General features: G+C 69.4%; 37 protein-coding genes and 11 pseudogenes (1 of these 48 only partly in view). 14 read left to right on the top strand and 34 right to left on the bottom strand.

What is annotated here, in order from left to right:
* Window positions 1-6,195, bottom strand: partial view of a hypothetical protein gene (locus ACQPY0_RS19355; RefSeq protein WP_432990717.1) — the 5' portion only. 23,166 nt of this gene lie to the left of the window's left edge; the window shows 6,195 of its 29,361 coding nt (coding positions 1-6,195); its start codon is at window positions 6,193-6,195; its stop codon lies beyond the left edge, outside the window.
* 6 nt (window positions 6,196-6,201) lie between these two features.
* Entirely contained in the window at window positions 6,202-6,660 is a 459-nt protein-coding gene (locus ACQPY0_RS19350) for a hypothetical protein (RefSeq protein ID WP_432990715.1), read from the bottom strand.
* Between the two features lie 164 nt (window positions 6,661-6,824).
* On the opposite strand from ACQPY0_RS19350, the gene ACQPY0_RS19345 reads away from it, so the two are divergent.
* Together ACQPY0_RS19345 and ACQPY0_RS19340 are read left to right on the top strand one after the other, a co-directional pair.
* Window positions 6,825-7,364, top strand: coding sequence for a hypothetical protein (locus tag ACQPY0_RS19345; protein ID WP_432990713.1), 540 nt, complete (start codon window positions 6,825-6,827; stop codon window positions 7,362-7,364).
* Window positions 7,365-7,372: 8 nt separating this feature from the next.
* Window positions 7,373-9,181: a hypothetical protein gene (locus ACQPY0_RS19340; RefSeq protein WP_432990711.1), complete on the top strand. Its 1,809-nt coding sequence runs from the start codon at window positions 7,373-7,375 to the stop codon at window positions 9,179-9,181.
* Between the two features lie 277 nt (window positions 9,182-9,458).
* Here ACQPY0_RS19340 and ACQPY0_RS19335 read toward each other — a convergent pair whose 3' ends face one another.
* A complete protein-coding gene (locus ACQPY0_RS19335; protein ID WP_432989702.1) occupies window positions 9,459-10,736 on the bottom strand; it encodes an IS701 family transposase in 1,278 nt (425 codons plus the stop codon).
* A 174-nt stretch (window positions 10,737-10,910) separates the two neighbouring features.
* On the opposite strand from ACQPY0_RS19335, the gene ACQPY0_RS19330 reads away from it, so the two are divergent.
* Window positions 10,911-11,276: a VanZ family protein gene (locus ACQPY0_RS19330; protein WP_432995299.1), complete on the top strand. Its 366-nt coding sequence runs from the start codon at window positions 10,911-10,913 to the stop codon at window positions 11,274-11,276.
* Between the two features lie 177 nt (window positions 11,277-11,453).
* Here ACQPY0_RS19330 and ACQPY0_RS19325 read toward each other — a convergent pair.
* The 4 genes and pseudogenes from ACQPY0_RS19325 to ACQPY0_RS19310 all read right to left on the bottom strand — a co-directional run.
* Window positions 11,454-11,921: pseudogene (locus tag ACQPY0_RS19325) on the bottom strand (helix-turn-helix domain-containing protein); the annotation flags it as partial.
* 10 nt (window positions 11,922-11,931) lie between these two features.
* Window positions 11,932-12,288: a transposase gene (locus ACQPY0_RS19320; RefSeq protein ID WP_432990709.1), complete on the bottom strand. Its 357-nt coding sequence runs from the start codon at window positions 12,286-12,288 to the stop codon at window positions 11,932-11,934.
* A complete protein-coding gene (locus ACQPY0_RS19315; RefSeq protein WP_432990707.1) occupies window positions 12,285-13,496 on the bottom strand; it encodes an ISAs1 family transposase in 1,212 nt (403 codons plus the stop codon). Before ACQPY0_RS19315 ends, ACQPY0_RS19320 begins: the two co-directional genes overlap by 4 nt.
* 128 nt (window positions 13,497-13,624) lie before the next feature.
* Entirely contained in the window at window positions 13,625-14,119 is a 495-nt protein-coding gene (locus ACQPY0_RS19310; RefSeq protein WP_432990705.1) for a winged helix-turn-helix domain-containing protein, read from the bottom strand.
* Between ACQPY0_RS19310 and ACQPY0_RS19305 the strand changes: the two genes are divergently transcribed.
* Together ACQPY0_RS19305 and ACQPY0_RS19300 are read left to right on the top strand one after the other, a co-directional pair.
* Window positions 14,079-14,729, top strand: coding sequence for a transposase (locus ACQPY0_RS19305; protein WP_432990703.1), 651 nt, complete (start codon window positions 14,079-14,081; stop codon window positions 14,727-14,729). The genes ACQPY0_RS19310 and ACQPY0_RS19305 overlap by 41 nt on opposite strands.
* Window positions 14,707-14,976 carry a hypothetical protein gene (locus tag ACQPY0_RS19300; RefSeq protein WP_432990701.1) on the top strand — a complete coding sequence of 90 codons (270 nt, stop codon included), beginning with the start codon at window positions 14,707-14,709 and terminating at the stop codon, window positions 14,974-14,976. Before ACQPY0_RS19305 ends, ACQPY0_RS19300 begins: the two co-directional genes overlap by 23 nt.
* 964 nt (window positions 14,977-15,940) lie before the next feature.
* Here the strand turns inward: ACQPY0_RS19300 and ACQPY0_RS19295 are convergent.
* The 3 genes and pseudogenes from ACQPY0_RS19295 to ACQPY0_RS19285 all read right to left on the bottom strand — a co-directional run.
* Window positions 15,941-16,189: pseudogene (locus ACQPY0_RS19295) on the bottom strand (ISKra4 family transposase); the annotation flags it as partial.
* Window positions 16,190-16,254: 65 nt separating this feature from the next.
* A pseudogene (locus ACQPY0_RS19290) lies at window positions 16,255-16,413 on the bottom strand (ISKra4 family transposase); the annotation flags it as partial.
* Window positions 16,414-17,390: 977 nt separating this feature from the next.
* Window positions 17,391-17,873, bottom strand: a complete 483-nt coding sequence (locus ACQPY0_RS19285; RefSeq protein WP_432990699.1) for a hypothetical protein — start codon at window positions 17,871-17,873, stop codon at window positions 17,391-17,393.
* A 94-nt stretch (window positions 17,874-17,967) separates the two neighbouring features.
* Here ACQPY0_RS19285 and ACQPY0_RS19280 point away from each other — a divergent pair, with 94 nt between their 5' ends.
* The gene (locus ACQPY0_RS19280) at window positions 17,968-18,732 is read left to right on the top strand and encodes a hypothetical protein (protein WP_432995952.1); all 765 of its coding nucleotides are present in this window, start codon (window positions 17,968-17,970) and stop codon (window positions 18,730-18,732) included.
* A gap of 154 nt (window positions 18,733-18,886) precedes the next feature.
* Here ACQPY0_RS19280 and ACQPY0_RS19275 read toward each other — a convergent pair whose 3' ends face one another.
* Window positions 18,887-19,546, bottom strand: a complete 660-nt coding sequence (locus tag ACQPY0_RS19275) for a hypothetical protein (protein ID WP_432990697.1) — start codon at window positions 19,544-19,546, stop codon at window positions 18,887-18,889.
* Window positions 19,547-19,731: 185 nt separating this feature from the next.
* Here ACQPY0_RS19275 and ACQPY0_RS19270 point away from each other — a divergent pair, with 185 nt between their 5' ends.
* Window positions 19,732-19,917 (top strand): hypothetical protein, encoded by a 186-nt coding sequence (locus ACQPY0_RS19270; RefSeq protein WP_432990695.1) that lies wholly within the window; start codon window positions 19,732-19,734, stop codon window positions 19,915-19,917.
* On the opposite strand, the gene ACQPY0_RS19265 is transcribed toward ACQPY0_RS19270, so the two are convergent.
* The 7 genes and pseudogenes from ACQPY0_RS19265 to ACQPY0_RS19235 all read right to left on the bottom strand — a co-directional run bounded on the left by ACQPY0_RS19265 (window position 19,914) and on the right by ACQPY0_RS19235 (window position 38,800).
* Window positions 19,914-33,323 (bottom strand): hypothetical protein, encoded by a 13,410-nt coding sequence (locus tag ACQPY0_RS19265; protein ID WP_432990693.1) that lies wholly within the window; start codon window positions 33,321-33,323, stop codon window positions 19,914-19,916. The genes ACQPY0_RS19270 and ACQPY0_RS19265 overlap by 4 nt on opposite strands.
* Window positions 33,324-33,389: 66 nt before the next feature.
* Window positions 33,390-34,238 (bottom strand): hypothetical protein, encoded by an 849-nt coding sequence (locus ACQPY0_RS19260; RefSeq protein WP_432990691.1) that lies wholly within the window; start codon window positions 34,236-34,238, stop codon window positions 33,390-33,392.
* Window positions 34,239-34,410: 172 nt separating this feature from the next.
* Complete coding sequence (locus ACQPY0_RS19255; protein WP_432990689.1) at window positions 34,411-35,169, bottom strand: hypothetical protein; 759 nt, start codon at window positions 35,167-35,169, stop codon at window positions 34,411-34,413.
* A gap of 67 nt (window positions 35,170-35,236) precedes the next feature.
* A complete protein-coding gene (locus ACQPY0_RS19250; RefSeq protein ID WP_432990687.1) occupies window positions 35,237-36,136 on the bottom strand; it encodes a recombinase family protein in 900 nt (299 codons plus the stop codon).
* A gap of 197 nt (window positions 36,137-36,333) precedes the next feature.
* Window positions 36,334-36,657: pseudogene (locus ACQPY0_RS19245) on the bottom strand (recombinase family protein); the annotation flags it as partial.
* A gap of 71 nt (window positions 36,658-36,728) precedes the next feature.
* Window positions 36,729-36,977, bottom strand: a complete 249-nt coding sequence (locus tag ACQPY0_RS19240) for a hypothetical protein (protein WP_432990685.1) — start codon at window positions 36,975-36,977, stop codon at window positions 36,729-36,731.
* Window positions 36,978-37,261: 284 nt separating this feature from the next.
* The gene (locus ACQPY0_RS19235) at window positions 37,262-38,800 is read right to left on the bottom strand and encodes an IS1380 family transposase (protein WP_432990683.1); all 1,539 of its coding nucleotides are present in this window, start codon (window positions 38,798-38,800) and stop codon (window positions 37,262-37,264) included.
* A 167-nt stretch (window positions 38,801-38,967) separates the two neighbouring features.
* Between ACQPY0_RS19235 and ACQPY0_RS19230 the strand changes: the two genes are divergently transcribed.
* Window positions 38,968-39,819, top strand: a complete 852-nt coding sequence (locus ACQPY0_RS19230; RefSeq protein ID WP_432990681.1) for an enoyl-CoA hydratase/isomerase family protein — start codon at window positions 38,968-38,970, stop codon at window positions 39,817-39,819.
* Window positions 39,820-39,862: 43 nt separating this feature from the next.
* Here the strand turns inward: ACQPY0_RS19230 and ACQPY0_RS19225 are convergent.
* The 13 genes and pseudogenes from ACQPY0_RS19225 to ACQPY0_RS19165 form a co-directional block, all read right to left on the bottom strand.
* Window positions 39,863-39,907, bottom strand: a pseudogene (locus ACQPY0_RS19225) (hypothetical protein); the annotation flags it as partial.
* 244 nt (window positions 39,908-40,151) lie between these two features.
* Window positions 40,152-40,460 carry a hypothetical protein gene (locus tag ACQPY0_RS19220; RefSeq protein ID WP_432990679.1) on the bottom strand — a complete coding sequence of 103 codons (309 nt, stop codon included), beginning with the start codon at window positions 40,458-40,460 and terminating at the stop codon, window positions 40,152-40,154.
* A gap of 87 nt (window positions 40,461-40,547) precedes the next feature.
* Entirely contained in the window at window positions 40,548-40,964 is a 417-nt protein-coding gene (locus tag ACQPY0_RS19215) for a LysR substrate-binding domain-containing protein (RefSeq protein WP_432990677.1), read from the bottom strand.
* Window positions 40,965-40,993: 29 nt separating this feature from the next.
* Window positions 40,994-41,404 (bottom strand): annotated as a pseudogene (locus ACQPY0_RS19210) (transposase); the annotation flags it as partial.
* Window positions 41,405-41,622: 218 nt separating this feature from the next.
* Window positions 41,623-41,970, bottom strand: coding sequence for a DUF6262 family protein (locus ACQPY0_RS19205; RefSeq protein WP_432990675.1), 348 nt, complete (start codon window positions 41,968-41,970; stop codon window positions 41,623-41,625).
* Window positions 41,971-42,201: 231 nt separating this feature from the next.
* Window positions 42,202-42,603 carry a hypothetical protein gene (locus tag ACQPY0_RS19200; RefSeq protein WP_432990673.1) on the bottom strand — a complete coding sequence of 134 codons (402 nt, stop codon included), beginning with the start codon at window positions 42,601-42,603 and terminating at the stop codon, window positions 42,202-42,204.
* Window positions 42,604-42,907: 304 nt separating this feature from the next.
* Window positions 42,908-44,062 (bottom strand): 4-hydroxyphenylpyruvate dioxygenase, encoded by a 1,155-nt coding sequence (gene hppD / locus ACQPY0_RS19195; protein WP_432995297.1) that lies wholly within the window; start codon window positions 44,060-44,062, stop codon window positions 42,908-42,910.
* 399 nt (window positions 44,063-44,461) lie between these two features.
* Window positions 44,462-45,241 (bottom strand): annotated as a pseudogene (locus ACQPY0_RS19190) (prenyltransferase); the annotation flags it as partial.
* Window positions 45,242-45,457: 216 nt separating this feature from the next.
* Window positions 45,458-45,631 carry a hypothetical protein gene (locus ACQPY0_RS19185; protein WP_432990671.1) on the bottom strand — a complete coding sequence of 58 codons (174 nt, stop codon included), beginning with the start codon at window positions 45,629-45,631 and terminating at the stop codon, window positions 45,458-45,460.
* A gap of 419 nt (window positions 45,632-46,050) precedes the next feature.
* A complete protein-coding gene (locus tag ACQPY0_RS19180) occupies window positions 46,051-48,816 on the bottom strand; it encodes an ATP-binding protein (RefSeq protein ID WP_432990669.1) in 2,766 nt (921 codons plus the stop codon).
* Between the two features lie 63 nt (window positions 48,817-48,879).
* A complete protein-coding gene (locus ACQPY0_RS19175) occupies window positions 48,880-49,293 on the bottom strand; it encodes a hypothetical protein (RefSeq protein WP_432990667.1) in 414 nt (137 codons plus the stop codon).
* A gap of 115 nt (window positions 49,294-49,408) precedes the next feature.
* The gene (locus tag ACQPY0_RS19170) at window positions 49,409-52,018 is read right to left on the bottom strand and encodes a LuxR C-terminal-related transcriptional regulator (protein ID WP_432990665.1); all 2,610 of its coding nucleotides are present in this window, start codon (window positions 52,016-52,018) and stop codon (window positions 49,409-49,411) included.
* On the bottom strand, window positions 52,015-53,280 hold the full coding sequence (locus ACQPY0_RS19165) for an FAD-dependent monooxygenase (protein WP_432990663.1): 1,266 nt from the start codon (window positions 53,278-53,280) through the stop codon (window positions 52,015-52,017). The genes ACQPY0_RS19170 and ACQPY0_RS19165 overlap by 4 nt, the downstream gene beginning before the upstream one ends.
* 59 nt (window positions 53,281-53,339) lie before the next feature.
* On the opposite strand from ACQPY0_RS19165, the gene ACQPY0_RS19160 reads away from it, so the two are divergent.
* On the top strand, window positions 53,340-53,936 hold the full coding sequence (locus ACQPY0_RS19160) for a TetR/AcrR family transcriptional regulator C-terminal domain-containing protein (protein WP_432990661.1): 597 nt from the start codon (window positions 53,340-53,342) through the stop codon (window positions 53,934-53,936).
* Window positions 53,937-54,006: 70 nt separating this feature from the next.
* Here ACQPY0_RS19160 and ACQPY0_RS19155 read toward each other — a convergent pair.
* Window positions 54,007-54,993 (bottom strand): annotated as a pseudogene (locus ACQPY0_RS19155) (AsnC family transcriptional regulator); the annotation flags it as partial.
* Here ACQPY0_RS19155 and ACQPY0_RS19150 point away from each other — a divergent pair.
* From ACQPY0_RS19150 to ACQPY0_RS19135, 4 genes and pseudogenes are all read left to right on the top strand, one after another.
* The gene (locus ACQPY0_RS19150) at window positions 54,899-55,114 is read left to right on the top strand and encodes a hypothetical protein (RefSeq protein WP_432995950.1); all 216 of its coding nucleotides are present in this window, start codon (window positions 54,899-54,901) and stop codon (window positions 55,112-55,114) included. The pseudogene ACQPY0_RS19155 and the gene ACQPY0_RS19150 overlap by 95 nt on opposite strands.
* Window positions 55,011-55,226, top strand: a pseudogene (locus tag ACQPY0_RS19145) (FAD-dependent monooxygenase); the annotation flags it as partial. The gene ACQPY0_RS19150 and the pseudogene ACQPY0_RS19145, both read left to right, overlap by 104 nt.
* Window positions 55,175-55,681 carry a hypothetical protein gene (locus ACQPY0_RS19140; protein WP_432990659.1) on the top strand — a complete coding sequence of 169 codons (507 nt, stop codon included), beginning with the start codon at window positions 55,175-55,177 and terminating at the stop codon, window positions 55,679-55,681. The pseudogene ACQPY0_RS19145 and the gene ACQPY0_RS19140, both read left to right, overlap by 52 nt.
* A gap of 139 nt (window positions 55,682-55,820) precedes the next feature.
* Window positions 55,821-56,324 carry a hypothetical protein gene (locus ACQPY0_RS19135; protein WP_432995948.1) on the top strand — a complete coding sequence of 168 codons (504 nt, stop codon included), beginning with the start codon at window positions 55,821-55,823 and terminating at the stop codon, window positions 56,322-56,324.
* 151 nt (window positions 56,325-56,475) lie between these two features.
* On the opposite strand, the pseudogene ACQPY0_RS19130 reads toward ACQPY0_RS19135, so the two are convergent.
* Window positions 56,476-56,899 (bottom strand): annotated as a pseudogene (locus tag ACQPY0_RS19130) (NF041680 family putative transposase); the annotation flags it as partial.
* On the opposite strand from ACQPY0_RS19130, the gene ACQPY0_RS19125 reads away from it, so the two are divergent.
* Window positions 56,886-57,182: a hypothetical protein gene (locus ACQPY0_RS19125; protein WP_432995946.1), complete on the top strand. Its 297-nt coding sequence runs from the start codon at window positions 56,886-56,888 to the stop codon at window positions 57,180-57,182. The pseudogene ACQPY0_RS19130 and the gene ACQPY0_RS19125 sit on opposite strands and share 14 nt — an antisense overlap.
* Here the strand turns inward: ACQPY0_RS19125 and ACQPY0_RS19120 are convergent.
* Window positions 57,132-57,317 (bottom strand): annotated as a pseudogene (locus ACQPY0_RS19120) (ISL3 family transposase); the annotation flags it as partial. The gene ACQPY0_RS19125 and the pseudogene ACQPY0_RS19120 overlap by 51 nt on opposite strands.
* Window positions 57,318-57,671: the final 354 nt, after the last annotated feature.

Here is a 57,671-nt window from a genome sequence, read left to right as displayed (position 1 = left end):
CCTGTGGCCGGGGACATCCTTGTTCTCGAATGCCCCGACCGCCCGGTCCTGCGCCTGGTCCTGCGCCTGGTCCAGACGCCCGTGGTACTCGAACCGGGGGCCGAGCCCCCGGACGAGGTGGTCGACCCCGTAGGGCACCGGCGGCGTCGAGCGCAGCCACGCCTCCACGTCGAAGTTGGTGTCCGGGCCGAAGATCCGGCTGTGGAAGTCGTCCACCACATCGCGTTCGTACGCCTGGTAGACCCGCTCCCGGGCGGGCGCCGTGACGTGGTCACCCGGCCCGGTGCGCTGCTCGTTGAGCTCCCGCAGGGCCTCCTGGTCGCCGCGGCGCAGCAGCGCGTCACGTACCGTTTCGAGCCGGGTGCCGGCCACGATCGCGTCGATACGGTCCCGCAGCTTGGCCAGCTCGGCCTCGACGGCGGCCGGCTCGAACACGCGGGCGTCCAGCGCCTCTCGCGCCTTGGCGACCGCATCCCCCACCGCGCGTCGCGCGTCGGCCGCCGCCCGGCCGACCGAGCCGGACGCGTCCAGTCCGCGCCGCTCCGCCTCCATCGCGCCGGCCCGCGCCGCGGCGCCGATGACGACCAGCGCGTCGGCGGCCAGCCGACTGGCACCGACCGCGAAGACGGCCCGGCCGGGCACGCCGTCCAGCAGCTGATTGACGGCGAACCGGACGCGGCGGAGCATCGCCTCGTCGACCTTCGGCGGGTCGGCCACGAAGCCGGGCGCCCGCTCATCCACTATGGACCGGGCCCCGCCCCGGACGATCCGCACCAGGTCGGCCTTCTGACGGTCGCTCAGCGGGTCGCGCAGTCTCGGCTCCAGCATGGCCGGCTCCGTCATCCGCTCGACCATGTCCAGGACCGGCTGGGTCTCCACCAGATACGTGATGCGGTTCCGGATGGCCGGCGCGAGGTCCTGGAAGTCCAGCTCGATGGTGCGGGTCCAGCGCTGCGGGTCTTTCACGGCCCGCATGATGTACCTGGGCGCCCACAGGTTCAGGTACTGCTCGCGGGCCGCGTCCATCGCCTCCCGCCGGGCCGCGGTGACCCGCTCCGGGTCGACGACCGCCGGCCGCCCGGCCATGGCGTCGGCGAACTGGGCCGCGGCGCGCTCGGACATCCGGTCGGCGCCCTGGTGCATGACCCGGTAGACCGGCAGCTGGTCGACCATCTCGGCCAGCTTGCCGGCGGCACGGTCCCAGTTCCCGGCGGCGCGGATGCCCTGCAGCTGATCGGTGGCGGCCTCGGTCCAGGCGCGCAGCGCGGGCTGGGAAACCGTCTCCGCCTCGCCTTCGGCGTGCCACTGCCGGTACGCCTCATTCGCCCGCGCCGCGATCTGCGTCTCGCCCACACGCTCCCGCAGGCCGTTGCGGAGGTCGTCGAGCAGCTCCCCGTAGCGCTCCTGCCAGGCCGCGCGTTCCGTCTCGGACGGCGCCCGGACCTCATCGGCGCTGCGCCCCATCGCCTCGGCGAACTCGCGGGTCGCGGCCTCGCCGAACCGCCCAAAGGTGTCCGCCACCACGGCGTCGCCCAGCCGGCTCGCCCCGGGAACCTCGCGATGGACCCGGGCGAAGTCGACCGTCAGGTTCGGGAAGTCCCGGTCGAGCAGCGTGGCGGTGCCGATCCGGTCACGCAGGCCATCGCGGAACGCCTCGGTCGCCTGGCCCAGCGCGGAGCGCCAGTCCCGGTCGCCGAGCGGGTCCCGGTCACTGAACAGGCCGTCGTTCGTGGCCTCGGCGTTGTCGGCGGCGACAGTTCTGGGCAGGAACGGCGGCGCGGTGTACGGCACGGTCTTCGACGGCTCGGTCAGGGGGACGCCGGCCTTGGAAGGCTCGGGGGTGGTGGTGGCCGACGAGTTGTCGTCCGGCCGGGACCTCGGCGGCCTGACGAGCTCACCGCCGGGCTCGTGCGCCGGCCGGACGAATGGGTTGTCGGACGATCGCAGTTGATCGTCGAGGCGCTCGTACGACCGCAGAGAATCGGCATCGGTCTCGCTGGACCGCACCGACTCGGTGTCGAAGAGAGAATCGGCATCGGTCTCGCTGGACCGCACCGACTCGGTGTCGAAGTCGGCCGATCGAACGGACTCGGTATCGGGCTCGGACGGCCGCGCCCATCCGTCCCGCAGCGCCGCAGGAGGTGCGGATAGTGCCGCGGGATGCGCGGACGACGCCGCGGGATGCGCGGAGGGCGTCGGCGGCTCGTTCGGCGTGGCCGGCCGCGCCTTCGGTTCGGCGGGCTCCGACTGCGGCTGCGGGCGCGCCGGCTCGGGCGTCAGACCGGACCGGACCATCGCGATCCGGGCGTCCTCAGCCAGCCGTGCCGCCCGGCCCAGTTCGTCGCGCACCAGCGTCTCGGCCGTCGTGACGATCGCCTGCTCACGCCTGAGGAACGCGGTCCGCTCGAATACCTTCAGCTGCGCGTCGCGCGGCTCCACACCGGCCTGCTGCCAGGGGGTGAGCTCGTTCCAGCGGTGCTCGTAGTTCGCGTACGCGTCCGCCCAGTCCCTGATCGCCTGGTCCGCCTTCACCCCCGGGTACGCCGCCTGCCAATCCGGGTCGTTCGGGCGCGGCGTCGGCGTTTCGAGGAACCTATTCCGGGCCGCCAGAAGATCGGTGCTCAGCTCACGCACGGTGTCTTCGACGCGGCCAGGATCGATGTCAGCAGGCCTCGGCCCGACCACCACAGCACGCAGGTCCAATGCCACACCCTCGCCCCGGAGCTGCTGGTAGAGCGTCTCCTGCAAGGAAGGCAGCGGCTCCGGACCCAGAGACGACAGCCCCCTGTCCCGGAAATCGGTCAGCATGTCCAGCCGCTGGTTCGCGTCCTCGCGCGCCCGCGCCGACGCCTCGTCCACCACCCGGGTCTCCGCGGTCATGGCCACCTGCCGCGCGGCGTCGTTGATAGCCCCGGCCAGCCCCTGCCGCACGTTGCCGATCAACGCCCGTTCGGTCGCGAACCGGGTCAGCTCCGCGTCGGCCCGCGCGAAAGCCGGGTCGGCCGTGAGCTGCTCACGCCGTACGTCGACACCCAACTCCCGCAGCCCTGACACCCGCTCGTTGATGGGCTCGAAGGTGAGCGGATAGGAGTCAGGGCCGTGCTCGCCCGTACCCGGCACGATCGGGCGCGTGCCCAGCACCTGCCAGTTCGTGCTGCGGACGACCGCGTCGCGCTCGCCGTCCAGCTCGGACTGGCGCTGCTGCAGCGCATCCGCCCGCTGCTGCTTGACCTGGTAGTCGGCCCGCAGCGCCTCCGCGTCGGGCGGCCGGGTCTCCCCACCCGCCGGCCGCTCGGCGCGCGGCGCGGGCGTGGTCTTGGTCCAAGCCGCGCGGCCGTCGATGAGCTTGGCGCCGTCGCCGAGCGTCTGGCGCACCGAGGCTTCGTGCTTGTTCATCGCGTTCCAGGCGAGCTCGCGGTCGCCGAGCTGCGACCGGGCACTCACGCCCGTCGTGTTCGCAACCTCGTCGCCGGGCCGGGAGACGGCGGTCGGCTCGGTGCGGCCGGCCTTCGCTTCGATGCCCTGCTCAATGCTCCGGCGCTGCTCCGCCCGGATCTTGTCGATGTTCTGGTTGATCCCGCTCATCGGGTCGTCGAGCCGAGTCCTCGGCGTGACCAGGTCACGCTCCGGCGACGCCGTCTTCAGCCAATCCGGCACATCCGGGCCGCGCTTCAGCAGGGGGTCGCCCCCGTGCTTGCCGTACGCCGGCGGCGGCTCCCCGTCCATGGCGGTGCCGCGCGCACCGGGAGGCACCACGCGCTGGTCCGGCGCGGAGGAGTGGCTGACACCATCGGCCGATCCGCGGTTGGTGCCCCTCCCCGCGCCGCCCGACGAAACGCCGCTGTCCCGGACCGACGAGACGCCGCTGTCCCGGACCGACGAAACGCCGCTGTCCCGGACCGACGGGCGGTCACCGCCGAGCCGCTTCGTCCCATCGCCGGTCGTGTGGTCCGTACGCGCCACGGTCTTGCCGGCGGTGGTACCGTCCGCCGGCATCGTGGTCGCCTCGGCCGGCGAGCTACGGCCGACCGTGGTCGCCCGATTCGTTGCCGGGTTGGTGGCGCCGGAACCGCCGGAATGTGAACCCGACTCCGGCATGATCAGGTCACGCGGCTGGCCGACGGGCGCCGGCGGACGCCACTCAGGCGGCAGCAGATCACGGAAGCCACCCACCGGTGTCCGGCCTTCCCGCACCTGGCGAAAGACGTCCAGGTAGTCGGGCACCGGGTCCTGGGCCGCTTTCAGATACGTCGGTGGCGGCTCGCTGGTCGCCGCACCGACTCCGCCTGGCCTGTCCAGCGGCTCCGGACGGACCGGTTGCGGAGCCGGCCGTTGCACTGCGGCCGGTGGATCCGACTTCACGGGCAACTGCTCGCCCCGGACCGGTAGCCCCGCCCCGGGCGCCGTCTCCCCCAGCCCTGGAGGCTTGACGTCCCGCGCGACGGCGGAGAAGTCATGCGACACCATCGCGGTCCGCACGTCGTAGACATTCGTCGGCGCACCCGGCTGCGGGCCGTCGATCGACGACCGCGAACTCACCGAGTCGCTCGACGACCGCGAGCTCACCGAGTCGCGCCACGACCTCGCGCTCACTTGACTCACTTGATCCTCGGGCAGCGGCTGTGAGGCGGCCGGCTGATGCGCCGCGGGCTGGCTGTCGAGCGGCGAGCGCGGCGCACCGGGTTGGTTCACCGGTAGCGGATCGCCGCCGCCCGGTCGGCCCAACCTGGTGGGTTGGGGGCCAGGCGCCGCGTTCGGAACGCTGGGGTCCACCGGGCCGGCATCCACCGCCCGGTTCACCGGCGGGGTCTCCACCGTTGCGCCGCCACCCCCTGGCCGGAAGCCTGGCGCGTCAACGGGCGCGCTCGTGCCCGGCGGCGGGCCGGACGGCTTCACCGGCACGCGAGCGGCCGACTGCCACTCCGGCCCAGGCCCTTGCGGCCGGCCTTGGCCACCATTGGGCTGAGCCGGGTTGCCCGGACCTGCGGACGTCGGCCGGGGGCCTTCAGCGCCTGGCGGTCGGGGGCCTTCAGCGATGTGGGATTCCCCAGCGCGGGCGGCGGCGGCCGGTGCGGTGTTGCTATTGCCGGCGACCAAGCCGGGCGGATTGTTCGAGGACGCGCCGACAACTCTGGGTGGGTCACGCGGCGCCACCACCGGGACCGGGTCGACCGGCCCGTTCAGCTTGGCCGGCTGGAGCGTGCCGGTCCGCTGCGGCGGCACGCTCGAGGAGGAGGACGGTCTCGGTCGCACCTCAGGCGTCGACACTCCGACTCGCGCGGCGGGGCCGGGTCCCCCATCACGAGCCACCGCCCCCAGCGGGCCGCCCCCTGGTACCCGCGTCGGCGGAGCCGAGCTGGCGGCGCTCACCGGCCCCTTCGCCGCGGCGGGCGGCACCTTGCCGCCGATCGGGCCCAGCGACACGTTCACCGCTCTGGACGCGATGCCCGCAGCGGCGGCGGACGGGCCGGGCAGTGAACCCGCACCTCTGCCGGGCGAACCGCTCGACCTGCCCGCGGACGGGCCGGACGTGGACCCGCTGACCGGCGCCGCATCATCGGCCTTCGCCGGCCCGATCGCCGACCCCTTGCCCGACCCCAGTACTTTGCCGAGGCTCAGGGAGAACAGCCCACCCATCCCAGCGGCGACAGCGACGTTGATCCAGCTTTCCTTGGTCATCTCGAAGCGGCCGTTGATGGTGGAGCCGATCAACTGCGCGAAGACCTCGACCGCGATCTGGGTCGAGGCGAACACGGCCGCGCCCAGGGCAAACTCGAAGACCAGGGTGAGGGCCGTGGTCCAAGCCCCGGCCACGCCGGCGATGACTCGGGCCAACGCACCGGCCAGGGCGCCGATCGCCGGTCCGACCGCGAACCCGACGAAGAGCCCGGCAGCGAGTCCCAGAAAGAACGCCAGGATGCTTACGAGCTCGCGCTTGATGGCGTCGCGTGTCGCCTGGGCCAACTTGCGCATCTGGCGTGCCCAGCGCCGACACAACTCGGCGGTGTTGGCAAGCTGCTGATCAACCTTCGACGCGGCGAACACAGCCGCGTCGTGAGCCGCGCCGTCCCAATTGGCGGCCTGGACCGCCGCGGAGGTGACGGCCCGCAGCCTTTCGATGTCGTTGGCCTTCGCATCCCACAGGGCTGCGAGGTCGTCGAGCTTCGCGGGATCCGGATGGAGACTTTTTGCCATCGCACGTCATCCGTTGGGGAACCGCTCGATGACCGGCGATTCGGTGATGTCAGGCGGCACCCGGCCGAACGGCTGCGCCCCTGACCCGGCGTCCTCGGGCGGAAGGGGCTCCGCGTTGATCGCGTCGGCGAAATCTTTGAGCATGATGATGTTCGCTACGTCGGCGCTCTCATAGTTCATGGCGGCCTTGACGGCGATCACGCAAAGCTGCTCGACCAGGCCGGGAGTCCTGGGCTCACCACTCGCCCCGAACAGTTGCCGCTGCAGGCTCTGCAGCCTGGCGTTGAACTCCTGCGCGTCGTTCGCGCTCTCGCCCACCCAGCTCAGCTTCAGGCTCTCCCAGGTCTTGGCGATGACGTTCCACGATTCGACGATGGCCAACAACTGTGCCGGAACAGACTTGTAGCCGACCGTCCAGATCCCCCACGGAAGGATGTCCAAGGACTGACCGCCGTCGTAGTTCATTGGAGGATTGGCCATGGATTCGTCACCCTCACAACGACAACGTTCAAGTCGTACCAAGGCTAACTTTGGGTCACCCCAGCCCGTCCGCCCCACTTGGGAGGGCTGCGGCCGGTCCCCCGAAGAGGGACGTCAGACACCGCCGGGACAGATGATAGGGGTGAGCGATGACTGCGGCGGACAGCTATCTCAGCAAATCCATTCACCAGGTTCCTGAACTGACCGTGGCCGAGACCACGGCTCGCTCGGTCACCGGCAAGAACCTGTACGGGCAGGCGTCGAAGTCAGGAGATGAACAGCCCAAGGCGAGCGAGCCCGACGGTCGCCGGTTCTCCTTGACGCCGAGCACCATCAGAGACACCGAGAACAAGATCCTGCAGGAGCTCGGCAAGCAGGTCGAAGATTTCGAGGGATTCAAGAAGAAGGTGCTGAACTACGGGGGCTGGGTGTTCGTGGCGGAGAATCCGGGCGACATCGGCAAAGTGGTCCAAGCCCAGGGGGAAAATAACAAGAACGGGCCGATGGATGTTCTCTGGAAAGACCCGAATCCGGCCAAGACCCAAGAAATCGTCGACGGCCAGGTCTCGCTGATCCGGGCGGTCGGAGATTCGATCGAACTCGTCGCACAACTGGTCGTCCGGCTGAACAACGCCGCCCAGATCTACGCCGAGGCCGACATTCAGTCGTTCGGCACGCCAAGCACGTAGGAGAGTTGATGACCTACCCGACCGATCATCTCGTCCAGAAGCAGAGCGACGGCACCGTCGTCGAATTCACCGCCGGCGGTGCGCCGGTGCGGCAGATGATGCCGGACGGCACGACATACAGCGCCTTCGACGTCGACGGCCGCGCCCACTACGTCGAGATTCCGCCGGTCAACGGCCAGCCGGCGATGAACGCCCACATCGTCTACCAGGGCGGCTACACCATCTTCCGGTATGACGACAGGTCCGTCCTCACCTTCGACAGTCACAGCCAGGCCGTGGTCAGTCTGCAACTGCCCGACAGCACCGTCTACAGCAACTACGGCCCCGACAAACGCCCGCACCAGGTCTACACCCCGGCCCACGACGGCAAACCAGCAACCACCGCCACCATCACCTACAACAACGACGGCACCACCACCTACACCTACACCGACCACACCACCATCACCTACGACCCCAACAACAACATCCTCACCGAACAACGACCAGACGGCACCACCTACACCAACTTCGACACCGACAAACGCCCCCACCAAATCCACACCCCCGCCCACGACGGCAAACCAGCAACCACCGCCACCATCACCTACAACAACGACGGCACCACCACCTACACCTACACCGACCACACCACCATCACCTACGACCCCAACAACAACATCCTCACCGAACAACGACCAGACGGCACCACCTACACCAACTTCGACACCGACAAACGCCCCCACCAGGTCTACACCCCGGCCCACGACGGCAAACCAGCAACCACCGCCACCATCACCTACAACAACGACGGCACCACCACCTACACCTACACCGACCACACCACCATCACCTACGACCCCAACAACAACATCCTCACCGAACAACGACCAGACGGCACCACCTACACCAACTTCGACACCGACAAACGCCCCCACCAGGTCTACACCCCGGCCCACGACGGCAAACCAGCAACCACCGCCACCATCACCTACAACAACGACGGCACCACCACCTACACCTACACCGACCACACCACCATCACCTACGACCCCAACAACAACATCCTCACCGAACAAGGGCCGGACGGGTGGGTCATCTCCTTCGAGGCCGGGAAACCCAAATCCGGGGTCAACACCCAGACCAACGAGACCGTGCAGATCACGCCCGCCGAGGGCGGTGGCACGGTCTGGACGTATTCCGGCGGGACCGTGGTCTGGCGGGACCCGAACGGCAGAGTCACGAAGATGGCCAAGGGCGGGTGGACCTTCACCCAGTTCGACGGCGACAGCCGTCCCATCTACGGCACGAACGGCCAGCAGTCGGTCTCGATCCAGTACGGCGTCAACGGGTCCGACACCAAGTGGACGTACACCGACAACAACGGGAAACCCGGCATCACGGTCATCACCAACAGCAACGGCGTGCCGAAAACTCAGATCAACCCGGACGGCTCGAGCTTCGAGTTCGCGGTCGAGATCCCCAAGCTCGGCGAGGCGATCAAGACCGTCGCCCGGGAACGCGACACAATAAACATCATGATCAGCGGCATCAAGCGCCAGTTCGAGGCGCTGAGCATGGATTGGAAAAGCCCAGCCGGAACCAACTTCGCGCAGGTCGTCGCAGACGTCGACAAGCTCGCCGTAACAGCGCACCTCATCCTTTCCGACGCGGTCACCAAAATGGTGCACAGCTACGAAAACTACGTCAAGGCGGACGCCACCAATGCGCGGAACTTCTTCAACGACGCCAACCGGCCACTCAGCATCAACGAATTCAACCGACCACTCAACATCAACGAATTCAACGAACCGCTCAACATCAAGCGCCCCCAGTAAACTGTCCCGACGTCATCACGTCCGATGTGCGACGCGGAGCCGCGGCGCGAGCCCGCAGGGCGGGTGGCAATGACAAATCCCTTCGGCGAAGTGCCGGTGCTGCCGGTCGTCATCCCGCTCGGTCTCGCGCTGTTCGGGTTGCTGGTCTGGCGGCTCGGCGCTCGGCGCCAGTTCTCCGTTCCACGCGCCGCGGTCGCAGCGGCGTTGTCCGTCTACGCTGCCGGCGTCGTCGCCAACACGATCTTTCCCATCTTCCTGAACACTCGGCTTTCGCGGTCTATGCAGCTGCGAGTGCCCATGCTCGCTGGACCTGCCGGATTTCTGCGTTGGTGGGTTGAGCTGGGCGGGAGCCCATAAATCGAGCGGCAATGAGGGTGCGTCGTAGCGCGGTGAGCATGTCGGTGAACGACGGGTCGGTTTTCGACAGGTACCAGGGTGCGTGGATGCGGCGGTCGGCGACGATCCCGGATCGGTGACCGTACAGCGCATACCAGAGCACGACGAGGGTGTAGACGTACATCCCGAACGCCCAGGTGCGGTTCACGGCTTCCGCGGTGCGGTTACGGGCCTGTCCGACGCCGAGGGTCTGGCGGGTGTCGAAGAACGTGACCTCGATCGCCCACCGGGCGGCGTAGCGGGCCACCAGATCGGCGGCGGTGACGCTCAGGTCAGTGGTGATCAGGGCCGGCATCGGCCCGGTTTCTCGGTCACGCACGAGGGTCATCCGTACCGGGTGGGGCCCGAACACCCCGTACCAGAGGCAGTCGAGGACCGCGATACGCACGGTGTCGACCCGCCCGTAACGCGTCACGGACACCGTCTGCCACACCGCGGTGGCGGCGGCCTCGCTGGGGGTACCGATCCGGGCGCCTTTCAATCGTGGCCGGCCCCGTTTACCGCTGCGGGCCGGTGCGCGGTGATACACCACCGCGTTGCGGGGCAGCCGGGTCGTCCATGTCACGGTGGCGGGCAGGTCCCGCAGGCCATGGCCGTGGTACGCGGCGTCGGCGACCACGTGGACCCGCCGGCCCGGCGTCCGGGCGGCGATGACGGTGATCATGTAGGCGGCCAACTCCACGGTAGAGGCGGTGCCCTTGCCCTGCCAGCGCCGGCACAACACCGGCAGGCACAACGGCCGGGACAGGAACGAGGGCCGCACGATCACCCCGACGACCACCCAGCGGTGACCGAACGCCAGCTTGTTCCGGGCGGGCGCCGAGCCGTCGTGGATCCATCCGACGCCGTGGACCTTCTTACCCCGACGGCGATGCGCGGTGTCATCGACCGCCAGGTGCAGATCGGCGCCGTCGGCGACGAGGTGGGTCAGGACCAGATCGAACACCGTCAGGCCGATCTGGTCGATGGCCCAACGCGTGGTCGAGAAGAACCGGTGCGCCCGATCATGCGACCAGGACGTGGCCATCCCGGCCCCGGTGAGCATCCCGCAGACCGTACGTTGCCCGGTCTGCGCGACCAACCCGACGACCATCGCGGAGAAGACCCCGAACGTCGGCGCCGTGAAACACCCACCGAAGGCGTCCAACAACCGACGCAACGAGATCGGTAGGCTGACTCCTGGAAGCATCGACGGATCACTTTCGGCAACGACAGTGGTACAAGGACCGTCGATGCTTCCGTCATCTCACCCCAAGATCACGCACTCCCAGGCCACCCGGCGTGTCACACCCACCGCCGACCCCTCATCAAAAACTGCGAAAGTCCAGTGAACATGCCCGACAGCGGCGGACCGTGGACACTGTCCCTCGTCCTCATGCCGTTCCGTGGCTATGAAGCCGAGGACGCCGTGATGAACATGCTGGTATTCCTGCCCTTGGGGATGCTCATTCCCCTCCTGCTCGCGCGGCCGTCCTGGTGGAAGGCTCTTGGAACAGTGGCGGCGGCCAGTCTCACGATCGAGCTATCGCAGCTCGCCGTGCAGGGCCTGTCGGCAGGCGGCCACATCGCGGACATCAACGATCTCACCTTCAACACCGTCGGTGGAGCACTCGGATACGGGCTCTTTCAACTCCTGACCCTCATCCCCGGCGTGCCTGCAATCATTGACCGATTCCGGCTTACAGCCAAGTCCGGGTAGCACCAACACGGACGCACACGGCGATGAGGCGTACCGTGGCGCCATGCCAGAACATGATCTTCTCTGGTCGCGCCTTGCCGACGAAGGCTTCACGGCCGCGGGGATCGTGCCGGCGGCGGGTGGCATGGTCGCCACGGCGGGTCTCGTGACGCCCGCCGACGGCAGCCGGGTCTTCGCCAAGACCCTGCGCGGGGACGTCGCGGGCTGGCCGGTGGGCGTCCGGCAGGCCCGGACGCGGGCGAGGAGGTCGAGGTGGGCCTCGTCCTCGGCCAGGACGACCGATCCGGTGGGCAGGGCGGCGACCTGGTCGCGGATGCTCGCGCAGATCTGGTCGTGGTCCGGGTCGCCCTTGGCGATCAGCCGGGGACGGGACCAGCGTGCCTGTTCACGGATACGCCGGTACATGGTGCGCAGGCTCAAGGGTGGGCGACCCAGAGCCCGCCAGATCCGGGCGATGGTCCACGCCTTCGGTGTGAGCAGCAGCCGGCGGATCCGTTCGCCGAGCCCTGGGCTGCCCAACCGGGGCCGGCCGCAGCGGGGACGGTCGGGTAGCCTGGCCAGACCTTCGGTGTCGTGGCGGGCGATCCACCGCCGCACGGTACGAGGGTCGTAGTGCAGCAGTTCGGCGATCTCGCCGGCCGTCATCATGCCTTGATCATTCGGCCGCGTAGCGGACTTCGGGTTTGCCGAACAAGGCCCGCACCCTGTCCGGCTGGTTCTGTCGCCGTCGCAGATGGGCGCGTGCCTCGGCGGCCAGCTGTGTCTGGTTGGCCGGATTCGTTTGTGCCACATGCTGTTTGACGTCGTGGTTGAGCAGTTCTACGGGATTGAGCTCGGGACTGTAGCCGGGCAGGAAGTGCATTTCAACCTGGGCAACGTGTTCAGCCACCCAGTCCCGCACCATGGCCCGCCGGTGGACCGGGTGGCCGTCCACGATCAGATGGATCTTCCGCCCGACATGGCGGACCAGTCGCTGCAGAAACACCACGAGCACCTCGCCGGTCAGGGTCATTGCATTCTCGGGTGACTGCTGGTCACGGCGGTAATTAGGTCGTGTGAGCGGCGGTTGGCTTGGCGGGTAGCGCGGGCGATGTTGGTCGCGCCGGTGGTGCGGTGCCAGCCGATCGCGGTGTTACGCAGGGTGGCCATGACGGCTGGTCCGTTGCCGCGTCGGGCTTGGTGCAGGTCTTCACGGAACGTCACGTCGCGGACGTGGATCATGTTCTCGATGTGCCAGTGCCGGCGGATCCAGGTCTGCAGGTCGCGGGGCAGGGCTTGACCGGTGGGCAGTGACACGGTCAGGTAGGCGGTCTCGCGGCTGGTCTTACCAGCGACGATACGGGTGCGGGTGATCCGGACGGCCTGCTGCGCGTGCGGGAACGCGATGCCGCCTGGCGTGCGAACGGTGACGGCTTTGACGGTGCGGGTCTCGCGGCGGCCGTGACCGCGGTCGCGGGTCCGGTCCCCGACGGGAATCTGCGCCCAGGGCAGCCGTTTGAGCTGCTTGAACAGGGTCGGCTGGTTGGCTTTCACCTGGACCATCAGGTGCGCTTGGCGTGCGGTGACCTCGTCGGCGTGACGGGTCTGGGTGTGCAGGGCGTCGGCGATGAACAGCACTCCGGCGAGGGTGCCAAGCACCGTCTCGACGGCGTCCAGCAGCGGCGCGAAAGCCGGGATCTCGTTCGACTTCGCGTCCACGGCGACCTGGGCCAGCACGACGCCGGTGCCCGTGTCCAGCGCGGACAGCAGATGGACTTGACGGCCGTCCTCGCGGCGGGCGCCGCGCAGCGTCTTGCCGTCCACCGCGATCACCCTGCGATACCGGCGAGGCAGCGGCGGGTTCGGCGGGCCGGTCCGGGCGTGCAGCCAGCCGACGAGGACGGTGGCCAGCAGTCCCGCATCGAGCCGGATCAACAGCCGCCACACCGTTGTGCCGGCGGGCACGCCGCCGACGAAACCGAGGCGGGTACGGGCGTGTTCATCGAGGTCATGGAGCCAGTCGGTGATCGCTGCGAACGTTGAGGCGCCTGCCATGACCGCGCACACCGCGACGGTGAGCACCGCGGACAGCGGGTACCGGATCCCGCGTGGGTCACGCGGATCCGGGACCTTCGACAGCACGGCCAGCAGGCCGTTGCGCTCACCATCAGTGATCAGAGCGGGCGGGACGGCGGCGTGGGGTGTCGTGACGGTCAGTGCGGCAATGAGCGATGATGCCATCGGCGGGTGAGGTCCTCGGGGCTTCGTGTGGCGTAGAGAACTTCATGATCACCGACGTGATCTCACCCGTCACCTTCGCCTCCAAAGAGGCCACTCACTCCACGAAACCCCAGCTCAGAGGCCTGCCCTCAGACTACGCAATGGCCCTGCCTCGCCGGTGACGTGCCCGTGTAGCAAGTGAAGTACAGCTCGCCCTTGTTGCTGATCGCGGCCATCACGTTGATCCCGAACCGTCTGCCGGTCTTGGGCACCATCGGCGTCTGTCCGACCGGCGCCCACGTGGTACCCACCGCGGCGTCGGAGCGCAGCCCGGTCTGGTCCAGCCACAACACCACCCCGCCGCCCTTGCGGGCGCGAGCGGCGATCGCCGGATAGTCCGCCTCCAACCACTGCGCCACCGCGTCGGGGTTCTGCTCGTACGCTGTGCGGACCGGTTTCTGCGGCGACAGCCCCCACGAGCGCAGATACTTACCGATCGTGACCAGCGACAGACCGATCCCAAACCAGTCCCGCACCAGCTGGCGGACCTGCGGCCGCGTCCACACCAGCCCGGGCAACGCGACCTGGTCGGGGTACTTGTGGATGATCACCCGACGCAGCCGCGCCTCCTGCCGTGCTGTCAACGCCCTCTGCTCCACCGCACGCCGACCACGTTTCCGCGCGTTCAGCCCACGGTTCCCCTTCACACCCGAAACGGTGCACCGGGCATCAACTGCTCACGGGACGACCGTTGTCGGGCCGGTCCGCCAGGATTCACGTGCCGTCGAGCGGCCCGGCTTTGCCAAGGAAGAGTTCCACGTCGACTGGCAAGCCGAGACCGTGATGTGTCCACAAGGGACGGTTGGTCTGCGGTGGAAACCGACGGTGGCAGATGGCAAGCCGCGACTGTCGGTGTTGTTCCGGCGAGCGGACTGCCGCGCTTGCACAGTCCGGCAGCAATGCACCGGCAACGTTGACGGCAAAGGCCGCCACCTGCTCCTACTGCCCGAGCCGCTGCAGGAAATCCAAACCCGGGCCCGGGCATTACAGCAGACTCCCGAGCGGAAACAGCGGTATGCTCTGCGCGCCGGATGCGAGGCCGCCGTCTCCGAGACCGTCCACGCGTACGGCCTACGCCAGTGCCGGTACCGCGGGCTTGCGAGTCGGCAACATCGAAGCGCAGGCACGATACGCCGTCCGAGCGATCCGCAGGACGCGATCATCCGGCGCCATGGCCCTCGTCGTCCGGCGTGATGCCGAGCGCCGGTTCGAGAGCGACCTGCGAACGATGTTCGAGCGCACCGTGTGGCACACGGGCGGTTGCCGCAGCTGGTACCAGACCGATGCACCGAGCGGCACGCTCCTCTGGCCGGACTCGACCGTGCGCTACCGATGGCGGCTGCACACGCTGCGGCGGGACGACTTCGACTTCCTCCACGCTCCAGCGGCTGATTCACCCGCCGCCTCCGACCCGGCGGCGGGTGCGCCGAGCGAAGGATAGCCGAACGGCGATCCCATCGGCGCCCAGCGGGCGCCGATGGGATCAGCCCGCGGCGGTGGTCTGCGCCGGGTCAGGACGACGCGCTGCGGAACTGTTCACCGCGGCGGCCGGCAGGGCACGGAGCGCCGCCCGAAAGTATCGAGGCCATGGTTCCGATCAGTAGCCAAATTTCCAAAGTTGGTAACCGCCTCCGTTGCAACCGTGCCTGTATACCTGGCCGTCAGAGTTGCTATCGAGACATACCCTTGTCTCGTCGTTCACGAAACTGACGACGTCCCAGCCGGTGCCCGCCGCTTCCCAAACACGCACACTTGATCTGTCGCAGGCGCGAGTATGGATGTAGCCGTCGTCGGCAAGGCACAGTCCTGTCGCAACGTTACGCAATTCGACAAGGTCGTGACCCTCTCGCCCGACAATCACCGGCTCCCAGGTCTGATACGGGTTGCTGGGGTGCGGCATCGAGCACGGCAGGGTGTACACGGCGCCGTCAGCGTTGCTATCCAGGCAGAGGCCGGTCGCCCAGTTCCGCAGGTAGTTCTGGCCTACGTAGCCAGCTTGGGCGGGGGATGCATTGATTGCGACGGATGCGACAGCTGCACACAGTGAAGCGGCGAAAACGGTGAGCCACCTCCCCGTGGGTCCAACTCGGACTCCAGGCTGGATGGCCCGACCGGGCAGCCTTCTGGCGATTCTGGACATTCGCGCTCCCTTGGACGATACGATTTGCCGACTCCGGACATCAAGAGACTCGCATGCGTACATGTGCCTTGGTCGCATGCCGGTTGAGGCTCCCCGCTGTCCTCAAGGACGACGTTCGACCTCCCGCAGATGTTCAACTCTCCCGGAATGTGAGAAACGGGATCGATGGTCCGGGTTCCGCACGGATCGTCCTGTCGGATGTTGAGGTCGGGGTCCGGCAAGTCGGGAGGGTGCGTTTCTCCTTGAGTGAGTGGAGCGTCAGTGGTTATGCGGCCAGGGCGAATTGGTCCTTGTAGCGGCTGGAGTGGGTTCGCTGGTATTCGCGGTCGAGGTGGAACTGCCAGTACTGGTCGAAGTCGTCGTTGGCGATGACTGCGCGGAGGAGCAGGACTGCTTCGGCGCCTGGCAGGCTCCAGCGGGCGCCGGTGACATCGAGGCGGTCCTTGACCAGGTAGCGGCAGCAGCCCTCGATCACGCCGGTGGCGATCGGCCATCCCAGGGCCAACGCGATCGGGCGGTGGCCTGGACGAAGGCGGCACGGGCCGGGTGGGTCGGGTGCAGGTCTTCGGCAGCCTTCCACAAATACTCAAGTACATGGATGAAGTCGACGATGATGTCGATGTGGACACCACGGCGTCCGGCTTCCTGCTGCAGGCATTCCAGTTGGTGGTTGGCGCCGTCGACCAGCACGACCCAGCGTCGTCGGTGTCGCGGGTCGCGGGCTTCGGCGTGGTCGAACAGGGCGGTGACCATGGGCGCGACGGAGTGCTCCAGCGACGCGTTCACCTTCCGGCCGCCGGCGCGCGGGCCGTTACGGCGTGCGGCGCGTTCGGCCGCGTCGAGGGGAAGGATGTCGGCGGCGGTGCGCGGGGCGGGGACGGCGTCGTAGACCGCGGTCACCACCGCCATGCGGGTGCGTCCGGTCCGTTCCCGCCGGGCCAGCTGGGCCGACGGCGGCTGCGGTGTGGCCGGCCGGGCTGAGGGCGGCTCGCGCAGATCGGCGGGGATCATGTTCACCCCGGTCGCGTCGATGCTCAGTACGAGCACGTCACGGCCACCGCCGCGGGCCGCGTCGGTGCCGGGAGCGACGCTGTGCTGGTAGAAGTCACGGATGTCGATCGCTGCCTCGGTGGCGATCTGCATCAGCTGCCGGGTGCCCAGATACTGGCCGGTGGTGCGGATGAGCGCGTCCCGGGCGGCTCGCAGCGACCCGGCGGCCACCTCGTGCACCACGTGGCGCTGCAGGGGGAAGGAATACAACCGTTCCGGCAGGGCCAGTCGCGCGTCAGCCGGGTGCAGGTTGGGTGCGCCCGGCGCCCGGTAGGCGATCCGGGTCACCTCCACCGGCCCGACCGTGGTGGCCACCAGCCGCCGGTGCCCGGTCTCGGCCCGCCGCCGGGCCACACCGTCGGCGCCGTGCACCTGCCCGAGTCGCTGTTCGACGGCGGCGCGGGCGTCCAACTGGTCCTGCATCAGCCGCCGCTGCAGTTCCCGCCCCGCTGTGGTGACGTACTCCTCCAGTGCCTGCTGAGTGCAGGCCATCATGCCCACACCACCCAAATGGGTGATCATATTTTCCAGGTGGGTCCGGGAAGCGGCGAAATCGTCCGGTCCAGGCGCAGGCTGCGGGTAATGTCCCATCGGGTCTTCCTCGAGGCTGGTTCAGGCTTTGACACCCGACCAAGTCGTCGAAGACCCTCCTACGTCGCCCGCGGTCACCCCCGCGCTGGACCTCCCGCACGCGCCAGAGTGAACATTCCCGGCGTGATCTCGGCGACCTGCCCGGCCTGGTGCAGCTTCTTCAACCGGTGCCGCACCCGTTCCACATGCCGCGCCACCGACGCATCCTCGCCCAGCGCCGCGACCACCTCACGGCAGCGCACCGGGCCCCCATGCCCGGCAAGCACCGCCAGCACCCGATCGGTGAACGACTCCGCGTCGGCACCGGAAGCCACCACAACGGCCCGGCCGGCAGGCGCAGCAACAGCCAGATCCGTCACCCCCAGCTCGCCGACCACCCCACGGGCCGTCACCACACGGTCCAACTCCTGCCGGCACACCACCAGCAGACCACCGATCCGATCAACCTCGGCCTGCAACCGATCCACCTCGGCCCGGCAGGCCGCCTCCCGCTCAGCCAGAAGCCGAAGCACCTCGCCGACGTCCGCCGCACCCGCTCCTCCACGCCGGCCGATCACCAGCTAACGCAACGAGGCCGAACCGCCAGCGGACACGCCACACCGCTCCAGCTCACTCAAGAGGAAACGCACCCCCCTGGTCGCGCGCTCGTCGGTGTTCGTCAACGGCGGCCCGTACTACCTGGAGATCGTCGAGGACGGCACCGACGCGGTTCTCGCCTCCTGCGGCGGCGGCGCGGTCTGCCGGACCACGCTGTCCAGGTCACGCGGGCAGGGTCACCACTGTTGGGCGCGGCTCAACGACCGCGCCGGCGACAAGCGCAACCTCGCCGGGTTCTTCGGCGGCGGCATCGCGGACTTCACCGCCGGCGCCGTGACCCTGTTCGCGGACAGCGGCGGCGGGCTGATCGCCCGGTCCAACCGCAACACCGACTACGGCTACATGGAGTTGCACGACCAGACGGCCGGCACCGAACTGCGCACGACGAGCGGTGCCAAGTACTCCCCCTGCAGCCCGCCATACTTCATGGTCTGCACCTGGGCGCGGTGGGACTTCACCTTCGACCTGACGCACGTGTACTACGTGACATGGGGCTCGGCCGTATCCAACGCGGTCTACGTGCTGCCGCCCGCGCCGGTCGTGCTGTCCCCGTACGAGCATGCCGTTACCTCGTCAAGACAGAATGGCGATCACCGGCGCCCGCTGGGGCCTACCCGGCGCAGAGGCAGTACTCCTCCAACGCGCCGTGATCATGAACGGCGATTTCGGAGCCTACTGGCGGTTCCATCTTCAACAGGAACACCAACCTCACGGTCGGCAGCGCCCTGGAGGAGGAGGCCGCCGACCGTGACGCGACTGCCGACGGGGAGGGCCCGCCCTTCGGTCACGAGGAGGCGTTCGACGCCGGTCTGGCCCTGATCATCGACGGTCTGGCCGCCCGCCTGCGCTGAGTCCTGCGGGAGATGTGCTGGAAGACGGCGGTGTGACACAGGGGGAAGCGCCACGCCACCGCCGGTCTTGGGCGTGCACAACTGCACAACGAGCCCGGACACCGCCCCGTTCAACCGCCTGATCATTCGGGGCAGGTCATGATGGCCACCCCGATCCATTCCATGACCGGCTGATGGTGCTCGGAGAGCAGCGGGGTCAACGCGCTGATCTTGCGTATCCAGTCGGGCCGGATGTTGCCCTGATTCGGCAACTCCTTCCGGTACTCCCAGATGGCGCTCTTGGCTTTGTCCTGGGTTGTCCGGCCCTCGATCAGGTCCCCGATGGCGCCGAGGATCGCATGGCTCGCGTTGTCGTCGAACCGCACGCCGGCCAGCGAGGCGAGGAGCGGCGCCATCTCGCCAAGCACCTCTGAGCCCGTCGCGTCGGCGTGCAACAGCGGCCTGGTGAGGCTCAGGACGGCGTCGTGTCCGGCGAACGACGGGACCCGCCCGACGACCTCCGCCACCTGAGCGTGCTGCTCGGCCAGCATCGGGCCGTCCCGGCGCAGCGCGGCGACGATGGCTTCCGGGTCGCGCAACGGCGCCGACAGGAACGCCGCGACCGGCATGCCCGGCGGTGTGAAGGCGGGCGCCCGCCGCAGGCGGCCGACCGCGCCGATCAGGTCGGCGGTCAGTGTCGCCTCGGCCGGCGCCCCCTCCCCTCCGCCCGGTCGCCGGGCCGTCCACTCCGTGCCGAGATTCAGCACGCCGTCCGCGGACCTCCCGGGCACCTCGTACACCACGGCCGCGCCGTAGGTGTCCAGGACCTCGGTGAGCTCCGACGTCGGGACCTGCGTCCGGGGTGTACACGACCGGCGCCGCCGGGACCCAGCTGTGCACCTCCAGCCGCCGCCGCAACATCGCCAGCCGTTCAGGGTCCGGTTGTTCACCGGGGCGGTCGGCGGCCAGGACGATGATGGGTTCGTCGATGGTCTCGGCCGCCTCCGCCAACACCGCGAGGTGGGCCGCCGGCACACTGCCGACCGGCCCGATGACCTCGATCGTGCGGTTCATCCCCGCCGCGTCCCGCCAGCTGTGCAGGTCGACCTCGGCCTGCGTCGCGGCCGCCCATGACGGCGCGGTACCGGCGACCGGGGGGAGCCAGCACGTCTAGCAGTTCGACAGGTTCTGGGTCAGCAGCTCGAGCAGTTTCGCGTGCTCCGGCGCCCCGACACCGTCCCGCTCGGGGTGTCCGGGAATGCCGGATTCCAGCACCCGGTTTCGCAGTTCGTCCAACCGCGTCACCCAGTACACCTTGTCGTACGGATCCAGCACACACCCGGTCACGTCCTTAATAGCCTCTTGCCAGTCCTCGCTCGAGTCAGGGTCCGTCGCACTGGTCACCGACATCCTCAACACCCTGTCGACGGCAGCGAACACCTTCGCGTTCTCCAGGCCGTAGTCGAAGCCGGAACGTCGGCCCTCGACTGGTTGCTCGCGCTCCACAACGCCCCGCGCCAGATCCACCGCCAGCTCTCGAAACTCCCACCTCACATACATCATCCGCAGCAAATCGTCGTTCAAAGACCGGCGCGACGTCCGGTCCGACTGCGGCGCCAGGTATCTGTCCAGGAACGTCGATGACACGTCCGGCCAGGCCCCCTGATGCTCCGCCCACCGCGTCACCAGATCCTGCCGGTCCCGCTGAGGCTCTTCCACAGGCGCGCCGGAGCCGGTTGCCGTGTCGACCGCGGCTGGAGACCTTCCCGGCGTGGCGGGTTCGGCTGGCTTGGCGTCCCCCGGCTTGGCGTCCCCCGGCTTGGCGTCCCCCGGCTTGGCGTCCCCCGGCTTGGTGCCAAGGGGTGGAAGATGGTGGTGTCTGAACTCGGCCACCGCACGGAAGGACGCACCCTCCTCCATCCAGAACCGCCGCAGCAACTCCCGCCGAATCTCCCGCCGGTCCCCCTCCGGGTCCCTCGTCCTCGCTCTGGGCACGAAGCGCTGCGACTCGGCATAGCGGTCCAGCGTCGGTGTGAGCATGTGCGGGCTCGTCACCAACGGATTCGCGCCGGCCCTGTCCAGCAACCCGTCCATGAGGTGGTACACAGCGAAGGGCGGAGCGTCGTCGAGCTCAGGCACATCCCCGAATGCCACTTCGATCAGCTGCCGGTCGTGCCGGGTCACCGAGTGCACCGACTCCGGCGACGGCCACGGCCACGGCGACGCCACGGGCTCCGGCCTGTACACGCGGACGAACCGCTCATCCGCGGCCGTTCCGGCGTGGCCGGCCAACACCCGGGCGACCCACACGCCGTACTGCCAGACCGTCCACGGGGTGTCCTTGAACCGGTCGCCGATGACCACCCTCAGTTCGTTGTCAGGGGTCCTCGCCCGATGCCATCGTTCATAGATCTGCACTCGGTCGTCGAACACCGCCACTTCCCACTCCGGCAACATCTCGTATCTGCCGCCGCCGAGCGCCTGTAGCGTGAACATGTCGCCGACCTGGATGTCGCGCCGCTGCGGCGCCACGTGCGCGGTGTAGTAACCGGCGAACGGTCGCATCGTCGCCTGATGTGCCCACGTGTACGCAACGAAATGATCCATCGGCACCCAAGCGGCATCCACCTGATCCTTCCCGATCGCCAACTCGTGAACATCACCCAGCGCCCCGGCCAGTTCCAGAACGTCAGTGGCGGACAGTCGCACGTCGCGGGGGAATAGCAACTCGACGAGCGTGGGTTCCGGGAGCAGGTTCCACAACTCGCCCAGGCGCCGACGGGCTTGCGTGAAATCTGCCACCTCGACGACCACGAGCGGACGCAACGGATGGACCACCCGCTGGGGTGGCGCTGCCGACGGCGTCAGCGGCAGGAAGAAGCCTGCCGGCCCCAGGCTCACCGGCGCAAGGCCCGCCAGCGCGTCCGCCAGCGCAGTCCCCTCCCGATGATAGTCACGCATCGACCCGCCGGCCTCGAACGCCAAGTCCAGCTGGAGAGCTTGCTTCAGGCCAGGTTCGGAATAGCGCGTGGCCTGCAGTTCGGCTGCCGCCATGCGCACCACACTTGCGCCGCTACCGAGCCGACGACGTACCCGCATGCCGAGCACTGATTGATTCAACTGCTCGGTCATCTGCTCGTGCAGTCCGATCAGGTGGTGGTAACCGTCACTGAGCCAGTTCGACCGGGCTTCATCGTCCGGGCCTGTTGTCCCGATCCCCAGCCGCTCGAAGGCCTGATACCGCGGGTCGCTGTCCGGCCGTCCCTCCCTGAGACTCTCCCGGACGCCATCGTCGATGATTCGTGCGTATGCATCCTCGCTCCGCCAGGCGGCCACGGCCGCGTGTTCGACGTGCAACATCTGGTGAACGAGGACCCGCAATGTCTGGTCGAGCGGCATTCCACCGCTCAGGCTCACGTTCCACTCCGCCACGGAGAAGAGCCCCTCGGAAGGAATGTCGAGCGAGTCCACAAGTACCAAATCCCGCAGTTGCGGGACGCCGACACGTTCGGCGATGAGCCCAGCGACAGCCTTCCAGGCTCGCCATCGACTTTCGTCGCCGTCCCGGCCGGTCAGCAGCGCGTAGTGCTGATGCGCCCATTCGCGGACCGAGGCATGCAATGCCGGGTCGGCCGTACGGAACAACCGGCGGTCCTCAACGTCGGTCAGGCCGAGCAGCGCCGAGTAAGCCTGCTGTAGCACCTGCCAAGAGCCGTTGCCGTCCAACGGGTCGAGGTAGACCGTTGCGGTACCGCCGCGAGTACGAGAAGGCTGGAACCTGTTGTCGCGGCTGATCTCCACCTGAAACCCGAAGCGGTCCAGAATTTCCAGGATCACATCATCGTCGCGCGACTCCAGGATCAAGTCCAGCGGCAGCGGACGCCGAATCGGTGGATGCCACCCCCCATCCACCTTCAAAGTACGACCACCAGAAAGTACCCGTGCCGTTACGACCTGGCCACGAACCGTATTGCGAAACACGGAGTAGCCGGGCAACACCAGATCCTTGCGCACCCGTCCGTTGCCGCGGGATAGCACATGATGTATGAATTCGAAGGCCTTGCTTCGCTCCGAACGCAAGCCGGTCAACCGCTTCAACCCATGCCACGCCCGTTCGGACATACCATCCGCCGAGATCCAGCCGATCTCCCTTGCCTTTTCGTAGTAATACCTCACGTCTGAGTGCGGAAAAACTGCGGCTACGGTCAAGGGCACCGTCTCCTGCAGCCGCCCATCAGCGTCTCGGGGCGGGCCGAACGGCGGCGTTGTGCCGGTGCCGCCATCGGGCGCCAGTATCCAGCCCGACTCCTGCAGCCGCTTCCGTACGATGTCGTTCATCACCGTCCGCCGTGCCCGATAGCCACGCAAGCTCTCCGGCGACGACGGCAGCAGCGTCATCCTGTAGTCATCGCTGAGTAGCGGCCAGAGCTTCGGATTGAAGACCCCTACAAACTGGAAGTACGGCTTGTTGCTCTGCTCGGTCGCGAAGAATGTGACCAGGTCCAGGGCTCCTGGGACGTCCGAGTGGTTGTGCAGCGACGACACCGCGATGAAGTCATCTGCCTCAACGAAGTCCGCGTCATAGCTGCCGCGCGGTACACCCTCCGGGCTATAGATAAAGAATCCAGAAAAGCCGTGCCAGCCAGCGGCATTGACCGGCCGCGACCCGTCCGTCGTAACCGGGCGCGGCCTTTGCGCACTGTACTGCGGCGGCTTGGCCACCGCGTACGAACCGTCGGCGAACACACCGACCGTGTACGGCGGCGGCCAGGAACCGGCCTGGGGAAGCACATGGTCCCCTTGCCGGAGCGGCGGCGTCACGACATGGTCCATAGTGGAATGTTCCGGGGTAGCCGGCACGTCGCCGATGTGGAGCGCGAGCAGTCGCCGGCTCAGGTCGGTCAGCGCGACACCCGGACGCTCACCGGCCAGCCCCGGCGTCCGCGGATGCATCAACGCATCCCGGCCCGGCTCATGAGGCAGACCGAGCATGTGCCCGACCTCATGGGCGTAGACATCGACCGGCAGACCCGGAGGCCACGTATTCTGGTCCGCCGTCGATCCGGTTACATCGACCTCGTGATGGACCACCGCGTCATCCGCGGTCACCCGGTTGACCCGCACCCGCCACAGATCACCGTTCGGCAGCGGCTCCGCATTGACAGACACCCACAGACCGTCAGGCAACGCGTGACGCACCGGGTTGAAGATCCCCTCCACCGCGGCCAACGCGACATCTGCACCGCCAGTGGCCGCCCCCCCGAACCGAACGTTGACCGTCACCTCGGTCAGGTGCAGTCCCTCGCCCACGGGGATCCGCCGGACCTCGAACGCCGAACGCTCGGCGACCGGCCTCGGCTGCTCCGGCGGCTGGAAACGGATCCGGCCCCGCTGATACACCGGCGCCGCATCGAGCCTCACCCGCAACTCCTCGGACAGCGGCCTGGACATTCCCGGCGCGGCGACCACCGGCGGAGGGCCGGGTTCGAACTCGGCCATCTCACGGTAGAACGTGCCCGCGTCCTGCCAGAGCTGCCGCAGCAGCTTCCGCCGGGCAGCCTGCGGGTCGGTCGCCGCCTCCCCGGACAACGCCGGCAGCGACTCGGCGTACTGGTCCAGCACGGCCACGAGCGTGGCCAGGTCCCGCTCCTGCGGATCGGCGCCGGCCATGTCCAGCAACGCATCCGTGAGGTAGTACACAGCGAAGGCCGGCATGCCGGCAAACGCAGGAAGCTCCCCGAAGGCCAGGTCGAGCAGCCGCCGGTCATGCTCCGTCACCGCATGCAGGGACTCCAGCAGCGGCCACGGCCGCGGCGACGCCTGGGACGCCGGCCGGTGCACATGGACGAACTCCGCATCGGCAACCCTCCCGGCGTGGCCGGCCAGAGCCCGGGCAACCCACATGCCGTACTGCCAGACCGTCCACGGAGTGTCCTGGTCCGGCCCGCCGATGACCACCTGCGGGTCGCCGTCCTCGACCCGCGGTGGCGAGCCCGCCGGCCCGATCCACACCCGGTCGCCGACCAGGACCGCGAGCCAGCCCGGCAGGAGCCCGTATGTGCCTTCACCGAGCGCCTTCAGCGTGAACATGTCGACGACCTCGACGTCCCGCCGCTGCGCCGCCGTGTGCACAGTGTAGTAGCCGGCGAACTGTCGCATCGTCGCCTGATGCGCCCTCGTGTACCCGACGAGATGGTCCGCCGGCGCGCCAGCTGCATCCACCAGGTCCCTGCCGATCGCCAGTTCGTGGCGATCGCCCAGTGCCCGGGCCAACTTCAGGACGTCCGGGGCGGACAACCGCACGGTGGGTATCAGCTCGACCAGCGTGGGGTCCGGCAGCAGGTCCCGCAACGCGCCGAGCCGCACAGTGGCGTATTCCACGTCTTCCACATCGAGGACCACCAGCGGTCGCTCCGGGTGGGCCGGCCGCTGCGGTGGGGCTTTCGACGACGGCAGCGGCAGGAAGAAGCCCGCCGGCCCGAGGGGCACCGGCCCGAACCGCGCAAGCGCGGACCTCAGCGCGCCTCCCTCAAGGTGATAGTTACGCATCGACCCCTCGTTGGCGAGCACCATCGCCATCTGGAACGCCTGCGCCTCGGACGGGTCGGCGTAGTACATGGCCTGTACGACGGTCAACGCCGCGAACGCCCGAGTGTGACCTTCCTCGAGCCGGCGCCGCACCCGCGGGCCGACCTGGCCGAGTCCGCGAGCCCGCTCGACCCGCCCCATCGTCCGTCGGGTCAGTCCGGTCAAGAGAGTAAACGCCTTGCTGACCCACAACTGCTGGGCAGGGCTGGGGCTGGAGTGCCGCAGCCGGTCCGCGGCCGGATACCTCGGGTCGTCGGCCGGCCGCCGCCGCTGGAGCTCCTCCCGGACGGCAAAGTCTCCGATCTCCGCATAGACCTCCCCGAACCGCCAGGCCGTCACGGCCTTCTGTTCGACGTGCAGCATCTCGTGAACAAGACCCCGCACCGTATGATCGAGCGGCCGACCGATGCCGAGGCTCACCTGCCACAGGCGCGCGGAGAAGTGCCCCCTGTGCACGGTTTGCTGCCATCCACGCGGCGCCGGGACGCCGGCCTCCGCGGCAATGAGCCCGGCAATGCCCTCCCAGGCTCGCCACCGGCTCTCGTCATCCGGTCCGAACAGCCGTGGGTAGTCCTGACGCACCTGTTCGCGGATCAAGGCATGCAACGCCGGGTCGGCCGTCCGGAACAGTCGAAAGTCCTCCACACCGGCGCCGGCAGGCTGGAATCCGGCCATGGGGAGCGTATGGTCCCCATGCCGGAGCGGCGGCTGGATCACGTTGTCCGCGGTGGAGGAATCCCGGGCGGCCGGCACCTCGCCGATGTGGAGCGCGAGAATTCGCCGGCTAAGGTCGGTCACCGCGACACCCGGACGCTCACCGGACGGACCCGGCGTCCGCGGATGCATCAACGCATCCCGGCCAGGCTCGTGGGGCAGACCGAGCATGTGCCCGACCTCATGGGCATAGACATCAGCCGGCAGACCAGGCGGCCAACTGTTCTGGTCGGCCACCACCCCGGTCGTATCGACCTCATGATGAACCACCACGCCGACCGCGGTCACCCGGTTGACCCGCACCCTCCACAGGTCACCGTTCGGCAACCGCTCCCCGTTGACAAACACCCACAGACCGCCGGGCAACTCGTGACGCACCGGGTTGAAGATCTTCTCCGCTGCCTCGGCCGCGGCACCACCGGCGGCCGGTACCCTGAACCGGACGTTGATCGTCAGCTCGGTCAGGTACCCCCCATCCACCGACACCCGTCGGACCTCGAACGCCGAGCGCTCAGCGACCGGCCTCGGCTGCTCCGGCGGCTGGAAACGGATCCGGCCCCGCTGATACACCGGCGCCGCATCGAGCCTCACCCGCAAACCACCGACACCGGCCGGCCCGGCATCGGAGTCGGCTGCGGGAAGCACATGGTCCCCAGGCCGTAGCGGCGGGGTGACCACACTGTCTGCGATGGATGGCTCCGCGGCGGCTGGCACCTCTCCTACGACAAGCTCGAAGAGGCGCAAGGTCAGACTAGTCAGCGCGACGCCCGGGCGTTCGCCGCCGGCCCCGTCATGGCGCCCCTCGATCGGTGTACGTGGATGCATCAGCGCATCCCGGCTCGCCTCGTGGGGCAGGCCGAGCATATGCCCGATCTCATGGGCGTAGACGTCGGCCGATCGGCCCGGCAGCCAGGTATTCTGGTCGACCGCCGCCCCGGTTGTCGCGATCTCGTGATGGATCACGACGTCGTCTGTAGCCCTCCAGTTGACTCGTACCTTCAACAGGTCGCCGTTCGGCAACGGTTCGCCGTGGACAAACGCCCACGTTCCGTCGGGCAGCGCGCGACGCACCGGATTGTAGATCTTGTCAACAGCGGCGAATGTGTCGAACCACGTCATTGTGATATCGCGACCCGCAGCGGCCGACGGCCTGAACCGAAGGTTGATCGTCACCTCGGTCAGGTGCAGTTCCCCGCCCACAACAATCCGCCGGACCTCGAACGCCGAACGCTCGGCGACCGACGGTTGGCCCTCCGGTGGCGGCTGCAAACGGATCCGGCCCCTCTGGTGTACCGGCGCCGCGTCAAGCCTGTTCCGCAGCTTCATGGACAGGAGCAGGCGCCCTTGGTCCAGCTGCCCCGAGAAGCCCACTTCATCGGAGTACCGGACCGGGTCGTGGTTGTGTGGATGCTGATCGGTGAACCGGGACAGCGCCACGACCTGGGTGCCGTGGGCCGGCCCCAACTGCAACTCGGCCAGCAACGCCGCGAGCTGCCGCCCGCCCGGCAGGTCCAGGAGCCTTCTCTCCACCTGTTCCCGCGCCGCCGTGGCCAGAGCGACGTCCGCGCCGACCGGCCCGGCCCCAGGCATGGTCGAGACCGCCGGGCCAGGCCGGGCGACCCGCTCTGCGGCAGCCATCAGCCCAAACATGACCCGCAGCGGGACCTGCACTCCTGCCAGACCCCACTGACTGTCCAACGGGAACCACGTCAGGATTTGCAACTCTCCCGTTGACCGGACGCGGAAAGTGTCGACGGACAAGGTGCCCACGACGCCCAGCGTCCTCAGCACGTCATCATGGTTGACGAGGAGACTCTGCAGGGTCTGCGCCTGTTCCCGCAGTTCCACCGCCGATGCGTCCACCGGCCCAGGACTAGCGATCCTGACTTCCATGAACCGGATAGTTCGACCGCCGTGGCGCTGCACGGTCTCGATCACCGACCCGAGCGCTCGCCAAACTGGAGGGCTGTCCACAAGTCCCGTCGCCTGAACGTTGAAATTGTGCTCGACGGGTGCCACTACGTCGACAATCTGCAACCTGGCCGTGAGGCCGGCCCGGTCAAGTGCCTCCTGCGCGGCAGCCACCGCGTCTCCCACCCGAGCCCGACGTTCCGAGGGCTCAACCAACGTCCACGTCTCGCCGTGCGGTTCATCGTCCTCTTGCGATCCGCCGCCAGCGGCCAGCCACACCTCGATCGTGAGGTCGAACCACCGCCCCGACCCAGGCCCGGCCAGGCCACCCAACGCATCCGTCAGGAAGTACGGCACCAGAGGCTCGCCGGACCCGATCCGCCTCAGCAGCCAATCCACAATCCCGGACGGCTCCGGCCAGTCCCGGTACCCGTCCGCGGCGCCGGCATCAACCGCCAGCAGCGCATCGTCGCGCCATTCCCCGGGGCGTCCCATGAACGCGTCAACCGTTGCCGAGCTGAGCATCAGCGCGGCCCACTGCCCCTGGTCCCGCTGGAGCAGATCCTCCAGATCCTTCCGCGAGGCCGCACGGTAGGCCGCTCGTACCGCCTCGTCCGGCAACGCCAACCGCCCCGCGACCAACTGACGGAACACATCCGACACAGGCTGATCCCCCGGCACGCGACCGGCGGCGAACACCTCGTCGGGCCCGGCCGCCCGTAGTACCGCCTCCCGATAACTCATCCCCAGCGACGGATCGTTCAACCGGGCGGTCAGCTCGCCGACATCCAGCCCCGCCAACGCCGTGTCCTCCGCCAGCACCCCGTCCAATTCGGCGACGCCCGGCATCTCCGGTGCCTGGGGCGGCTCCCCCACGATGGTGGGATCGTCCCTGACGGGACCCAACCCGGACACCACCGGCTCGGGCGGGGCTACCCCATACGCCCGCATGGGAGGGTGGGGCCTAGCACGGAACAACAGCGCGGCGGCCTGGGCCCGGACCGACCGATCGGCGAGCAGGCCCACCAACCGCCCGATCATGTCGGGGGCCCCGGAGCCCCGGTGACCGGGAGACTGGAATCGCCAGTCCCACACGTCCGGCTGCTGGAACGGCCGGCGGGCGAGCTCCACCAACTCCGCGATGATCCGCAGTTGCGTCTGCAAGACCCCGGGCCGGACCAGACTCTGACTGGGGCTTATGGTGAACCGCACGAGGTCGTCGGAGCGCCATGCCACCGACATTTGCAGCGCGCCCCGCTGGTGGCCCCGCAGAAATCCGGCGAACGTCGAAAAGCCCCAACGGGGCAGGGCGTACACCTCTCCGTCAATCCGGTAGTTCTCGGACGGCGCAAGCCCGATGGCGGCCAGCACATCGACGTTGGTGTAGTAGAGATGAGCCAGCCGCAGGTACGCGGCGGCGTCGGTGCCGTATCCGGTGGTGACACTGACGCGCATCCGACGGAAGCCGGAGTCTTCTTGCTGCAGGGCATCGAGCACCACTGACAGCCCGGGCCAGGCGCCCCGACCGGGCCCGAACTCGTACCGCACCTCGGTCCGGCCCTCGTGCTCGGCGACAACCACACCAGGCAGGTGACTGAGTCGCTCTTCCAGCTGCCAGCGCCTTTCCAGAATGTTCCTGTCCACCTGCCCGCGCGTCGTCGCCAGGAGGCGCTCCTCCTCGCTCTCCGACGTGATCGAAAACGACATACCGGCCGGGCTGGGGGCGTCCGGCACCAGCGGGACCGGCAAAGGAGCCCACCCACCCCGCTCCTGCACCGCCACCATCGCGCGGATGGCGGCGGTCGGGTCCTCGCCGGCGTGCGCAACGATCCGGCCGAACACCCCGGACTCGCGTTCCGGCCCGGCATGCTGCAGCGCTACGGCGTGGACCGCGGCCGGGTCGCCCCTGGTGATCGAGTCCGACCCGAGTCGGTCCCAAACCCGCCCCATGTCCTCCCCGTTGAGCCCGAATCGCTGCTCGACGGACCGCAGCCATTCCTGGTATGCGGCGACCACCTCGTCCGGCCCGGCCTGGCCGGCACCAGCGGACGTCGGCGCAGGGTTGAGATTGGCATAGGCGACCACCAATCGCGGCGGGACCTCCAGCCTGGCCGCGACCTCCAGCAGCAACGGCAGACCGAGCCAGCCACGTTCGTCGTCCAGATCCGGCGCTGTCCGGGTGTGCCGCACGATCTGGAACAGGTGATCCGTCAGCGTGCCGGCCAACCGCCGCTCCGGCCAGTCCGGACGAGCCCGGATCGCATCGGCCACCCGCTCAGCCGCGGCGAACCTGCCGGACCTGCCCGGTCCGGCATCAGCGTTGAGCTGCCCGAGATCGTCCTCAGCGCCGAGCACCCTCGGATCGACCCCCAGCATGGAGGCCAACGCGAACAGCTGAACCGGCTCCCGCACCCCCAACTGACTGGCCAGATCCACGACATCGTCCGGCACCCGCCCGATCCGGACACTGAACGCCGTCACCCAACGTCGGCTGACCCGCAGCCGCGCCGACAAGGCAGAGAGCGCGCTACGGTCCAGGCCCAGCCAGTCCGCCAACTGCTCCGGCGTGTCGAGATACTTCGTCGCACCGTCGCCCACCAGCTCGTGCACGAGCTGGTGGGCCTGCGCCGACGACGTGGACTCCAAGCCCAGCACGCCGGTCAACCACAGACCCCACTGGCCCGCCTCCGTCAGACCCGCCCGGCCCGCCTCCGCCAGAGCGGCCCGCCATTCGAATCTGGTCAGCCCCATGTCGGGCAGGAACAGCACCGCCGATTCGGCGGCGGCTCTGCCTACCTCGACAACGACGTCCTCCGACTCTTTCCTCCAGACAGCTCGGACAATGCTGTTTGCGAGATCCTCGAGCTCCGGTAGGTAGACTTGCCGAAGGCCGGCATCCGGGCTCGGGTGATCCACACGCGTCTCCAGCTCGCGTACAAATAGCCGCCCCTCATCGGACAGCGCGTGCATGAACGGTGTCAGCTTGAACACATCGACGCCGAATTCGTCGGCCAAGTCGAACAGCCTCGGCCACGACTCGAGTTTCGCCGCATGCAGTTCCATCAGCACCGAACCAACAGCAGGCAGCCCGGCGGCGGCCTCGAGGGTGATGCGACCAGCGTCCAACGACCCGGCGTGCAACCCCACGGTCACTAGCAACGGCGCCCTATATTCATCAGCGTCATGGTGGCGTTGCTCGGCGTCGTCCATCCGCACGTACTGCTCGAAGCCGGGCGCTTCGCCCCGCACCATCAGCAGGACCCGTCCGTTCGGCCCTCCACCCTCCGGACGCACCATCACACCGCTCTCCAGCAGGCCGGCCGACGCCCACATCGTCAACTCCCGGTCAGCGAGCACGGCGCTCAACTGTCCGGGCACCGCCGGAGCATCCATCCTCCTCGGGGCGACCACCTCCCAACGGACCGCCGTCAGACCCGGCGCGTGCTGACGCACCAACTCCATCGCCAGCACCGCTACCCGACCCGGCGTCGGCGCTCCCGTCGCGGCTCCCGCACCGCGCGACGCATCGACGGGAGGCTCGCTCGGCAACAGCACGACCGGCGACCACGGCCCGACCGGCGTCCTGATCGCCTCCACCGGACCATCGACCGGGCCCGGCCGGCCGCTCACAGACGCAGCACCACGATCCCAGGGGACGGCCACCGATTCAGCCCCAGCGGCAAGCGCGACCAGAATCAGCTGCCCACGAACACGCGGATCGCGAACCTGCCCGAACAACCGCCCGAAGTCAGTCGACAGGACCGACGCGGCATCTCGACGCGCCACAAACCTGTCCCCGTCGTGTAACCAACCCAAGGCATCGAACGCAACCCAGAGGCCCGGAGTTGCTGCCATCAGCGTCGTCGCCAGGACCAGCGCCTGCACACCACCCGCATCCAGGCCGAGCCTGGCAAAGGAGAACACAAGCGGATCATCCTCAGCCCGCACCTCAATCTCCGCATCGGCAGCGCGAGCCTGCTCCCCACCCGCAGCGGACACCACCCAGGCCAGCCCTTCCCAGCCGGCACGATCCAGCTCGACCTCGATCCACAGCTGGTCACCATCGTCGATCACCGACACCCCTTCAAGAGCCTCCAAGGGCTCCCCCGGGACCAACCTCAATCTCAGCTTCGTACCGGCCTCCGGAGCCGGCAGATCCACCAGAAACGGCACACCCGAACCACCCACAGGGGCCAGCGGTTCAGAGAACTCCGCCGAGAACTCCGTCAGACGCCGGACCAACAGCGGCAGATCGTCTGAGGCTGCCGCAACGATCTGCTCGAACTGTGCCACAGCCGCCCGCGCAGGGTCCTTCAGTTCGGTGTCCGTCATCGTGAACACGGTCAGCTCCTGCGGCCTGACCGCCACGTCCTGGCCCGGCCGGAAGGGCAGCAGGTCGGACAACGCCAGACCGCTGTCACCCCGCAACTCCGCGACCGTGGTCGCCCGGCCATCCGGACCAACCACCAACACCGCCGTCGACGGATCACCCAACGCCGCCAACCGCCAGTCATCCACCACCCGCGTGGCCACCGGCCCCGGACCCGACAGCCCCCCGACCCACCACAACACACCACCAGCACCCGCCATCAACCACGCCAACCCACCCGACCCGAACGACACCAACGCCGCCGACCCAGACGCATGCAACAAGCCGTCCACCAACGCATCGACAGCCCCCACCGGCACCAGACCACCACCGACCACCCCCAACAGATCGGCAGCCGACACCGGCATCACCTTCCGAGCCAACTCCCCCGCATAAACCTCCGACACAACCGCAAACCGAGCCAAATACACCGCAAAGGCCAACGCCGCCGACGGCACCGCCACCCGCAACCGCTGCTGCACCTCCCCCACCACCCCAACAAACAACTCAAGCCGCCCCCACGACGGCCCAGCCCCATCCGAAGCAAACCGCGCCGCCTCCCGCACCGCCTCCCGCGCCGCCACATGCGACCACGGCAACCCCCGCACCGCCACCGCCCCCTCCCACACCACCTCCCGACCCGACCCATCCACACCAACCAACCGCCCCGACCGCGCCAACCCCACCGGCACCTGCACCTGCACCCCATACAAATCCGCAAGCTGCTCCACCGCCCCCGCGTCCCCAACCTCCCAACGCTCAATGCCCCACGGCACCAACACCAACTGATCACCGAACGGCTGACCACGAACAAACCCCAACCCCACCGCCGAACGCGGCACCTCCTCCACCAAAAACACCAACGCCGCATCGACCGGCTGATCCGCAGCCACCGACGCCGCCAACGCCACCGGGTCCCCGACCTGCACCAACCCACCGGTCAACACCAACCGGCCCGCAACGACCAGAATCTCCGGGCAACCATCACCAACAGGCATGACATCCCCATCTCACCAACTGAGCGCACATCGCGTGACATCGCGCCGTGCGTCGGCGGTAGTCCTCTACGTCCGCTCGGACGTCTCCACCGGCGGCGGGCAGGTAAAGACCGATGCCGTCAGGTCGGTCAACTGCTCGGCGTGCCGGGGCCGGGCCTCGCTCAGACGCGCGAGTTGCCGTCCCAGCTCGACCCGGTGAGCGTCGAGGTCGACGTTACGTTCCGGCGGGAGGACGTGCCGGCCCGGCCGGTTCTCCAGGATCGCCGCTGTCAGCTCCAGCACCGCCCGGATCGACCGTTCCGTCCCGGTGGCCTCGTCGCGCACCGAGTCCAGGAGCAGGCGCAGCTCGACCAGGTCGCCGGAGCCGATGGAGCTGACCAGCTGGTCCACGCGCGTGCGGGGGTCCGCGGCACCGACGGTCGCCGCCCAGGCCGCCCAGGCCGGCCGCAGGTCTTTCGGCCGCACCGGCCGGCCCTCGCGCGCGGTCTGGGCCTCGTCCCCCGCAGCCAGCAGCATCCGCAGATCCTGCCGGGTCACCGGTGCGGTGCCGTTCCCGCGCAGCGTGCGAACCGCGTCCTCCAGGTGGCTACCCCGCTCGGCCGTCAGCGTGACCATCAGGCGCCGCATCGAAGCCAGCTCGGGCACGCCGGTACCGGCACCGGAGACGGCACGGGCCAGAACCCCGATGTCCGCCAGGGCTGACAGGCCGGGGCCGGTCGGCTGCGTGCCGCCGACGGGCCACCAGCGCGGTCGCCGGGAAGCGGTGGTCCCTTGGCGGAGTCCGATCCGCTGCTCCAGCCAGCCCGATTCGGCGCCGGCCGGACGCAGCCCGTCCTGCCAGTCCCGCACGGACTGACGCCACCGCTCCGCCAGCGCGCCGATGCCCGGGCCGGCGGGCAGGTCGAAGCCCAGCACCTGGCGCCCGCGCCGATGACAAACTCGAGGACCAGGGTCAAGGCCGTTCTCCACGCCCCGGCCACCGCGGTGAGGACGCGGGCTATCGCGCTGGCCAAGGCGCCGATCATCGGTCCGAACGCGAACCCGACGAAGATCCCGGCGATGAGCCCCACGAAGAACGCCAGGATGCTCACGAGCTCTTGCTTGATGGCATCGCGCACAGACTGGGCCATCTTGCGCAACTGACGTGACCAGCGCCGACACAACTCGGCGGTGTTCTCGAGCTGCTGACGAATCTTCGACACGGCGACCAGAGCCGCCTCATACGTCGCGCCGCTCCAGTCGTCGGCGGCCGACACCGCCGAGGAAGTGACGGTCTGCAGCCTTTCGAGGTCGGCGGCCTTCGCATCCCACAGGTCTGCGAGATGGTCGAGCTTAGCCGGATCTGGATGGAGACTCTTGGCCATCGTCTGTCATCCGTTGGGGACCGCTCGATCACCGGCGAGTCGACGATGTCGGGCGGCACCCGGCCGAACGGCTGCGCCCCACCCGACTCGGCATCCTCGGGTGGAAGCGGCTGCACGTTTATTGCATCGGCGAACTCTTTGAACATGATGATGTTCGCGATGTCTGCGCTGTCGTAGTTCATGGCGGCCTTGACGGCGATCACGCAAAGCTGCTCGACCAGGCCGGGAACCCTGGGCTCGCCAGCCGCTCCGAACAGTTGCCGCTGCAGGTCCTGCAGCCGGGCGCTGAACTGCTGCGCCTCGTTCGCGCTCTCGCCTACCCAACTCAGCTTGAGACCGTCCCAGGCCTTCGCGATGACATTCCACGATCGGACAAGAGTCGCCAATTGCGCCGGGACAGCTTTGTATCCGGACTCCCACATCCCATGCGGAAGGATGTCCATGGACTGACCGCTGTCGAAGTTGAGCGGAGGATTGGCCATAGTTTCGTCACCCTCCAGCTCGCTGGAGATTGCTCCTTGCAACGGCAACGCTCCAGTCGAGCCAAGGCTAACTTCGGGTCACCCCAACCCAGCCACCCCAGTTGGGAGGGCTCCGGCCAGTCCTCCGAAGAGGGACGTCAGAAGCCGCCGGGCGACACGATAGGGGTGAGCGATGACCGCACCGGACAGCTATCTCAGCAAATCCCGTGCCGGCGTCGAGCAGGGCCCGGTAGTGGGCGATCTTCCGGTCGCATTCCTGCAGGATGTCCGCGATCGGTTCGTGCTGCGCCGGGACGGTGTGGCCGTGCTGGCTGGCGTGCATGGCGTCGATGGTGGCTTCGAGGTTGTGCGGCGCCAGCGCGGTGAGCAGCCAGTCGTCGAGCGGTTCGGTGAGCTGGTCCTCCCGCAGGTAGACGTTGCGGGGGTGGGTGAGCTTGTTCGCGATCGCGTACTGGTCGGGGAATCGGCAGCGGTAGTAGGCCGCGTCGCGGAGCCAGTGGCCTTGCATGCGGCGCTGGCAGATGCCGCAGATGAGCGCCCCGCGGAACAGGTAGGGGCGCGGCGTCCGCCGCGGCTTGACGGTGGTCGTCGAGGCGCCTTTCGTGGCGATCTTGGCTTGTACCTGCTCGAAGGTGTCGGTGTCGACGATCGCGGGGTGGGCGAGGTTGTCGGACCAGATCCACTTGTCGGTATCGTTCCAGACCTGCTTGGTGCGGTGCCCCATGGCGACGTCGTTGACGTCGAGGAGGACTTCGTCTTTGCGTTGACGGTTCCAGACCTGCCGGCCGGTGTAGCGGGGATTGGTCAGGATGACACGGATGGCCATCTTGGACCAGGCGATCCCGCTGCGGTGCCGGTTGCGTTGCGGATCGTGGGCGGACGGACAGGGTATGCCTTCGCGAGTGAGCTCCTCGGCGATGGCAAAGATGCCGCGTCCGGCGAGGTAGCTGGTGAAGATCCGAGCCACCACGGGCGCTGTGTCCGGGTCGAGGTCAAGGCGGTGCAGCCGTTTGCCGTCGGCGGCCTTGGCCGGTTGGGGTGCGGTCCTGCGTCGATGAGCCGGTAGCCGTACGGCGGTCTGCCACCGAGGAATCGGCCTTCGATCTTGGTCTGGGCCGCCATGGCCGTGCGGACGCGGATCTTGATGCGGTTGCGTTCGCCCTTGCTCATCCCGCCGAAGACGGACATGACCAGGTCGTGGGCCTCGTTGTCGGGGTCGAGTGGGCCACCGACCTCGGGCACCCACAACGACACGCCGTAGTGGGCGAACAAGGGGAAGGTCAGTCCGAACTGGTTGCCGTAGAAGGCGCGGTGCGGCTCACCGATGACAACCGCGTCGAAGCCGCGTTGCGGGTCGGCCAACGCCTCCAGTAGGAGGCGGGCTCGTGGCCGGCGCGGCCAGGGCAACGATCTGGACTGGCCGATGTCGAAGTATTCCGTGACGATGACGCCGCCGCGAGGTTCGACCAGTGCGTTGGCGCGGCTCATCTGCCAGCTGCGTGAGGAGTCCGGATCCTGTTGATCTTCGGTCGAGCATCGACCGCAGAAGGCAAAGCGGATCATGTTTGTTCCTCCGGAATGTCGGTGCCGTTGCTGTCGACGGTGCTGGCCAGATGGATCAGGAGGGTCAGCAGCGCCTGCGTGGCGGCCGAGTCGAGCATTGGTGGCTGCGTCGGCGGATGCACGTCGATGGTCGGATCGGCGGCCCGGTCACGCCGGGCGACCTGCGGCGGAGCCGACGCAGGGTAGCTTGACTCACCGTCGTCTCGGAAATCGTCGGCGTCGTCTTCGTTGGTGGCTTCCGCCACGTTGTTGGCGGCCGGCAGGGCCGGGGTGGCGCGTTGCGACGTGCCACCCCGGTTGCCGTTTGTGCTGCGGCTAGTCCTCAAGGCTGCGGGTGCTGTCGGGCGCCGGTGGTGGTCGGATGATCTCTGTGTTCCGCCGTCGGTCCGGGGTCGGCGGGTTTGGGCGTCCGATGGTCTTGGTTGGGTGTCCGCTTTGATGGGTTTCTGGTTGCTGGTTTTCGGTGCTGGGCATGGTGGGTCACCGCCGCCGGAGGCGTCGGTGGTGTGGTGACGCTGACGGGTGGGTGTTAGCCGTAGCCGAAGCGGACGCGTTCGGTGGTGGCCCATGCGCTGAAGAACCGGTCGAGGTTGACGGTGTAGGCGAGCAGGCGCACGACGATGCCGCGGGCCCGGACGAGGATCATGGCGGGGACCCGGATGACGGTGTCGAGGAACCGCTTGAACTCCATGCGGATGAAGGCGTGCCGGTCGTGTTTGTGGTGCATCATCAGGGCGTGCCAGGCTTTGATGTTCCAGGCCAGGGCGGCGATGAGCATGTAGGCCCAGTTGGAGTACAGGTCATCGACGGGGGCGTGCAGTGCGCCGAGGCCGGACTTGAGCTGGCCGTGGATGTTCTCCTGGTCGCAGCGCTCGTTGGCCAACTCGACGATCTGCGCTGGGGGGTGGGTGTCGGCGGGGTAGGTGGTGAAGTAGAAGAAGTAGCGGATCTCGTCGAGCAGGACGGCCTCGCCCTTGGCTCGGCTGATGTTCTTGCGCAGCACCACGACCCGGTAGGCTCGCCGGCATTTCTTGGGTTGGTAGGTGAACTCGGCGACGTCTTCGTGGTTGAGCCTCAGGTTGAGAAACGCGCGCTCGCGGATGACCTGCTGTTTGCGGTTGGGGCGTCGGGCTCGGGTCGTGCCGGTCGTGTTGGGGTGTGCGGTCGGCCGGTGCAGGGGCTGCCACGCCGTGTCGGGCAGGGCCTCGGCCCTGGTGCGTAGGGCGGCGATGTTGTCCGTGCCGAGCACGAAGTCGACTTGCTCGGCCCATCGGTCGAAGTTGGTGGTCAGGGCGAAGTCGGTGTCGCCGCGCACGCAGACCCGTTTCGCGTACGGTGCCACGAGGGTGATCGCGCGGTCGATCCAGCCCACTGCGCCCAGGTGGCTGGGGGCGTTGCCGGGCCGGTTGACCAGGTAGAGCACCTCCCGGGTGTTGGCGAGGGTAACCAGCAGCGGCGCGTAGCCCCAGATCCCCTTGTAGGAGATGTCCATGCCCTGCTTGAGTTGCCCGGTGGTGGGCACGATCGTGCCGTCCACATCCACATACGCCACCTCGCTGAGCAGGTCAGCGCCCCGGCCGGTCCACAACTGCGGCCGTACCGAGTTGATCGCGTCCATCAACGCGACGATGTCGGTCTCGGTGAAGCGGCGCAGGAAGTCACCGACCGTGGTCGGGTCCGGCAGCAGTCTGGCTCCGAGCCCGTTCATCAACGGCACGTCGTTGCGGAGCCGGTCGATGTCCTGCAGCCGGGTACCGCCGGTCAGCACGCTGTAGGCCAGGGTCAGCACATGGTCGGACTCGTGATACGGCAGATGCAGCTTCAACAGCTCAACGCTGGCGTCGATCGCCGAGGCCAGGCCGAGCCGGGTGACGAGGCGGTGCATCGCGAACAACCCACCGTACGGGGTCGCCTCGACGTTGCCACCGATCTCGTAATTGATCTTCTGCGAGGTCAGCATCGGTTGCGGCCGTTCACCCCAATGGCCCGCCTGCCGATGCCGCGCTTCGACCTTGCGCCGTCGGCGGGCCGAGTTCCGCCGGCTCTGCTCATACGTTAGTTTCTTCACCACAAGGGACCTGTCCTGCCGGGCTGCGTTGGAGTCGCAAACCCCGGCAGGATAAGGCCCTTGATCTATTTCCCAGCCGAACCAACGCCCGACACGCTTACTGAAGGTCTAGCGCCGAGTTGGGCGGCCGGAAACGTCGGCTTGCTGCGATCCGCGATAGGAGCGACATGATGACGTACGACGGCTTCAAAGCGCTGGAGATCACGCGCTCGGGCAGCGTGCTCACGGTGACGATGAACCATCCTCCCCTGAACCTGCTCGACGAAATCCTCATTCCGGACCTCAAGCGCTTCGTCCGCACGGTTGCCACCGATGACGGTGTCCGGGTGGTGGTGTTCCAGAGCGCGGTCCCGGACTTCTTCGCCGCGCACGTCGACGTCCGGTACGGTTCGGACCCGGAAGGCTTCGCCGAGCTGAGCAAGGACGATGCCGGCTATGACGGCCTGCTTCCGTTGCAGCACCTCGTCATGAGCATTCGCGCTCTTCCACAGGTGACGATCGCGAAGCTACGTGGATTCCTGCGCGGCGGCGGAAACGAATTCGCGATGGCCGCCGACCTCCGATACGCCGCCGCCGACGAGACCTGGCTCGGCCAGATCGAGGGCCGGTTGGGGATCATCCCCGGTGGCGGGGGCACGCAACTGCTCGCCCGCGCCGTCGGCCGTTCCCGGGCGCTGGAGGCGGTGCTGTCCGCCGACCGCTACGACACCCGCACCGCGGAACTCTACGGCTGGATCACCCGCGCCATCCCCGCAGCCGATCTCGACCGCATCGTGGACGATCTGGCACAGCGAATCGGATCCCGCCTGCCAACCCAGATCCGGGCAGCGAAGGCGGCGATCGACCCCACCACCGGCGCGGAGCGGCTGTATGAAGACCTCCGCGTCGAAGCGTCCGCGCTCGCTCACGTCTATCCGTCGCGGGCGGACGTAGAGGCACGGCTGGCGGCCGCACTCGCCGACGGCATGCAAACGCCGGGCAATGAGAGTGAGTTGGAGGAGTTCCTCGACAGACACTAAACGTGGGGCACGCCTCGATCGCCGCGTCATCGCGCTCCACCGCCCGCCGCGCGGGCCGCTGCCGGCTCCAGCCGAGCCGGTGCCGCAGGATCGTCCTTGTCTGCGGGTCAACCCAACAGGTGGAAGTCCATCACGTTCGCGGGAATCGGGCACTTCCGGTTCAGTGGGGGCCGCCGAAAGGGCCTGGTCACGGGCACCTCGCTGGCGGCCTAACCAATGGCACGCCCAGATCTGTGAGAGCCGGGAGGTGAAGCCCTCCCGGCTACTCGACCTGAGTAATCACCGTCTGTTGTTCGGCGAGCGCGGCGTCCTGGGCGTGCCCCTCCGCGGCGTCACTGCTCCGGCAGCCGGCGGCCGGCGGCGATACGGTCCACCGCCTGCCTGGCCTCGATCAGGCTCGCGCCAGTCTGCTTGCGGTAGGCGCGGACTGCCTCGACCGTCCGCCCGTTCTCCAGGTGTTCGGCCACCTCCGGCTCCTCGGGCGCAGCGATGCCAAGCCGGTCCATCACCAAATCCAGTTTCCGCTGCAGGGCCGCCAGCTGGGTCGCCGCGCTGCGCCGCTCTTGAAACCAGGCCCCGATCGCAGCCGCGACCGACCCGATTGTGGTGATCACAAGCAAAATCGCTTCCCATGAATCCATTGACTCATCCAACCATCCGTGTGCAACCGTGGTGTTCCTTCGAGACTCTGCGCTACGAACCCGCGCAACGTTTCTCACCAATGACGGTCACCGTCTGACGGCGCCGTTCCGCGTGCCGATGACCGGTCGCTGACCGGTGAAGCCGTACAGCGTCGCCCACTGCCGGAATCCCTCCGCGGCCGGCTCCAAGGTACGCCGCGCCGAGACGAGCAGCCCGATGTGCCGGTGCCGCAGAGGCGCCACCGGCACCTCGACGGACCCGGGCAACGGCCCACCATGTCGCGCGGGCAGAACGGCGATGCCGGCACCCGCGGTCGCGAGCCCGCGTACCGTCTCCACCCCCTCGGCGACGAACCCGTATCTCGGCTGGATGCGGGCGCTCGTGAACATCTCGTCGACGCTGCGGCGCAGCGCGATACCCGGGGACAGCCCGACGAACCTCTCGTCACGGCATTCGTTCAGGCGGACGAACTCGTGCCGCGCCAGGCGATTTTCGCTCGGCATGACGACGACGTACTGCTCTTTGAACAGCTCTGAGCGGCGGTGACCTCGGTGACATCATCGAGGGGTCCCAGCCGTACCACGTCCAGCATCGCGGTCCAACTGGTCCGGCCCGGCTCCAGGGCGGCCACGAACGAGTACGGCCACCCCGGGATCAGCTGCGCGGCACCCTTGCCACGGCCGTACACATGACAGAACGAACGCTCCGGCGCGGTTGCCGCGTCCGGCCGCAGCCAGTTACTGACATCAACGCCCAGCACGATGCGGCCCGCACGGTCCAGCGGCAGCGGCAGGCCGGCCAGCTCACGGCGCAAGCGATCGACCTGCACCCGGCCCGCGTTGACCGCGTCATACAACGCGCCATGACCCCGCCGGTGCTCAGCGGTCAGCGACAACCCCACCAGACTGCCCACCGGCCCATCGGTGCACAACACCGGTTGGGTCGGACCGGGGCGCCCTGTCGTGATTGCTCACGGTGGGTTTCCCCGGCCCGCCCGCCGCACCCGACGTGCACGTCTCCCGTCTATCCAGAACTCTTATCCGGGGTTGATGATCTTCAATGGCGCGTTTGTCCTGGTAGAACGCTTACGGATGCGTCCGTAAGCGAACTGTGGAGTCGTGATGTGGTGGCGAGGCCGCGGACCGCGGTGCTGGTCAGGGATCACGATGGGGTGCCGGTCGATGCTTGGGGTGAGGGCTCGACGTGGCGGCGGCCTGCTCGGCGGCGCAGGTCGAGGATCTCGCCGTGGGCGGTTTCGAGGGCCTGCCGTAGCTGGCGGACTTCGTCTCGGTGTTGTTGTTTGAGTGCGGCGAGTTGGGCCGTGAGGGTGCGCACGACGCTGCTCGGTGCGTCGACTGTGGGCGTCGAGGGTGTCGGGGTGTTCTGCTGTTGGGCCCGCAGGTGTTCGACGCGTTGACGGATCGGGGCGTGGCGGTAGAGGAAGTCCAGGGAGACGCCGGCGGTCTGGGCCAGGCCGCGGAAGGTGATCGGCTCGTTGCGGCGGATCATGTCGCGTGTTGCCCGGCGCTGAAGATGCCAACGAGTGGGTCACTCACGATGCCGACGAAGGTTCCGACTATTCGGGTATTCGGGCGCCGGCTCGTCGGTGAGGTGTCGCCGGTCGTCGGCAGGGTGTCGCGCTTGCGATGCGGCTGATGGTCGATGAAGGGCTGTGGCGAGATCGAGCAGGGACGGGCGGGCGAATCTGGCCAGGGTTGGGCACGAGGCCGGCCGGTGTGCTCAGGGGTCGCCAGGGTCGGGGCGAGCAGCCGGCCACAGGTCGCGTTCGTCGCCGCCGAAGCGGCGTACCACGGCTAGAGCCGCCGCGGCGAGCGCCGCGAGTGCGTCGCCCAACCGGGTCGGGCTCGCCCGGGTGGGGGCAGCTCGGGGTGGACGGCGACGACGGTCTGTACGCCGAGCCGTCGCAGCGCCTCGCTGCTGGTGCGGGCGCGGCCAGCAGCGCACGGTCGCGGCCGGCACCGTCAACCGGGTGGCCAGCACGCGATGGCCGTGGCCGCAGGCGGCGCCGAGCAGCGCGGCGCCGATCACGTCAAGGCCGTAGCCGCTGTCTGGCAGCAGTCCGGCCGCCAGCACGACGTGGGTGCCTTGGCAGGAGCGGCAGCGTACTCGGTCCGGGCGCACCTGCCGTACCTGGTCCAGACCGTGGACGGTGCGGTTCCTGGCATGGCCCCACGCCCGCAGCGTCCCGCCGCACGGGCAGCGCAGTACCCCGGCAGTCAGCGCCCCGCCGGGCCGCGGGTGCCGGCAAGAAACGTGTCACCAGCCGCAAACGGCGTTGAGCTTGCGGGTGAACCTGGCCGGTACGGTTCGGGGCTGCGCTGGATCGGTGCGGCGCGCAATGATGTCCGGCCCTGGCCCGATCTCCGCGGCGGTGCTGCTCGTGAGCCAGGTCCGGCGGCTGATCCGGGGCGACGCGCCGTTACGGTCACAGATTGCCGCGGCGTTCCTGCTCGCGTTCGATGGCCTCGAACAGGGCCTTGAAGTTGCCCTTCCCGAAGCCTGCCGAGCCGTGCCGCTCGATCAGCTCGAAGAACACCGTCGGGCGGTCCTGGACCGGCTTGGTGAAGATCTGCAGCAGGTAGCCGTCCTCGTCCCGGTCGACCAGGATCCGGCGCCGGCGCAAGTCCTCGATCGGAACCCGGACGTCGCCGACGCGCGCGCGAAGCTCCGCGTCGTAGTACGAGTCGGGGGTGTCGAGGAACTCGACGCCGGCCGCCGTCATCGCGTCGACGCTCGCGACGATGTCGGGCGTCGCCAGCGCCACGTGCTGGACCCCGGGCCCGCCGTAGAACTGCAGGTACTCGTCGATCTGCGAGCGCTTGCGGGACACGGCCGGCTCGTTGAGCGGGAACTTCACCCGGCGCGTACCGTCGGCGACGACCTTGCTCATCAGCGCCGAATACTCGGTGGCGATGTCGTCACCGACGAACTCGGCCATGTTGGTGAAGCCCATGACACAGCGGTAGAACTCGACCCACTCGTCCATCGCGCCGAGCTCCACGTTGCCGACCACGTGGTCGACGGCCAGGAAGAACTCGCCGGCGGCCGGTGCCTTCAGCGGCGCGCACGCGACGAAGCCCGGCAGGAACGGCCCGGTGTACCGGGAACGGTCGATCAGGGTGTGCCGGGTGTCGCCGTATGCGGCGATCGTGGCCGTGCGCACCGTACCGTGCTCGTCGGTGAGGTCGTGCGGCTCGGCGACCGCCGCGGCACCCCGTTGCGTGGCGTACCCGAAGGCGGCGTCCACGTCCGTCACCTCGATCGCGACGTCCTGGATGCCGTCGCCGTGCTTCGCGTGGTGAGCCGCCCCGTCTGCCTCGGCGTGCACCGCGCCGGCGAGGACGAACCGGGCCGTGCCGCTGACCATCACGTATTCGGCGTAGTCACGGTACCCCTGATGCGGGCCACGCATCGCGACGCAAGTCATGCCGAACGCGGTGCGGTAGTAGTGGGCCGCCTGTACCGCGTTGCCGACGACGAACCGGAGGTGGTCGAGGCCCTCGACCGGGAAGGGATCGTCGGCGGCGCGCTCGACGGCGCCGATGAGGTCGGCGACCGTACGATCGGCGGCGGCGACCACCGGCGTGGCTTCCGGCTTTGTTGCGGCCGGGGCCTCCAGCGTTGTCGCGGCTGGCGGGGCCTGCGTCACCGTCACGGCCGTCGCGGCCTCCGGCGCTCGCGAGGCCTGGGCTCGGGCTCGGGCTCGGCTCGCGAGCCACAGGCGGTGGCCGAACAGTGCCGCGTAAGCGGCCAGGACGACGCTCAGCACGGCGATCGACGTGCCGCCGGCCCCGCGCCGGGCGGCGTCGAGGACCATGCCCAGCATCGCCGCCGCGACGATGAGCGACACGTGGTTGGACGCCCAGAACACGACCGGCGTCATCCGGCGCGGGTCGAGATCGCGCATGGCGCCGCCGCGCAGCTGCACGGCGAGCCACCAGGACAGCGGCGCGGTCGCCGTCATCAGCGCCCAGACCAGCCACGGCACCCAGCCGGCCAGCGCGAAGGCAGTCAGGGCCAGGTAAGCGACGGGCTGCGCGCCGACGATCACGGTCACCGCGCGGCGGTAGCCGAGGATCACCGGCAAGGTGCGCTTGCCGACCAGTTCGTCGGACTGCCGGTCGCCGAGGTTCATCACCATCATCCGGGCCGCCTGCAGCAGCGCGGTCGGGGCCAGCACGGCCAGCAGGAGCGTCGGTACCCGCCCGGTCTGCAGCACCACCGCGACCGCGGGCCACAGGCCGTTGAGGATCGCAGCGACCGTGAACTCCCCCGCCGCCCGGTAGTTAAACCGCAGTGGCGGCGCCGTGTAGAACCAGGCCAGCACGACGGCACCGGTCGCGAGCAGGCGCGTGGGCCAGGTCGGCATGACCGCCACCATCACGATCGACGCGCTCAACAGCACGAACGCGGTGCCGAGCGCCACCAGCGGTGGCACGAGCCCGTCGACCAAGGCCCGGCTGCCGCCGGTCCAAGGCGTGAAGTAGACGTTCGCCCGGTCGGCCTCCAGGTCGAAGTACTCGTTGCAGTAGTGGGTGGTGACGTGGACGGTCCAGGCGAACACCTGGGCGAGCAAGTACCACTTTACGTCTATCGCGTGCCCCTGGTGCACCGCCACGGCCACCCCGAGGCCGACCGGCAGGACGTTGTACAGCAGGAAGCGCAGGCGGGCCAGGCGCACGAAGCCGCGCACGTCGACGCGCGGAGCGATGGACCCGGTCGGTGCGGTGGTCAGGCGGTTTCCCGGTACAACAGTCATCGTGACCCATCTCTTCATAGGCGGACGGTTGCCTGGACCGTACGCCACCGCCGAGGGCCAGCACTGTCGGCGACGTCACTGTTTGCACATTGAACGCTGTCGAGATAATCACGTTAGTGCCAGTGACGTTAATAAATTTGGGTGCGGCTCTCTTGAGGTGACGCGACACGCACGGCCCCGGCGTTGTTCGGGAGCGTCCGGTTTGATCATGGTTTGTTAGATGCCGTAGACGGCGAAGGTGTCGGTGCGGTCGTGCAGGTCGCGGCGGGCGTGGGCGATGTTCGCGCGTCCGGCGAGGCGGAAGGTATTGAGGCTCAGGTTGCGGAAGCTGGCCACGGCCCGTGGGGCGGTACCGGTCCGCAGCTGGGAATCGTCCTCGTGGAAAGTCACGTCCCTGGTCCAATGTAGACGGTTCTCCACGGCCCAGTGCCCCGGGCGTAGGCGTTGAGGTGTTGCGGGCTGGCCTGGTCGGCGCCGACGCTGACGATGCCATGGATGATTTCCTTCGCCAGAAACTCTGGGTGTTCGCGATGCCGCCGGGGAAGCGGCAGCCGATACCGATGATCGCGATGGGGGGCGCGACCCAACGCTGGTCCGTATTCACGGCGCCCTGGCTCCGAGCCAGGTCAGAAGATGCCACTATCCGGAAACCTTCCACTTTCTGACGAACGCCTTCTGAAGATGGGAGACGAAGGACGTGGTACAAGCACGACGAGTGGCGTCTGGATCTGGTTCAGATGCCTGTGACACAGAATCCCGTAAGCTGTGTCACACAGCCGATCGGTGTCGCGGCGCTGTTACGCCTCTGATCACGCCGGCTGGCGCTCGGCCATCATGCGGGCGAGGTCGACGCGCGAGCGGACGCGGAGCTTGTCGAAGATGTGCCGCAGGTGCGTGTTGACGGTGTGCGGGGAAATGTGCAGGCGGTCGGCGATTTCACGGTTCGTTGAGCCGGCGGCGGCCAGTTGGGCGACGCGCAGTTCCGACTCGGTCAGGTCGGGCCAAGGATTCGAGGCGGGCGGTGCCGGGCGGGTCCCGGCGGCGGCGCGGCGCTCACCGCGCCGCCGGAGCAGCGCCCGGACGCGGGCGGCGTCCAGGTCGGCGTCGGCCGTACGGTAGAGCGCGAGCGCGGCGGTCAGGTGGGCGACGGCCTCCGCGCGGGCGGCCGGGGGCAGCAACCGGCCGCAGTCCTCGAGCGCGGCGGCCCGTACGAGCGGCCGGGGGTCGTCCCGATGGCCGGCAACGGCGGTCGCGGCCGACTCCGGGTCGGCGTCCACCAGCCCGACCGCGTGGGCGGCTGACGCCTGCAGGTACGGGAAGTCGGGATGGTCGGCGGCGAGCCGGGTGAGCCGGTCCGCGAGCTCGCGGGCGGTGTCGTGGGCGCCGGCCGCGAGCAGGGCCCGGATCACCGGTATCGCGTCGGCGTGCGACCCCGGTGCCGTCACCGTCGGCAGCCAGGCGTCGAGGTCCTCGGCCGGCGGCGGGCCGGTGTCGGCGATCGCGGCCAGACGGGTGGCGAGCCTGGCGCCGAGCCGGCGGCTGGATGGCAGCGCCGCCTGGAGCAGCTGCTCGGCCACCGCGCGGCTGCGGTCGACGTCGGCCGGTCCGCCGGCGTGGAGTCCGACGTGACCGACGATGTACCGCCCGACGTCGGCGAGGTGACCCGCCGGCGCGGTCAGGTCGAGCAGGCGCTCCGCCTCGGCCCGGGCCTCCGTGAGGCGGCCGGCGTCGAGCAGTGCCCGGGCCCGGATCATCGACCACACCGGTGTGGCCGCGGCCCGGGCCGTCCTTCTGGCCGCCTGGATGCCGGCGTCGGCGAGGCCGAGCGCTTCACCGGGGCGTACCGCCGCCAGGAGCAGCTGCGCCCGCCAGGCGGCCAGCGGCCAGGTCGAGGGCCCGGCCGGGCCGGGGCCGTCCGGGTCACCGGTGACCGCGTCGGCGATCAGGCGCAGCGATCGCCGCCACTCGTGCCGCGTCATAGCCCGCAGCGCTAGCGGTACGAGCGATGCTGTGTATTCTGCGGGACCGCCGGGCGGGTTCCGTGTGGTGCCGATGCGGCGCAGCGGTTCGTCGGCGGCGGCCGGGTCGCCGATGACGAGCCGTGCGCACGCGATGAGCGCCAGGCAGTGGACCTGCTGCGGCGGCGTCACCTCGGCCAGGTGCAGGCAGCGCTCGCCCTGCTCGACGGCTCCGGCGGGATCGGCCGGCAACGACGACCAGGCGATGCGGAGCCGGACCGCAGCCTCAACAGCGGTGCCGGTCAGTTCGCCGCCGGCGTCGGCGAGCAGCGCCCGGGCCTCGTCGGCCCGGCCGTCGTCGACGAGGAGCCCGGCGGTGCGCAGGATGAGTCCGGGCCGGGCCGGGTCGCCGGGTGGGATCAGCTCGATCGCGCGCCGACCGAGGCGGACGGCGGGCCCGGGGAACGCCCGGCCGAGCTCGGCCGCCGCCCGGTCCAGCAGGTCCGCGGCGCCGCCGTCGCCGCTCCGGGCCGCCTCCAGGGCGAGGTCGGCGACCTCGGTCGGCGGTGCCCCGCTGGTCAGCCGGACGGTGAGGGCCTGGTAGCGCAGCGCGGCGAAGACGGCGGCCGGGAGGCTCGCCTCGACCGCCGTGCGGACCAGCTCGTGGCGGAACCCGAGACGTCCGCCGTGCGGCACCAGGAGTCCGGCCGCGGCGGCCTCTTCGATCGCGGCCAGCATCGCCACCGGTGAGCGTCCGGCCATGGTCGCGAGCTCGGTGCCGGTGAACCGGTGGCCCAGCGCAGCGCCCAGGTAGACGGTCAGCCGGGCGTCGGCGGAGAGCCGGCGGAGCTGACCGGCGACCAGGTCGCGGACCCGGTGGGGCAGGCCGGTGTCGACCAGCCGGGCGGTGCCGTCGGCCACGTCGACCATGCCCTGTTCCCGCAGCCCGCGCAGTAGCTCGACCAGGAACAGCGGCTGGGTCTCGGTGCCCGCGAGCGCGGCCGGCAGCTCGTTGCCGGGATCGGCGTCCAGCAGGTCGGCGATGACCGCGGCGGCAGCCCGCAGGTCTAGCGGGTCGGCCTCGACCCGGGTCGCGGCGCCGTTCGCCAGCCGGTCCAGTGCCGCCGCCACCAGTGGCGGGATGTCACCGGTCCGGACAGCGACAAGCCACAGGATACGCTGCCCGGCCAGCCGCTCGGCCAGGGCGACGAGTGCGGCCAGGGTGGCCGGATCGGCCCACTGGACGTCGTCGACGGCGACCAGTACCGGGGCGTCGGCCGCGGTTCGCTCCAGCGCATTCCCGACCGCTGCGGTCAGCTGGGTGAACCAGAATCGTTGTTCGGCCGCAGGTTCGGTCCCGTCAGCGAGCGCGGTCAGCAGCGGGCCGGGTGGCTCCAGGCCGGCGAGGACATCGCAGACCGCGCGGCGGACCAGCACGCCCCGCTGCGCGCCCTGCGCCATGGTCTCGTCCAGCAGGCTCGTCCTGCCCATCCCGGCCGCACCGCTGACGATCACCACGCCGCCCCGCCCGCCGATGAGCGCGTCGAGCCGCTCACGCAGGACCTGCAGCGGCGACTCGCGGCCGCGCAGCACGGTTCGCGTCGCGGCGGCGATCATGGGCGGGGATCACGCATCCGTGCGATGCGGGACGCAGCCGGATCTGGTCTCATGGATGCGGGGTTACGGCGCGCTCAGCTCTTCGGCCGTGCTGTAGCCGAAGTAGTACACCCCGTGGGCCTGCTCGCGCCGGAGGATCTCGCTGAGGAAGCTGCGGTCCTGCGGGGCCGCGGGCACGTAGAGGAGGAATTCGCCGGCCTTCAGGCCGCCGCTGTAGAGACCGAGGATCGCGTCGTCGTAGGTCATCTTCTGGAATCTGCGCTTCAGCCCCGCCAAGAAACCGTGATGCTCGCCGTGCCAGTCCAGGATGCGCAGGCCCCGGTCGCCGTGCATGACCTTGACGCCGGCGAACCGGTCCCCGGCGCCGAGCAGCGCGGTCAGGACGCGGTCGGTCTGCTCACGGCCCGGGAGCAGGGCCATGAGGACGTTGGTCGGGCGCACGACGAAGACGTCGGCGACGTCGAAGGGATCGGCCACGGCCGTCCACCTTTCCGGCGGTCACGGTGCTGCGAATGGACGCGCAGCACACGTCCATCACAACGATCTCGTACGCCGGGGCGGCCGGGCATCGCATGATTGATGCGATTCGTGGTCAGCCGTCACCGGTCGGCGGGGGTGCGAGCAGGCCCAGGGCCCGGGCGCGGTCGACGGTCTCGGCCCGCCGGTGTGTGCCCAGTTTCGCGTAGAGGCGGCGCATGTGGGTTCGGACGGTGTTGAGCGAGATGTGCAGCTCGTCGGCGATCTCGGTCATCGACAGGTGGGTTGGCAGGTAGCGCAGCACCCGCAGCTCGCTGCGGCTGAGTGGCTCGAGCAGCGGCGGCGTGCCGGTCGGCGGGGTGGCCGCGGGGACGTCGAGCAAGCCGAGGATCCGCCGGATCAGGGCCGGCTGGCGGGTCTGGCGGCGCAGCAGGGCCGGTGCGCGGTGCATGAGGAACAGCAGGACGACGTCGGCCTCCGCGGCCAGGTCGAGGGCCCGTTCCATTGCGGCCTGGGCGGCGTCGTTCTCGCCCAGCGCGTCGTGGGCGATGGCGGTGAGCAACGCGGTCCGGATGGTCGAGATCTGGCTGACGATCCGGACCGAGCCGTCGAGCAGGCGCTGTAGCATGTCCAGCGCCGCCCGTGGGTCGTTGCGGGCGAGCCGCAGGTCCGCGGCGGCGAGCAGGAAGTCGCAGCGGTCGTCGTACTCGGCGCTGAGGTCGTTGACGAGCTGCCCGGCCTGGTCGATGTCGCCCTGCCACAGCAGGGTGTGCACGATGTGGGCCTGGTTGGTGAGGGTGAGGGTGTGCGGCGCGGTCATCGCCGCGCTCTGCTGTGCGGCGGCCCGGAACGCGGCGACGGCGCCGTCGGGGCGCCCGTGGGCCAGCTCGACCAGTCCACGCACGAAGTAGATCCACACTGCGGTGGCTGGTTCCGCTTCCGGCTGCAGCGTCCGCATCGCCTGCCGCAGCCACGGCTCGGCGTCGTCGGGCCGCAGCTGCCAGGCCAGGACCGCCGCCGGGACGCCGCTGGCCCGGGCGACGCCCGGGTCGTCGAGCCAGCCGTGTTGCCGGGCCAGCTCGACCGCCTGCCGGCTGTCGTCGGCCCCCCGGGTCATTGACCAGACGGCGTGCCCGATGGCCTGGTGGGTCAGGCCGCTGAACGCCAGGTACGGCCGGCCGATCCCGTGCGCCTGGGCGATGCCGAGGTCCAGGTGCAGCTCCGCGTCCGCCAGTCGGCCGGTGCGCTGTTCGGTGATGCCGAGGCTGATGAGGGCCAGGCCCAGCAGGTCGCGGCCGCGGCCGCGCTGCGGATCGTCGGGCGCCTCGCTGCGGGCCCGCAGCCGCTCGACCTCACCGGCCACCGCGGACAGTTCGCCGCGCTCGGCACCCACCAGCATCCGGACCACGCCGGGCAGGACGGTGCTCTGTCCGTTGCCGGTGCCCGCCGCCAGGTCCAGATAGTGCTCGGCGACCTCCAGCGAGCCCCGGGTCAGCTGGTCGGCCGCGGCCACCGCGGCGAGTTCGGGGTCGCCGGTGATGACCGGCGCCGGGAAGGCGCGGAGCAGGGTGTGCACCAGGGCGGCCTGGCCGTTGAGGTGGAAGCCGGGCCAGTGCTCGGCGAGCAGGCCGGCCGCGAGGTCCCAGTCCTGCGCGGCCTGGGCGTGCTGGATCGCGTCCACCGGATGGCCGTGCCCGGCGAACCAGCGTGCGGCTGCCCCGTGCAGCGCGGCGACGTCGTCGGCGTCGCTGCGGCGTAGCTCGTAGCGCAGCAGGTCGGTGAAGAGCCGGTGGTAGCGGTACCAGGTGCGCTGCGCGTCGGTGGCCAGCACGAACGCGCCGGCCGTCTCCAGCTCCCGCAGGATCCGCTCGCCACCGGTACCGCCGCTGAGCAGGTCCGCGAGGGGCCCGTTGACCCGGTCGAGGACGGACGTGCGCAGCAGCAGCCGCCGGACCTCGGCGCGCTGCCGGTGCAAGACCTCGGCGAACAGGTACTCGGCAATCGTCCGCTCGCTGCCGGAGAATTCGGCCGCGAACCGCTCCGCGTCGCTCCGGCCGGTCATGGACAGTGTCGCCAGCCGCAGCCCGGCCGCCCAGCCCTCGGTCCGTTCGTGCAGGGCGGCCAGGGCCGGGGCGGACAGCGCCACCCCGGCGGCTTCGAGCAGGTCGCGTGCCTCGTCGCGGGAGAACCGCAGGTCGTCCGCGCGGATCTCGGTGAGCTCACCGGCCAGGCGCAGCCGGTGCAGGCCCAGCTGTGGATCGGACCGGGTCGCGAACACGAACCGCATCCGCGGCGCTGAGCGCAGGACCAGCAGCTCGAGCTGGGCCCGGGCCTCCGCCGCTTGCAGCTGGTGCAGGTCGTCGACGACCAGCAGGAGCGGCTCGCCGAGCGGCGCGAGATCCTGCAGCAGCCGCTCGGTCAGGGCCCAGCCGTCCAGCCCGGGCGCCGCGGTGACGCCACGGATCAGCGCGGAACCGGGTCGGGTGGCCCGCAGCGCGTCGGCCACCGCGAGCCAGAACCGCTGGGCGTCGTACTCCTCGTCGTCCAGCGCCACCCAGCCGGCCCAGCCGGGCCGGTCGGCCGGCCCGGTCGCGGCGAGCCACGAACGCAGCAGGACGGTCTTGCCGCTACCGGCCGGCGCGGACACGATGGCGACGCGGCCCGCGCCGGCCAGCCGGGCGAAGAGGCCGCGGCGGGGCACGGCACCGCCAACCGCGCTGATCATTCACCCACACTAGTGGCGGGCTCGGGGTACTGGGGCAGCGGCCACTGCCCGCCGCGGTCTTCCCGGGCGAACCGGGCGACGAGTTCGGGCAGGCGCAGGAAGCTGCCGGCCGCGCCCATCGTCCGCAGCGCCCCGGCCCCGAGCCGGGTGCGTGGGAAGCCGACCCGCAGGATGCGTGGATTGACCTCGGCCTGGACCCGCTCGACGAACGGCCGCAGGGTGGATTCATAGGCGGCGAGGGCTGCGGTCAGGTCGCCGGGGTTGCGGTTGATCTCACCGGCCAGCACGTAGGCGCCAGCCAGCGCGGCGGAGGTGCCCATGCCGCTGTACGGCGACGGGCAGTATCCGGCGTCGCCGACCAGCACGACGCGGCCGGTGGACCAGGTGTCGATGCGGACCTGCAGGACCTCCTGGGAGTAGAAGAAGCCGGACGTCGCCATGCCGGCCAGGAACCGCTCGGTCTGCCAGCCGGCGTCGCGGAACCGGCCAGCCCAGAACTGCTGCTGCTCCTCGACCGGCTGTCGGTGGATCGCGGACGCTTCTGCGGACTGCTCCCACAGTGCGAAGTACACCTGGGTCTCGGCCGCGTTGTGGCTGCGCCTCATGATCATCCGGCCGCCCGGTGCGCTGTACGTCTCGCGCATGTCGCTGTCGCGTTCGGTGCGCGGGATGAACCAGTACGCCATGTGGATGCCCACCGGCCGGTACGGCTCGGCGGCGCCGGCCGGCAGCATGCCGCGGCGGATCCGGGATCCCTGGCCGTCTGCGCCGATCAGGAGGTCGAAGTCCTCGGCGGTACCGTCGGAAAAGTACGCCGTGACGCGCTGCCCGTCCTGGGCGAAGCGTCCGACGCCGTTGCCGTAGATGAAGTCCGCCCGGTCGTCCACCGCATCGTGCAGGATGCGCACGAGATCGCCGCGCATGATCTCGAACTCGGAGGTCAGGGTCTGCCGGCCCTGGCCCGAGGTGTTCGCCATGATCGTGCCCCACCGCCGGCCGCGGCTGTCGACGAACGCGACGCCCGGCTCGTGCACGCGGTTGCTGCGCACGGCGTCGAGCAGGCCCATCCGCTCGATCGCCGTGATGCCCTGCCCGCGCAGATCGATCTGGGCGCCGGTGGCCCGCAGCTCCGCTGCACGTTCGGCCACGACCACCCGGTGGCCACCCCGGGCCAGCCAGTACGCCGCGGCCTGGCCGGCGATGCCGCCACCGGAGATGAGGATCTTGAGAGGAGGCGCGTCGGCGCCTGATGCGATGCCCATAACCCCAACCTTTCAGTGATAGGTTTTTGATGATTACCTATCATCGATAAGCTGTCAAGGTGGCGAAGTTGACCCGCGAGACCGTCGTCAGCGAGGCGCTCGACCTGCTGGACGAGGTCGGCCTGGACGCTGTGAGCACACGCCGCCTGGCGAAGCGCCTGGGCGTCGAGCAGCCGTCGCTCTACTGGCATTTTCACAACAAGGAAGCCCTGCTGAGCGCGATGGCCGAGGCCGCCATGGCGCCCCACCACACCGCGCCCATGCCGGCGCCGTCCGACGACTGGCGCGACTGGTTCATCGAGAATTCCCGCAGCTTCCGCCGGACCCTGCTGATGCGCCGGGAGGGCGCCCGGCTGCACGCCGGCTCCAACCCCCGCGGCGTCGGACTCTCGCGGGCCGTCGAGAAGCTGCGGTTCCTGGTCACCGCGGGGCTGCCCGAACGGGACGCGCAGATGGCCATGCTGGCCGCCAGCCACTTCACGGTCGGCAGCGTCCTGGAGGAGCAGGCCGCCGACCGTGACGCGACCGCCGACGGGGACGACCCGCCCTTCGACCACGAGGAGGCCTTCGACGCCGGCCTGGCCCTGATCGTCGACGGTCTGGCCGCCCGCCGGCGCTCGGAACGCCCCACGCGAACGGCGGGGCGGCAGCCTTGACCGTCTGCGGCACGAGGCTCGTCTCGATCGCCCGGATCGCCGGCAGCCCGGCGACGAGCGTGGTCAGGTAGGCGTAGAACGTCTCGGCATCGGGCGTGGCCACGCTCGCGTGGACGTTGTGCGGACCGCTGGCCGCCGCGGCGAACGCCACCTGCGGATGGCCGGCCAGCGCCGCCCCGACCTGCTGCAGCGCGACCGGCGCGACGGTCAGCCAGTGCAGGGTCTGCAGGCCCAGCCGCAGCCAAGCCCGGTCGGTGTCGACGTCGAAGAACAGTGGTCCCGCGGTGTGCAGTTCGGCACGGCCGTCATCGCGCAGGACGGCCAGGAGCCGGTGGTCGATCTCGTCGAGGACCATTGGCCCGGCCGGAGCCGGAGCCGGTTCGGCATCCGGCAGGCGTAGGAGGGCCACCTCCCCGGCGGTCACGGCCGTCAACTTCTGCAGCACACCGCCACTGCGCCCGCAGTACACGTGCAGGAGGCAGTAAGCCTGGACGTCGAGGATCCGGGCGCTGCGCGGCAGAGTCCCGAGCAGCTCACCGGCCGGTGTCGGCGCATCGGTGACGCAGACCAGTTCTGTACCGCCGGAGGTACGGCTGATCCACGACGTGTCGGGGCGGCGGCCGAGCGCGGCGGCCGCCTGACCGGCCGAGTCGGGGCGTGCAGCGGATAGGCACGACCCACTGCAGCCGGCCTTCCGCCGGGAGTCGTGCAGGCCGCGCACGCGCAGGGAGGCGGTGGGCCGCAGCCGAGCGTACCGGCGGGCCACCGTCTGGTCGGAGACGCCGACGGCCGCGGCCAGCCGGGCGAACGGCACCCGCGCGTCGAGTTGCAGCGCGTGGAGGATTTCAGGTCGAGATCGTCGTACAAGTCGGCTTCCGACATGCCGCGCCGTCGGCACGTTGGATTCGCACACTACTTCGGCGCAGGGTGGGAAGCGGACGGACCTCGGCCTCCGCGCCCCAATGCTCGAGATCAACTTCACCGACGACCTCGGCCCGGCCCTCGCGGGCCGCCGGCTCGCCCTCGCCTGGACCCCGGAGCCTGAGCGGGCCACCATCTCGTGGACCACCGAGCATGACCGGGGTGCCGTCTCGGTCCGCTGGGACGGCGCCGACCCGGACGAGGACCAGTGCCGCGTCGCCCGAGCGCTCGGCCGGCCGGGTATTCCTGGCCGGTGACGCCGCGCACGTCACCCCGCCGACCGGCGGGTTCGGCGCCAGCACCGGCTTCCAGGACTCATGGAACCTCGCCGCGAAACTGGTCTCCGTCCTGCGCGGCGACGCCGGCCCGGGGCTGCTCGACCATTTCGAGCCGGAACGCCGCCCGGTGGGCTCGATGACGGTACGGCAGGCCGTCCTGCGCATGCGCAGACGACCGCCAGCCAGCAGAGCGAGGCCGCGGTCGCCCTCGGCTACCGGTACCACTTCCCCGGTGGGGACGCCGCACTGCCGGAGATCGCCGACCCGGCGTATTGGCGCGGCGAACCCGGCACGCAGGTCCCGCACTGGTGGCTGCCCGACGGGCGGTCCACCCCCGACCTCCCGGACGGGGGCCGGCACCACCTCCTCGCCGGGCCCGCCGCCGCGTTCCTCGGCTTCACCGTGCTGCCCGCGGCCGTCGACGATCCCGGTACGGGGAGCCACGGCGCGCCGCTGATCCGCCCCGATCAGGTGGTCGCCTGGCGCACCACCGATACGGCCCCGGAGCCGGCACTCACGGCGCTGCAACATCACTCGTTCGTGTGATGCGCAACGCGATCGGCGCCCGACGAGTGCCGGGCAGCGGGCTCGGACGAGTGATGCGCCGACTCGCGGCGACACGATTCCCTTGGATGGTCATCTTCAACTCCCGCGGCCGGCGGCCGGAACGAGACTGGGATTCCACATGAAGCACACCGGGCGCACGACTCTCGACGTACCGATCGACCGGGTCGACCTGAGCGAATGGCTCTTCACCCTTTCCGACGCCGAATACCAGGCCGCGGCCCCGACCGCCCACCGCGCGGCAGGCACGTTCGTCCAGAACGGCGTGCGCGGCTCGGTCAACGTCGAGGTCATCGGCGGCCACCTCATCATCCAGCACTACCGCGAGGTCACCGCCACGCCGACGCACGTGGAGATGTTCTCCACCCGCAGCCGCGTCTACCTGTTCCACCTCGTCCCGGCCCACATCCAGGTCCGCTGGACGATGTCCGCCGCCGACCAGACGGCGGGAACGTCGGAGTTCCGCTGCACCGTCGAGCTCATCATGAACCCGCTGCTGCGGTTCCTGGGCGCCATGTCCGGCCTCAGCCCGGCGATCCGCCGGCACACCCGGATCGAGACCCAGGGGTTCGCCGACGACATCGTCCGCAAGGCGAAGGCGGCCGCGAAGCACACCGCGCCCTGAACGACGTCACCGCGACCACGGTGGTGCCGATCGCCGGAGCCGGCCCGACCCGGGCCTCCGACCTCGCCCGCCGCGCAGTCCTGTTCCGGTTCATCGATGCCACCCTCGGCCTGCGGCCCGGCTCCCGAGGCAAGGGCCTCCAACTTGATCTTTAGCCTGTGCGGCGTGGCCGGGGTTTGGTCGATTTCTTCTTCTTGGAAGTTGTTTTCCCGGCCTCGCTGCTGGTGACGATGTGGACGTCGTATCGGGGGGTGGGCTGGTGGTTCGGCCAGCCGGGTGGCCGTCCGGGTCCTGGCCGGGTGGGTTTCGGTGCTGCCGGGTGGACAGGGGGGCTGTTGCGCGCAGGTGTCGAAATCCGCGGCGGACCCGGGCGGAGGTGAGCCGTTCGGGTAGGGCCGGTCGTTCCCAGGGGCGGCGTAGGTCCGCGGCGAGGGGCCGGGCGAGCCGTAGTTGGGTGTAGGCGGCGATGATCAGCCAGGTCCATCGGTCGGCGGCCTGCGGGGTCGGACCATCGGGCAGGTCCAGCCGAGGGTCTGTTTGAATAGCCGGAAGGTGTGCTCGATGTCGAAGCGGCGTCATCCGGCCCGCCTGCGTCCTGAGGCGGTCGGTCAGCCGGGCGCCGGCTCGCCCGCCCAGCGCCAGGGCGATGGCCTCCCGTATTTGGCGGGCCAGCGTGCTGTGGCGGCCGCGCCGCACGGTGAGGCCTTCGACCTGATCGGCGAATATCCGGCGCACGCAGCCGGCCAAGGTGCAGAAGAACCGCCGCACCCACAACTGGACCACGGTCTCCCGGCCCGCGACCGCCGCGTCGAGCAGCCGCCGCTCGTAGCGGCTGTGGACCCGCCGCGACAGAGTTGAACAGGCCGGGCAGTTGGCCGCAGCGCTGCTGATTTCGGCGGTCACCCGCACTGACGAGCCCTTCGCCGACACGTTCGTGATGCGCAGCCCGGACAGATGCGGGAAGAAGACCGCGAGAAGCTCCACTAAGGACATCAGGCATGATCCACCATCGACCACGCACGATCACCGAGACCGTGCCAGAGCCACTTCAAGATGGCCGTTGACATGCGGCCGCCTACCAGGCACCGGCGAAGACGTTTGAAGCTCGTGCCGAGTTCACAGATGCCTCTGGTCTGCGGTGGCAGCGAACCGGCAATGCTCTACCGGAACGCCTCGTACAGCCATGAACGATGGCCGGGAAGCTCATGCGTCCCTTTGAGCCTCGCCAGCCCGGAGGATGTCCGCTTGCCGTTCATCGGCGGCGGGCACACTGGCAAGCGCCACAGAGCAGTCTCCGTCGTGCGGTTCCTCCCATGCCGCCATCCGCGGCGCCACGGCGCTTCTCGC

It is taken from the genome of Dactylosporangium sp. CA-233914 (assembly GCF_050942935.1).
Lineage (GTDB): Bacteria > Actinomycetota > Actinomycetes > Mycobacteriales > Micromonosporaceae > Dactylosporangium.
The sequence above is the reverse complement of the archived record's forward strand: the minus strand, read 5'-3'. Positions and strand labels throughout refer to the sequence as shown.

Coding starts and splice junctions, on each gene's coding strand:
- ACQPY0_RS19315 (WP_432990707.1), bottom strand. CDS start 13,496: ATGGCATCATCGCTCATTGCCGCACTGACCGTCACGACACCCCACGCC.
- ACQPY0_RS19125 (WP_432995946.1), top strand. CDS start 56,886: ATGTCGAAGCGGCGTCATCCGGCCCGCCTGCGTCCTGAGGCGGTCGGT.
- ACQPY0_RS19350 (WP_432990715.1), bottom strand. CDS start 6,660: ATGAACTACGACGGCGGTCAGTCCTTGGACATCCTTCCGTGGGGGATC.
- ACQPY0_RS19180 (WP_432990669.1), bottom strand. CDS start 48,816: ATGATCGCCGCCGCGACGCGAACCGTGCTGCGCGGCCGCGAGTCGCCG.
- ACQPY0_RS19170 (WP_432990665.1), bottom strand. CDS start 52,018: ATGATCAGCGCGGTTGGCGGTGCCGTGCCCCGCCGCGGCCTCTTCGCC.
- ACQPY0_RS19300 (WP_432990701.1), top strand. CDS start 14,707: ATGGCCCTCGTCGTCCGGCGTGATGCCGAGCGCCGGTTCGAGAGCGAC.
- ACQPY0_RS19305 (WP_432990703.1), top strand. CDS start 14,079: ATGATCACCCGACGCAGCCGCGCCTCCTGCCGTGCTGTCAACGCCCTC.
- ACQPY0_RS19150 (WP_432995950.1), top strand. CDS start 54,899: ATGCTCGAGATCAACTTCACCGACGACCTCGGCCCGGCCCTCGCGGGC.
- ACQPY0_RS19140 (WP_432990659.1), top strand. CDS start 55,175: ATGGAACCTCGCCGCGAAACTGGTCTCCGTCCTGCGCGGCGACGCCGG.
- ACQPY0_RS19265 (WP_432990693.1), bottom strand. CDS start 33,323: ATGCCTGTTGGTGATGGTTGCCCGGAGATTCTGGTCGTTGCGGGCCGG.
- ACQPY0_RS19165 (WP_432990663.1), bottom strand. CDS start 53,280: ATGGGCATCGCATCAGGCGCCGACGCGCCTCCTCTCAAGATCCTCATC.
- ACQPY0_RS19215 (WP_432990677.1), bottom strand. CDS start 40,964: ATGCCGAGCGAAAATCGCCTGGCGCGGCACGAGTTCGTCCGCCTGAAC.
- ACQPY0_RS19330 (WP_432995299.1), top strand. CDS start 10,911: ATGCCCGACAGCGGCGGACCGTGGACACTGTCCCTCGTCCTCATGCCG.
- ACQPY0_RS19345 (WP_432990713.1), top strand. CDS start 6,825: ATGACTGCGGCGGACAGCTATCTCAGCAAATCCATTCACCAGGTTCCT.
- ACQPY0_RS19220 (WP_432990679.1), bottom strand. CDS start 40,460: ATGGATTCATGGGAAGCGATTTTGCTTGTGATCACCACAATCGGGTCG.
- ACQPY0_RS19320 (WP_432990709.1), bottom strand. CDS start 12,288: ATGACCCTGACCGGCGAGGTGCTCGTGGTGTTTCTGCAGCGACTGGTC.
- ACQPY0_RS19135 (WP_432995948.1), top strand. CDS start 55,821: ATGAAGCACACCGGGCGCACGACTCTCGACGTACCGATCGACCGGGTC.
- ACQPY0_RS19270 (WP_432990695.1), top strand. CDS start 19,732: ATGGTCTCGGCCGCCTCCGCCAACACCGCGAGGTGGGCCGCCGGCACA.
- ACQPY0_RS19340 (WP_432990711.1), top strand. CDS start 7,373: ATGACCTACCCGACCGATCATCTCGTCCAGAAGCAGAGCGACGGCACC.
- ACQPY0_RS19255 (WP_432990689.1), bottom strand. CDS start 35,169: ATGGCCAATCCTCCGCTCAACTTCGACAGCGGTCAGTCCATGGACATC.
- ACQPY0_RS19230 (WP_432990681.1), top strand. CDS start 38,968: ATGATGACGTACGACGGCTTCAAAGCGCTGGAGATCACGCGCTCGGGC.
- ACQPY0_RS19205 (WP_432990675.1), bottom strand. CDS start 41,970: ATGATCCGCCGCAACGAGCCGATCACCTTCCGCGGCCTGGCCCAGACC.